Source organism: Citrobacter freundii complex sp. CFNIH9 (genome assembly GCF_002903305.1).
GTDB lineage: Bacteria > Pseudomonadota > Gammaproteobacteria > Enterobacterales > Enterobacteriaceae > Citrobacter > Citrobacter portucalensis.
In genome coordinates, this window is record NZ_CP026242.1 from 283,427 (window position 1) to 339,626 (window position 56,200).

Genomic DNA, 56,200 nt, shown 5'->3' on the forward strand with positions numbered 1-56,200 from the left:
TCATTGTGTCCACCTGAATACACTGTTTTTATTTACAGCCATTTTAGCATTGCGGTACCTGCTTATGAACAGGTTCCGGGCAACAAAAAAAGGGGGCCCGCCAGTTCAGCAACGAGCCGGAGTTATACGTCAAATAGTTGCAAAAAAAATTAGATTCCCGGAACAAATCCACATAAGATTGGGATACTGTACTTTTGCTGAAAATAACTTAAGGTTGACCATGTCCGAAACTAAACAGGCGTATTTGATGAAATTTCGTAAGTGCTCTTCATTTGACACACTGGAAAAAGTATTTGAACGACTCTGTGAAAAGAATGTTGGTATAGTTTCACTAGAAATTTCCGGGGCATATGACCATCGAAAAGCTGAACTGACAATGAAAAAACTCTACGATAAAGTCCCCGCCAGTGTATGGACCCTGGTTCGTCAGTAAAATGAAAATCCCGGGAACCATTATACAGCCGACGTTTAACAAAAAGAGGTTTATGAAATCGTCTGTTGAACATATAAATTTATTAAATTATTTATTACCACCTCTGGGAATTAGTTTAATCAGAAAAGTAATAACTTCACTTAAAATGCTTTACTTGCTCTGTTGTGGTAAAACGCATGGGAATTAAACCTTTATTAATTTTAACTCTTCCATTCATCTCCTTTTATTTAAACGCGGCGAGCCTAAACGAGTTCAGTCAAAAACTGGATGAAGGTTACCGTTACGCCTGTAACGCAACTCAGACGGGCAACGCAGAGGTTGCCTCTCTGGCGCTTGAGAACTACAGGGCAAATTTCACTACCTCAGACCCAAAAGTTGGTTTCAGCCAGATAATGAATGATGAAATAAACAAGGTTGTCTCGAATTTTTTCAGAATGGGCATGATCCAGGGGAACACCAGTACTGCGGCCTGCGAGACGCCTTCGGAGTTGCTGAGTCAGACCGCTTTGGCGGTATATTCCCGACAGGAAAAGGCGGCGTTGGCATCGAGCCTTGATGCTGTCCGCTTCACTGAATATGCGGCGCAGGCCTACCCGATTTTTGATTCAATCCGGAGTACAAGCATCAGTGAGGATGAAGTAATTAATCAGATTAATAAAATTGGGAATAATGCAATTATAAATGACAAGAATGCTATTGACGCCAGCAATGCGACAAGTGCGATGAAAAACGTAGTGACTGTACTTTTTTCTGCCCGGAGTGACCCGGAACTTATGCAATTTATGATGGGTTATATTGATCAACACAAACTGCATTGAATGTAGGGTCCAGTATTTATATTAAATCAGCTTTCGTCCTGAAAGTGAGCCCACTGTTGGAATGCTCACTAATTCCGGTTCCGTCCGTATTAATAAGTCTCACTGCTGGTGGAGGGACGGGCAACCGGAAAAGTAGCTTTTTACCAGCATAGAATTGCCATCGCTTTATCCATTTGCCCCTGCCACAGTAATAAAAGCAACTTAAAAACTCATGAAAAAAGACCTCTTATCGAAATGTCATACTGCTTTCGTCCGATATAGTGAATGTCTGTATGCTGCGGGGGAAATAACATGCGAAAGAGCTATACCTATGGGATTCCTTTCGGACTCCATCGCGAAACTGGACGGTATCTGGACATCACGGAAGTAAGCAGAGGGAGTGCATGCAACTGTATCTGCCCCGGGTGTCGTACGGATTTGATCGCCAGGCAGGGTGAGGTCAAACTCTGGCACTATAGCCACACCACGGACCTCTTCGGTGATTGTGACGGCTTGATGGAGGCGATTCGGGGAAAAATTATTGAAGTTGTCCGGGAAAGACATCTTCTCGGTTTCCCGCATCTTCTGGCCGGTTATGAAGGCGGGAAGGTGCCACTTGATGAGGTAAGCGGCAGCGGAAGCATGTTCGGCGCCACGGCAGATCTGTTTGTGAAGGTTAACGACCTCTGTGTCGCCGTGTTTCTTGATACCGATCGCAGCGTGGCCGGGAAGCTGACGTTCGACCATCTCCATCCCTCGGAAATGGTAGCAGCATTACGTATCGATCTGCCGGATATAGAATACGAAATCAGTCAGGTACAACTTGGCAGGCGAGATGGAACCTACAGCGAACGTATCGAGAAAATTATCATTGATGAGACGGAGTCACGAGAGTGGTTGTATCATCCCATGATGCAGGAACTGGGGACTGAACCCCTGAAGGTTTATCAGGGCCGTGAGCCTGCGGAAGCAGGACCACTTCTCCAGCGTCTTTCCGACTGCTACATGAAGCTGCCGGACATCTTACCCCAGAGCATGAATACGCTGATAAGAATGCAGCAGGACACCATCGTTTGTTTGTGTCGGCTCACCGTCAGAGCATCCAATATAGCCCAGACTGATGAATTTCCGCTGTTTATACGTTACTTCCGTCTGCATTGTCTCGACACCAGTGAGCATGTGAATTACGAGAAATTGCTGAACTGGCAGGACATGATCACAAAATCACAGGAAGGGCAGTCGCTAACGATGGAGGAACGGGATTATCTCCAGGAAATCGCCCGTATTGGCCTCTACAACCACCGACTTAAAAGTGTCTGCCTGACGGCCTGCGAAGACAGTAAGGTGGCAACAACTGAAGGACCAACAAATTTCTCATTGCTCTGAAGGGGGCTGGGGAGTTACGGGCCTGGCGGGCATGGAAACGTAAACAAAATCTACTTGCTCGCCTTAAGCAGTAATGGGTTGTTCATTTCTTACATGGTCTCAGAGTACCTATCATGATCAGTCCGGTAATATAAACTGGCACAGCCATCATAACAGCCCAACGCTAATGGACATACATTAGCGTTGGGCTGTTATGGCCGAAAGACTGGATCAGGAGTTCCGGATTTTTGCGCGGTAGGTGTGTTTGATCCTTTCAATCGTGGCAAGAGATGCATTCCAGTAGCGTTCAGCGTCGGGGCGATATTGGTCATCGAAGATGCAAAGATTCAATAATAGTGTAATTAGCGTCTCCTGGCGGCAAAGTCAGTCGGCCGGAACTGGTAAACTGTATTCCACCTCACCCGGGCTGGCGGGCGACTGACGTCTTGCCGGTTCATAGCCGGTGGTCGCGTCTGACAATGCGGTGTCCTGCCGGTAGTGACGCTGGCAGGGAGGTTTGCCAAATATACCCTACAGGGACTTCAGGAATGAATACGTTCGAACAGTTTAAAGCACAGGTCACCCAACATGCCTGTGGACTCGGTCCGGAACAACTGGCCGGGTACTGGGGGCGGTCCACCAGCGGCGAATGTGTTTCGCCATCGTATGAAGTGTTCAGGGGTTATCCGACCCGCCATCCGCTGGCGGAGTTTGTGGAGATGGCTGCATCCCGCAACGGCATCAGGCCGGATGACTACCTGGGTGATTTACTCCGGGGGCCGCATGAGGTTGTCGGCTCCCTGACGGATGACAGCACGTCACCCGCCGCCAGCCTGCCTGTCTATTTCTTCCCGGGTGCCGGGATTTACGCTGCGGCGGTCAGTGATACCGAGGTGCTCGATGTCTGGATGAGCTGGCCTTGCTACCCGGAAAACTGGTGAACATCCGAAACCGGGTTAACCGGCCGGGGATGATTTCCACGACAGCTGGTGCGGACGTGATAACACAATTGCATGTCCTCATCCCTAATGCCCCCTGCCAGACCCTTCCGTGCGGTCAGGCTTCGCCTGATTCCCGATCGGCGCGTATACATCAGGCTATAACTCTTTGTTTTCTTTTTATTTTCTTCCTGTTTACTCGAAATTCGCGGGCGGCCTTGCCAGGGCACAATTGTCAAATACGTGATACTGATGGCTGCACATTGTTAATGTCGGGCACGATGTTTTGTAGTTAACAAGCACTAGTTGGATGAGGACATGCAACTTCATGATGTATCTGACGCTGTTGACTCATGGCAGTCGCCAGTTCAGTTACACCATAAACGTTAGCTTTTAATAAGAGAGGGTTACTATGTTTAGAACTGAGCAAAAGTCAGAGCATTTAGGCCAGGTCATGATGATTGATCCGGAGCTGGTTGGGCAGGGCATAGAGGTTGGACAGGTCGTTGTGTTTGATCTGGGGCACGCCAGCAAAGGCGTTGTGCATTTGATGCGCGAAAGCAAAAAGCGTGATTGTTTTTCCCCTACAACAGAGCGCAAACAGACTTTCAATATGACCGATCAAACTACCAAGGGAGGTTGATACGGGTAAGACGACTGTGGGGCACATCTCACACTGATGATGAGGTCATGCAACCTATTAGTCACCGACTTGGCTGATGTTATGATGTACATCGCTTTCATCTCTTTAGACCGGTCTGAAGTAGAGTCTCAATAATCCGTGAGGAATTCGTTATGAGCCGTGAAGTACCTGCTGGTAGGTTTTTTTGTATGGATGAGTTCCACAATCATCATATGAACGATGATGTCATTCGCGAAAGGCTCCGCTCAATAGACGGTATCCCCGGTGTGAGCTATCAGGTATATGGCGATAATGTTTTCGTGTTCGAGAAACTTGTCCAACTGGTGAAACAGAATGGCCATAACCTGGCAACAGCCTTAGACCTCGTTCCGCAGGCAACAATGACCGCCTCAGAGGCTATTGAGGAGTGGTCGGTCTTCCCGGCGCCATATTCTCGTGAGATCAATAATACCGACCATAGTCAGGCGATCTACCACCCTTATTTCAATGCGTATTTGCCCCGGAAATATCCTGACCGTGACGCCTGTAATGCGGATGCGACCAGATTGCTTCTCGGTAATCCTGTCGAGGGTGAGGGGGATTTTGTCTACCGGGGGCAGTCCATGATCCTTCGCCAGCCCTTTACACTCGACCGTCTTCCCCCACGGCCTGAATGGGATGTGCCGGTGTATGAAAATCCCGGTGCCTACACGCATCTCTGGAACACGGATTTTGTCAGTGGCTTCGCGCCGGTTTCCGAATCTTTGTTTAACGAGGTTAAATCAGCGGAGTGGGAATGGAACCACGCTATCGCCGCGACATGCGCGTACATGGGAAATCCGGAGTGTTTCGCCTCGTTGTGGCCCCGGGCGGGAGAGTTCGGACTGGAGCAGCTGGAGCTCAAATCCAGTGACGTTGACGAACTCGATCCGGAATACCACCAGCAATTCCAGGCTATATACCCGGAGCTGTCCATGTTGTCCCCGGCCGCTATCCAGAGAGCCTATGACGAGTACTGTGAATCGATGTGGGAATACCCTGAGAGGTGCGACGGATTTCTTTATCACCTTATTGGCAGTACCGTCAGTTCGAATGTGTCCCGCGACAACCCGGAAAAAACAGGAAGACTCATCGCACACGCATGGCTGACAGGAGCCTCGGTTGAGGATGCCTATCGTTTTGGCTCAGAGGCTCAGCAGTTCGATACCGCTCTTTCTGGGCTGGCGTATCAGGTATCCGTGGCCATGAAATTTGTTGCCGGTGATTCTGCGGCCGCAGGAAATGAAGGCCATCCGATCAGCACACTTTCCGATACCTTCCGTCAGATGAGAAAAGTAAGTAGTACCCTCCTGACGGCCACACAGAACGGCCGGAAATGATAAGCACTAACCAATATGGATTCTAACAAAAAGCACGATGAATACGTCGACTGGCTCATTGAGCAGGCAGACGATCATGAAATAAATGCCATCAGCTCAGGACTCAGAGATGCGTGGGAACTTTGTACGACCTTTCTGGCCTGTGTTTTGCTCGGCAGTGGGATGGTTCTTGCCTGCTTAAATATCACTCAGTAGGGAAATCTGATGACAACTCAAATTGAAGTTATGACGGTTGCTGAGCTGCATGCTCAACTACAACAGCTGGTGGATGATTGGCTCGGAGATATTCCGGTATGTGCGACAGATCTCCGCGCCCGGTAACGGTACCGGCGGCGACATTTTTCCGGTGAAAACCCAGCAGGACTACCGTGCCGCCTACCGTAAGCTCGAAGCGGATGGATATGCACCGGCCGTTATCGAACAAATGACCACAGGCGCTGCCTACAATCTGGCTTATCCACGAATCCCGTTAAAACGCTCTGAGAACGCCACCAGCGAACGGAAGCGAAAACCTGACGTGGACATTCAGGGAGAGCCTTGCGAGCGCTTTGTGACCCAGCGGAGCGGCGCAGCGCAGACAAAATTCAAGAATCTCCTTGTTGAGAATTTCGCGGGTCGGTGTGCGGTCACGGGATGGGTTAATGGTGGTGTGCTGGTAGCGGCTCATATCGAGCATGGGACGCGCTACAACCCTTCGAACGGCATCCTGTTGACGCCGACAATGCACGCGCTGTTTGACGCGGATCTGATGGGTATAGACCCGTCCACACTCACCGTTCATTTTAAACCGGGCATCGAGGCGGGAGAGCTGTTTGAAGGCAAAACGCTCAACCCGTTGGTGTATGACCTGGATACAGACCGGCTGGCTGCTCGCTGGGCTGATTTCCTCGGTACCGAGGAATAGATGGAAAATCCAGCCTATACCGGATGACAGTGTTTCCTGGTTAGGCACCTCATTCTGAGATGTGCTGACTGCACGCCACCATTTTATTGAAAACCGACAGAGTTGATACCACTAATGCCAAATTACCTTACGGGATATTTAAAAGCGACCATTGTTATTTTATCTGCGGGCCTGTCAGGTTGCGACCTGGCAAATGGTGCGACGGAAAGTGGAGTGTATCAGAAATACACGAATGGACCTTTCAGGGAGCCGACTATCGTGATGAGTCCGGGCTGGCGAATGGATGACCACGGCAAGGAAGCACTTATATTCGGGAGCAGCCAATGCCCAGATGCTAACGGCAACACTACGTCTGAGGGCGGTTGCGTCCTCATTGAGAATCACTCTGAGACTGTCGCGGTCATCGTTGTTGATGCGACAAAGCAATTCCGACGCCAGGAAACATGGACGATTGAACATAAAAAGGATCGGACCATTGTGATGCGCCCGGATAACAGTTATGTGATGCCCTGGGTAAAATAGCCAATTAAGTTAATCAAATTAGGATTCATACTATGGGCATTCAAGATTTGGTTGGAAAAGAAAGAGAGCTGATCGTCGTCGCACTACTGGCCCTGCATCGTGAACGCGTTAATAGTTTTAATTCAGCTTGCACGGCATGTTCATTAGCGGGGAAAGAATGGCCGGAACAGGAAATGTTTGGTATTAACGAAGTAATGAATGCCCTCCGCATGGTTGGTGCTTTGCCTGTGAGATAATGAGACCTGCTAGCTTCGCATCTGGCTGATTGATTGCCTGACCTATAACGGATTTCATGAGTTTTGAAGAGATTCTGATGTGGACGCCGTGAACAGGCCTCTTAGCGACGAGGGCTCGTTTTTATGACTAGGCGTGGACGCCAGTGCCAACCTGAATGAACAATGGGATGCAAACCGGAAACAACATGAACACCAGAGTGAATAAGCCTCAACCCGTCAGGCTTCGCCCTGTCTTCCAGAAACTGGAAGAGCTGGGGTTAACAGGGGAAATTATTTCCATTCGCACGGACGGGAAAACTGGAACCTTAACTCCAGACCTGAAGCCTGGTATCTTCAAAACGGGTCCCTGCCAAACGAAACGGATCATGACCGGCAACTGGGTTATCGCTGACTCAAGGGACTACTTTGAACATGTTGTTCTGTGTGTTGAGCGTCCAGACGGAGCCTATGACATATTCACCGGCTCTTTCATAAAATTATATCCGGTTGAAAACTGCAAAAGCAAAATCGTCGAAATGAGTAACCCTGTCCTGGTGGGCATGACTTACTCCATCCGGAAGGTTTTTAATGGAGGAAAGTTCAGTCGGCGAGGAATTGCCTATCTCTCGATCCCCGCAGTAACATCAACAAAAGTAACTTTTCCTTCCCGAACGTATCAGGAGGGGCAGGAACAAATCACAATGTCGAGCCCGGACCAGGCACCATTTTCCGAAGATGTCCGGAAAAACTGCGCCGGTACGTGTGTTCTTACCGGCGTTCGAGCCAGACAAAGAACTGAGGCAGCGCACATTAAACCCCGTCATGCTGGTGGTGAGCCGGATGTGACAAACGGGATTCTACTGCGAAGTGACATCCACACCCTCTTTGACAATTGGCACTTTTCAATCGACCCTGATTCAATGAAAGCCCGTTTCAGCCCGGATGTGCTCTCCGTCGATAAAGACTTGCTACAACTGGAAGGCAAGCAAATTGATTTTTCCCGCTTGCAAATGCCTATCAATATTGAATACCTGCGACATCACTGGAACGAATTTTTTAACCGTCATGGCAATCCATTCAGAAAGAAAGAGCCAAATAATAAAAATCAACAATTATGAAAAACGCCCAGTTAGCAGCAACATGCACTATGAGGCTATGTTAGCCTAATGGCATTCTTATTTGATAAAGCTTGCTACAAGAAGTTTTGTCAATGTTCAACCTGTTTATCAAACCTATGGAGATTATTTATGACTGGGAGTGGTATGAATACTGTACGCATAAACAATGAAGTGAAACACATCTCAGAGTTAGATTCCGAGACCCTTTCTCTTGAATGGAATAAACTGAAAAACGAAAATAACGAACTGTATCGCTGCATAAAGGAAGCAAATTCTGGTTGGCGAGGTTTTGTCCTTCGTTTGATAGGGGTTCATCTGCCTGATGGTAAAACAATTGTCATTCATGGTGTTAGCACTAAAAATGAATCTACTCACACTGAATAATACACAATAGAAAAACTGTTAGTATCAAAGATCACAATGAGGCTATGTTAGCCTTCGAACATTCACAAGAACTAAGAAATTCAAATGGCTTACGTTCAATTCGAGGTAAAAATGATGGCAGATATCAATGACTCTTATTATGCTCGTAACGAAAAGTGGATTAGGCCAGCACTGATTGCTTTTATATTTGCATTTGGCAATAGTCTCGGTGATATTCTCGGGGTTGCGAGCCCCATAGTTTCCACAGCAAGTATGTGGTTGGCTGCAATTGCGTTTATTATCACTGGTGTAATGGTGATGTTTACAGATACGATTTCAGCACATATTTTAAAATTGTTGGCGGTCGTGGCACTGTTAGGGGCAGTCATCACTTTAGTGATTCGCTATTTCACATAGAATCCCTCAATGAATGCACCGCTTGCACGCTTTCTGAGTTATTGTTTCCCTTTATAAACGTCGGCTTATGTATAGCGTTCATCTGCACAACGGGGACGTTGAGTGAATGAGAACTGCCGGATTGCGTTCCTGCATTACCACAATCAGAGATCCTGGTTGTGGTTTCTAAGAAAATTCTGAATATCGGTTCATGAGACCGGTGGTTACAACTTGTAATATATTAGACTTAGCTTTTGATTCATATATTTGTACTATACCCACATCATTTATATGGATGTAGGTCGCTATGGCGTTAAAAGGCAAATTAACTCTCAATGATGCAGATTATGCTCCATTTGAACTTAATGGGGTAGGCGTCTTTATGGCCTTTTCCGGAAACGGAATATACAGAAATCACGGTGGTTGCAGGGTTGTGCCGGATAATGGACCTAAGCGCTGGGCGTACCTCGCCGTTGTTCTCGACCTGTTCTCAAGAAAACCAGTGGGCTGGGCCATGTCGTTCTCGCCGGACAGCAGGCTTACCATGAAAGCACTGGAAATGGCATGGGAAACCCGTGGTAAGCCCGTCGGGGTGATGTTCCACAGCGATAGTAATAATGCCGATGTCAGTCTTTACCACCACTTAGTTTGCCGTTTAACCAGATTGGTGTGATTACTGATGCAGTGAAGACCTTCCCGCATCCTGACTCACACAGCGATCGACCTTTTGTGTCCTGCCCTGGACCCGTCGGTTGCCGGAAGCGCCTTCATGCGAGGCATCTCCTCACCGATGCGCGTGACTCAAGAAGGGCCTGACGGCTTGTCTCGTTACTGTCCTGTCCGGGTTATCTGTCTGGAGATTCAACTCTGTTTCCTCACAGGAGCTCTGTCATGGTTGATAAAGTTACCGAAGCTGCCGTTGTGGGTGGCGTGGATACACATAAAGATTTGCACGTTGCCGCTGTCGTAGATCAGAACAATAAAGTCCTTGGGACTCAGTATTTCTCCACAACACGACAAGGTTACCGGCAGATGCTGGCATGGATGACCTCGTTTGGGACATTAAAGCGAATTGGTGTTGAGTGCACAGGTACCTATGGTTCCGGTTTGCTTCGTTATTTTCAGAACGCCGGGTTAGAAGTTCTTGAGGTGACTGCTCCAGACCGGATGGAGCGACGCAAACGGGGTAAAAGTGACACAATTGATGCTGAATGTGCCGCTCATGCAGCATTCTCAGGCATCAGGACAGTTACTCCCAAAACGCGTGATGGCATGATTGAGTCCCTGCGGGTATTAAAAACTTGCCGAAAAACAGCAATATCAGCCCGCAGAGTCGCTCTCCAGATTATCCATTCAAATATTATCTCTGCCCCGGATGAATTACGTGAACAGCTCAGAAATATGACGCGCATGCAGCTCATCAGGACCCTGGGTTCCTGGAGACCTGATGCCAGTGAATACCGCAATGTAACCAACGTTTATCGCATTTCATTAAAGTCCCTTGCCCGACGCTATCTCGAGTTACATGACGAAATCGCTGATCTGGATGTCATGATTGCGGCAATTGTCGACGAGTTGGCACCTGAGCTGATTAAACGTAATGCTATCGGATACGAAAGCGCTTCACAGTTGCTGATCACTGCCGGAGACAATCCTCAACGGTTAAGATCAGAATCAGGATTTGCGGCACTGTGTGGTGTCAGCCCGGTCCCCGTTTCTTCTGGAAAAACGAACCGTTACCGACTTAATCGTGGTGGAGATCGTGCTGCAAATAGTGCACTTCACATCATCGCCATCGGACGCTTACGAACTGACGCAAAAACAAAGGAATATGTCGCCAGGCGTGTAGCCGAAGGACATACAAAAATGGAAGCGATACGCTGTCTAAAGCGATATATCTCCCGCGAAGTTTACACGTTACTGCGCAATCAAAACAGGCGGATCAACAGTATCCCGATAACAGCTTGACTCTTAGAAGGGCGTCCAGGGCAGCCAGTACGGCAGTGACGACTGGCAGCGCTTCTACCGGGCCAATAACCTGGCGCCGAGCATGAGCCGGCGTGGCAACTGCTGGGATAATGCGGTGGCCGAATCGTTCTTCAGTTCGCTGAAAAAAGAACGGATCAGAAAACGCATATATAAAACCAGGGATCTGGCCCGGGCGGATCTTCGATTACATTGAAGTCTTCTATAACCGGTCCCGGCGCCACAGCCACCTCGGCGACGTCAGTCCGGAGGCCTTCGAACAGGCCTCGTCGTGAGGACAGGATTTGTCTACAGGCGTGGGGTCAGTCCAAACTATAGGGCAGGATCGTCTACCGGGGCGGGGTCAGTCCATCAACGGCTCGGAAGTGTCTAGATTATCCGTGGCGATTCAGTTACAGTACATCTCAGGTCTGCAGGGTTCAGGCCCTGTTCAGGCCTGAAAATTAAGCACATTTTCTGAGGCTGGAAATCAACTCATGCTGACAGCCTGAGCCTGTTGGCATGGTAAGCAATGTGCTCACCAATAAAGCTGGAAATGAAATAATAGCTGTGGTCGTATCCAGTATGATATCGGAACGACGCATTGAGGTTCATCTCATTGCATACTCTCTCAAGGATTTTGGTGCGCAGTTGCTCTTCATAAAAGGCGTCACTCAGCCCCTGATCAATGAAGATTTCTGGTAATTTTTCACCCTGTAAAATGAGGCTGACTGGATCGTAGGCTTCCCACGTTTTTCTGTTTTCACCCAGGTAAGCGCTAAATGCCTGTTGCCCCCATGGCACCTGAGAAGGCGATACTATCGGGGAAAATGCTGATACGCTCACATATTCACCAGGATTTCGCAGAGCCAGCACCAGAGCACCCAGCCCTCCCATAGAATGACCGGATATAGATTTTCTTGCCGTTGCAGGAAAATGATTCATGACGACATCCGGAAGCTCTCTGAGAATATAGTCATACATCCTGTAATGAACATTCCACGGCTGTTCCGTCGCGTTCAGATAAAAACCGGCCCCCTGGCCAAGATCGTAACTGTCGGCATCCGGGACATTATTACCCCGGGGACTGGTATCCGGGACAACAACGATGACGTTATGCCGGGCTGCATAATGCTGCATACCTGATTTGGTGATGAAATTCTGCTCAGTACAGGTCAGGCCCGACAACCAGTATAGTACCGGCAGTTTTTCTGTTACTGCTTTGGGAGGAAGATACACACCGAAATTCATTTCACAATTAAGGGATTGTGAATAATGCCGGTACACGTTTTGCCAGCCGCCAGAGCTGGCATGCTGCTCAATGAGTTCCATCAGCCGTTATCTCATGGTTATTTCCCCTGACCGAAGCCAGGGGAAGTATCTTTAAATCCGGACGTCAGATAAACGTATACGCCGTGATTTTGTTACCCGCCGGATCCCGCAGGTAGGCAGCATAGGCCCCGGGAAGGTGACCACGCGGGCCAGGTTGACCTTCATCAGCTCCACCGGCGGCAAGGCCGGCAGCATGGAAAGCATCAACCTCTTCCGGGGTGGCAGCAGCGAAGCCGACAGTCACCCCGTTAGCGGAAGGTGCTTCACCGTTGCCCGGACGGGCAATGATAAATGCCGGCTTTTCGCGGCCATAGAGTACCCAGCCGTTGCCAAACGGGCCGAGGTTATTGATACCAAGCGTGCCCAGGACGACATCGTAAAATGCGGAGGATTTCTCGACATCGGCTGCGCCAATGAACACATGAGAAAAGATGCCGTCACCAGAAATTACCGGAGTTGTCATTTTCCACTTCCTTCAGTTTGAGTTGATTAAAATTCTGATGGGATCAGTAATGAATCACTGTCCGGATAGATTTGCCTTCATGCATAAGCTCGAAGGCGTCATTGATTTCATCCAGTGTCATCGTATGGGTTACAAATGGCTCAAGGTCAATATCCCCCTTCATGGCATCCTCGACCATACCGGGGAGCTGAGTGCGGCCTTTTACTCCGCCAAACGCGGAACCTTTCCATACGCGCCCGGTGACCAGCTGGAAAGGACGGGTGGAAATCTCCTGTCCGGCCCCTGCGACACCAATGACAACGGACTGCCCCCACCCACGGTGAGCACTTTCCAGCGCTGCACGCATGACGTTAACGTTACCGATACATTCAAAGGTATGGTCAATACCCCACTTGTTGATATCCAGCAGAACATCTTTAATCGGTTTGTCATAATCATTCGGGTTAATGCAGTCAGTGGCCCCGAACTGACGGGCCAGGTCAAATTTTGTCGGATTAGTATCGATAGCGATAATACGTCCCGCTTTTGCCTGACGGGCCCCCTGTACCGCAGCCAGACCAATTGCCCCCAGACCAAAAATGGCAACTGAATCGCCCGGCTGCACTTTAGCCGTGTTATGGACGGCGCCAATACCGGTAGTCACGCCACAACCCAACAGGCAGACGTGTTCATGGTTCGCCTCCGGGTTAATTTTTGCCAGAGAAACCTCGGCCACAACGGTGTATTCACTGAATGTGGAACATCCCATGTAGTGGTAAAGAGGCTGACCGTTGTATGAAAAGCGAGTGGTCCCGTCAGGCATCAGTCCTTTGCCCTGAGTCTCGCGAACCGATACACAGAGGTTCGTTTTACCGGACTGGCAGAATTCACACTCCCCGCATTCAGCGGTGTAGAGCGGAATAACATGGTCACCCGGCTTCACACTGGTGACGCCTTCACCAACTTCAACGACGATACCGGCTCCCTCGTGGCCGAGAACCACCGGGAAAACGCCCTCAGGGTCATTCCCTGAGAGGGTAAAGGCATCGGTATGGCAGACACCTGTGTGGGTGTTTTTAATCAGCACCTCGCCTTTTTTAGGCGGAGCAACATCAATTTCAACAATCTCCAGGGGCTTCCCTGGTGCAAATGCAACAGCGGCACGTGATTTCATACGTAATATATCCTCAATGTAATAATGGCCTCACCTATTTAAGATAGGCACGAACCAGCTCAATCGTATCGTCAACTGATTTACTGACTTCATGACTGTAGCTGTCATTCTGGTCAAAGGTTTCCCGTATGTGGCTCTCCAGCACCTCTGCCATCAGTCCGTTAGCGGCGCCCCGGACGGCGGCGATTTGCTGGAGAACGGAACGGCATTCAGCGCCACTTTCAAGTGCTCTTTCCAGAGCATCAATCTGACCCCGGATACGGCGAACCCGGGTTAGGACCTTTTTTTTCTCTTCAGGAGTACTGGGCATTGCTTACCTCACTGCTCTGTATTTCTTATACTATAGGGGAGTATTACATTAAGATCAACACATACCCCACTATAGTATAATAAATATATCAGAGCACCGGTAATGACTCCAACTTACTGATAGTGTTTTATGTTCAGATAATGCCCGATGACTTTGTCATGCAGCTCCACCGATTTTGAGAACGACAGTGACTTCCTGCCCAGCCTTGCCAGATGCTGCCTCAGATTCAGGTTATGCCGCTCAATGCGCTGCGTATATCGCTTGCTGATAACGTGCAGTTCTCCCTTCAGGCGTGATTCATAAAGCGGCCAGCCATCCGTCATCCATACCACGACCTCAAAGGCCGACAGCAGGCCCAGAAGACGCTCCAGCGTGACCAACGTGCGTTCACCGAATACGTGCGCCACAACCGTCCTCCGTATCCTGTCATACGCGTAAAACAACCAGCGCTGGCGTGATTTAGCGCCGACGTAACCCCACTGTTCGTCCATTTCCGCGCAAACAATGACGTCACTGCCCGGTTGTATGCGTGAGTTTACCGACTGCGGCCTGAGTTTTTTAAGTGTCGTAAAATCGTGTTGAGGCCAACGCCCATAATGCGTGCACTGGCGCGACATCCGACGCCATTCATGGCCATATCAATAATTTTCTGGTGTGTACCGGGCTGAGAGACGGTGTAAGTGAACTGTAGCTGCCATGTTTTACGGCAGTGAGAGCAGAGATAGCGCTGATGTCCGGCAGTACTTTTACCGTTACGCACCACGCCTTCAGTAGCTGAACAGGAGGGACAGCTGATAGAAACAGAAGCCACTGGAGCACCTCAAAAACACCATCATACACTAAATCAGTAAGTTGGCACCATTACCCGAATTACCAGCGTCTGCTCTTGGCACGGAGCGGACCTATTTACTGAGCCGAAGGTCCGCTCAGACTAACTCATTAAAGCCTGGTTGTTTTATCGCATCATCAGCCGTGTTCTGAAGCATTAGCTATGTATCTTCAGGGATGCTGATTTTCCCTCTGCACCAGATAAACCAGAATACAGTTTGATGTCGGTCAAAAAAGACAGCTTTAAGTGCATGAAATGAATAATGTTTCTTGAATGCTGGCAAAGCACTGGGATAGTAGTGTTGATTATTAGACGATCGGTCAATATTATTTATTGACGACTTAATGACTGAACGGTAAACGCCCGGACAAACGAGGTGAACGTGTTTAAATCTTTATTAATCAACAAAACAGATGGACGCTATAGTGCGCAACTTGCTGAAATCGCTGAAAGTGAACTACCGCAGGGGGATGTGGAGGTCAATGTTGACTATTCATCCATCAACTACAAAGACGCACTGGCCATTACGGGCCGGGGCCCAATCGTCCGACGCTTTCCCATGGTGCCCGGCATTGATTTTACCGGTACAGTGTCCGCCAGTTCACATCCCGAATATCAGGCCGGAGATAAGGTTCTCCTGACCGGCTGGGGTGTTGGGGAAAAACACTGGGGCGGACTATCCGAAAAAGCACGGGTAAATGGAGACTGGCTGACGCCGCTCCCGGCTGGCGCTAACGGCAAACACGTAATGGCAATCGGAACAGCTGGGTTTACCGCGATGCTGTGCGTAGACGCACTTCTGAATCATGGTATTAAGCCTGAAGATGGTCCGGTACTTGTTACCGGTGCCAGCGGCGGCGTCGGGAGCATTGCGGCCATGATCCTTGCATCAATGGGGTACCGCGTTACGGCGTCTACTGGACGCCCGGAAGAGGCTGCCTGGCTCTATAAAACGGTCGGTGTGGACGAGATTATTAACCGTTCCGAGCTCTCCTGTCCCGGAAAACCGTTACAGAAAGAACGCTGGGCTGCCGCCATTGATACAGTCGGTAGCCATACGCTCTGCAATGTATGCGCCGGGGTGCGTTATGGCAGTATTGTTGCAGCCTGCGGCATGGCACAGGGGATGGAACTAATGGGGAATGTGGCTCCGTTTATCCTGCGTGGCGTCACGCTGAAAGGGATTGACAGTGTCATGTTCGCGAAGGAAAAAAGAGCGGCGATCTGGCAGCAGGCGGTACAGTATTTACCGGAGTCCAGACTGGATAGCCTGACCACCGTTTATCCGCTGAGTGATGCCATCAATGTGGCCGAAAAACTTCTGAGTGGCGGAATTCGTGGCCGGGCAGTAATTCAGTGTAGCTAATGAAGTGGAAGCCAGGCTCAGCCTGGGTTTGATAATTATTATCAGGGGCTGCGGCCCCTTTTTTACTTTTCAACAGCCGTGTCCTTAGAGGGCTGATAGCGTACTGACTTTTTGAAATAGCTCCAGAAGTCGTACACAGGCTGGGTTGAGCAATAAAGTTTGGCACGCATTACGGCACCCTCCCAACTGCTCCAGAAAATGGCCGCCAGTTGCGTATTATTCATATCGGAACGGATTTCGCCCGAAGATAACGCGTCGGACAGACAGCACGCCACAAGCGCCTGCCAGCGCTCAAGTATTTCGTGGAGCTGTTTGATAAAGGACAGTGGAAGACCCGGACTCTCCTGCATCATATTGCCAACCAGACAGCCCCGGGTGAAATTGTACTTTTTAATGCCGTCGCAGGCATCGTCGATGAAATTTTCCAGACGCATCATTGGTGTGAAGGATGATTCATACAGATGTTTTTGGAGTTTATGCACAAAGAAACTGTCATAGGCGCTCAGAACAGTCTGGGCATACTCTTCTTTGCTCTTGAAATAGTAATAAAATGAGCCTTTAGGAACACTGGCATTTTTGACAATGGCATCGACTCCCGTTGAAAGAAAACCATTCTGCGTGAGCAGTTCAAGCCCGCTTCGGATCAGGTCATTACGGGTATCTGTATAGGTACTCTCTGTTTTTCGTGGCCTGCCTCGCCCACGAATTTCGCCAGTCATGACTTTGCTCCTGCATTTTATTAACGGAAAAGAATAAGTGATTTTGCGCGGAGGCTTCAATCAGTTTATCCCCGGCGGTGACGAGGTGGCCACCTATGCCGACTGGACAGGGGACTGACTATTGCCATAACGCCATCGCAGGTTGCTTCAGTAAACCTGCTAATCCCGTACAATGGCGAATTCGCTATATCCGCTTCTCGCACTTAGCTGCCATAAATCGGCCAGGCAATCACAGGTCATTTCTGTCTCGCAAAGAAGGTGCCGTTTCTGCTTTGCGTTGACACCCCTAAATATTAGAATTAAAAGGAGAGAGTTACTGGAAAAAGGCAGCGGAGGCAGTGACAATCGTGGCTTGAAGCCACTACTCGATGGATGCGGACATGTAGTTGGCGTCATTCGACAAAACTAGCAAACTTCTAATAGTCACCATTTCTCCCGTCTGGCGGGAGTGCTGTCAAATGCCCCCCTCATCTCTGTGTGGGAAATGAAGGGTGAAGGGGAAATAGATGACAGCGTTATTTCTACGCCCAGAATACTGAATACCTTGTACAGACGATCAATACTGGCGCTAGCAGGGTTTGCTTCCAGGCGGGCATAGGTTTGCTGCGTTACGCCAAGCCTCTCAGACACATCTTTTTGCGTGAAGCCCTTGATTTTGCGAAACCCGATTAGCACAGGTCTGAGCTGGTTCAGCGTTTTTATCGGGAACTGATTATTCATAAGTGACCTGCCTCGCAGACTGAGTAGGGAGTACCGCCCTGTAATACAGCAGGTAAGGTGTATTTTGTGTTATACAGACTATAGGCTGTAAAACCTTTATTGAAAAGATGCTGATGTTCCAGGGGCATGCCGAGCATGGACGATTTTCTGCGGGGCGGTATTTCGCTACGGGGGAGATTGCGTTCGGGCAATGTACCGGTGTAAAAAACGTCAATTTTTCAAAACCGCTGTTATCGGGATAAGCTGAAAACTCCGAAGGCAGACACAGCCACGAATAATGTCAGACTTAAACTCTGTAGCTGTCTTCTTTTGCCTGTAAATAACGTCTAGTTTGACTCTGATGAAGGCTGTACCAGGCAGAGAACATGTCACTCTCGGGGCCGGATGATAAAATGTGTTCAACTGGCTGGGCAGGGTAATAGCGAAGAACGTTCTCTGAAATTCGATTCAGCTCAGCGTAACGTGCGCTGTAGGTATGTATAATCCATTGCATCAATTTTGCATCCGTATTATTCGCAGATTACACACAAGAAGCTTAACAATGGCTGAAAGAGTGAGCAGGGATATGTAACAAAAACAAGGGCTTCAAGATGAACTGGATAAAACCGGAGCAGAGCAAGCCCTGTTCCGGTTTGTCAGGCTTTGGAATTTCTTCCAGGCCCCTGCAGCTAGTCACAACAAACACATTAATGTTTTCATTGCTTCAATTCAATATTATTGTGTGAAAGGGATTCCATCGAAATCGGCTTATGCATGCTTAAAACTAAACTGCCCCGGCTGCAGTCATTTGGTTGCTGTGGGCTCTGTACTGTGTCTAATAGTGAAAGAATCTTACGTTATAACGAAGGAAATTGCTGAATGACTCTACGATTGCAGACGGAATCACCCGCTGACCAGGATATGTTTAGAGGCAGCAGTCATGAAAAAGTTGCAGAGAATGTGGCTCAGATCATCAGGACACCTGATGTCAATATTATTGGTCTGGAAGGTGAGCTGGGTTCAGGTAAGTGAATCGCCACAGGTTTAACAGACACCTCAGAGTCATTTAAGATGGCTTAAAGAGAGGTGCCCATGAGCGGTAAGCGTTATCCCGAAGAGTTTAAAACTGAAGCAGTCAAACAGGTTGTTGATCGCGGTTATTCTGTTGCCAGCGTTGCAACACGTCTCGATATCACCACCCACAGCCTTTACGCCTGGATAAAGAAGTACGGTCCGGATCCTTCCACTAATAAAGAACAGTCAGATGCTCAGGCCGAGATCCGCCGTCTCCAGAAAGAGCTGAAGCGGGTTACCGACGAACGGGACATATTAAAAAAAGCCGCTGTAGATTCAATTGGTCAACGCAACAGTTATGTGAAAACATGGGGTTGCGGAGGTTTTTTGAATGAGACGAACATTTACAGCAGAGGAAAAAGCCTCTGTTTTTGAACTATGGAAGAACGGAACAGGCTTCAGTGAAATAGCGAATATCCTGGGTTCAAAACCCGGAACGATCTTCACTATGTTAAGGGATACTGGCGGCATAAAACCCCATGAGCGTAAGCGGGCTGTAGCTCACCTGACACTGTCTGAGCGCGAGGAGATACGAGCTGGTTTGTCAGCCAAAATGAGCATTCGTGCGATAGCTACTGCGCTGAATCGCAGTCCTTCGACGATCTCACGTGAAGTTCAGCGTAATCGGGGCAGACGCTATTACAAAGCTGTTGATGCTAATAACCGAGCCAACAGAATGGCGAAAAGGCCAAAACCGTGCTTACTGGATCAAAATTTACCATTGCGAAAGCTTGTTCTGGAAAAGCTGGAGATGAAATGGTCTCCAGAGCAAATATCAGGATGGTTAAGGCGAACAAAACCACGTCAAAAAACGCTGCGAATATCACCTGAGACAATTTATAAAACGCTGTACTTTCGTAGCCGTGAAGCGCTACACCACCTGAATATACAGCATCTGCGACGGTCGCATAGCCTTCGCCATGGCAGGCGTCATACCCGCAAAGGCGAAAGAGGTACGATTAACATAGTGAACGGAACACCAATTCACGAACGTTCCCGAAATATCGATAACAGACGCTCTCTGGGGCATTGGGAGGGCGATTTAGTCTCAGGTACAAAAAACTCCCATATAGCCACACTTGTAGACCGAAAATCACGTTATACGATCATCCTTAGACTCAGGGGCAAAGATTCTGTCTCAGTAAATCAGGCTCTTACCGACAAATTCCTGAGTTTACCGTCAGAACTCAGAAAATCACTGACATGGGACAGAGGAATGGAACTGGCCAGACATCTAGAATTTACTGTCAGCACCGGCGTTAAAGTTTACTTCTGCGATCCTCAGAGTCCTTGGCAGCGGGGAACAAATGAGAACACAAATGGGCTAATTCGGCAGTATTTTCCTAAAAAGACATGTCTTGCCCAATATACTCAACATGAACTAGATCTGGTTGCTGCTCAGCTAAACAACAGACCGAGAAAGACACTGAAGTTCAAAACACCGAAAGAGATAATTGAAAGGGGTGTTGCATTGACAGATTGAATCTACAGCGGCGTACTTCGCAAAGCTGTCCGACTGAGGTACGCCTTTATCCGTGACAACACCTGTTGCTGGCCTGTTCGCCTGCTCTGTCGGGTGCTGGATGTTCATCCCAGTGGTTTTTACGCCTGGCTTCAGCAGCCGCATTCACAACGCCATCAGGCAGACCTGAGACTGACAGGACAGATTAAACAGTTCTGGCTGGAATCGGGATGCGTTTATGGTTATCGCAAAATCCATCTGGATCTGCGGGACAGCGGGCAACAGTGCGGAGTGAACCGGGTCTGGCGACTGATGAAACGTGTCGGGATAAAGGCTCAGGTCGGATACCGGAGCCCGCGGGCACGTAAAGGCGAGGCCAGTATCGTGTCGCCCAACAGGCTCCAGCGACAGTTCAATCCGGATGCTCCGGATGAGCGTTGGGTAACGGACATAACCTACAGTGTGCCCGGAGTTCAGGGCGGGCATGGATGCTTAAATGAACCGCGAGTCTGTCTGGAATATTGAACCGGTAACTCACGATGAGAAACCCAACAATCCCACCGGGTGTGACGGTGGAGAACCTGAGCGGCAGTGACCTGCGGCATGCCCGCAGGGTGATGTAACCCGCTGACAACGGGGATTGAGGCGAGATCACTAAGCCGAGATGATCCTCAAGGTTAAGTACTGAAAGGCTGAAGAACATGAACCCGTTAATCCGCCTCTGTGGGTTGAAAACGTCACCACGGCCTACGTGATCTGACAGGCCGTGCAGGAGGAACTGGCAGTGATACGTAAGCACTGCCGGTCGAAGGTGTTTTGACATGTATGCGAAACACCGGGGCAGCAGCGTCTATCACGCTTGCGTTGCTGACTTCTGCCAACTTGCGGCAAGCAAGGATAAAGAGTGCGACGGGCAGCCTCCTCAGTATGCCTGAGTCCAGGCAGGTAAACCGGGGAAGGTCAGCGACGGATGTTAAGGGGGCATGGCTCCGATGACGCGCTGGCTGGCGGAGCTTCCGTAGTAGTCCGCGATGGGGAAAGCCCATTACATGGCGAAGGGAAGCAGTTTGAATGTGTTTGCGACGTGAATTAACTGACCTAACGAGGTGAAGACCTTTGATAATCAGCGAAATGCAACGCAAGCTTGCCACATGGGCAGCCACCGATCCGTCCCTACGGATTCAACGGCTGCTGCGTCTGATAACACAACCAGAATGGCTGGCTGAAGCGGCGCGGATCACGCTTTCATCAAAGGGGGCCCATACCCCCGGCGTTGATGGCGTGAACAAAACAATGCTACAGGCCAGACTGGCTGTTGAGCTGCAAATCCTCAGGGATGAATTACTCTCAGGCCACTACCAGCCCTTGCCCGCCAGACGGGTTTACATCCCTAAAAGCAACGGCAAACTGCGACCACTGGGTATCCCCGCGTTGCGGGATCGTATTGTTCAGCGGGCCATGCTGATGGCGATGGAGCCGATATGGGAGAGTGATTTTCATACGCTCTCATATGGCTTCCGGCCTGAGCGCAGTGTCCACCACGCGATCCGCACGGTGAAATTACAGCTCACAGACTGTGGTGAAACCCGGGGACGCTGGGTGATTGAAGGCGACCTGTCCAGTTACTTCGACACCGTACATCATCGACTGCTGATGAAGGCTGTACGCCGCAGGATCAGTGACGCACGTTTCATGACTCTGCTGTGGAAAACCATCAAGGCGGGACATATCGATGTCGGTCTCTTTCGGGCGGCCAGTGAAGGTGTACCACAGGGCGGTGTTATATCGCCGCTATTATCGAACATCATGCTGAATGAGTTCGATCAATACCTGCATGAGCGCTACCTGAGCGGGAAAGCCAGAAAAGATCGGTGGTACTGGAATAACAGTATCCAACGGGGCCGAAGTACGGCGGTCAGAGAAAACTGGCAGTGGAAACCCGCGGTGGCGTACTGCCGCTATGCCGATGATTTTGTCCTCATCGTCAAAGGCACCAAAGCACAGGCGGAAGCCATCAGGGAGGAGTGTCGGGGTGTGCTCGAAGGCAGTCTGAAACTCAGGCTGAACATGGATAAGACTAAAATCACCCATGTTAATGACGGCTTTATCTTTCTGGGGCACAGGATCATTCGCAAACGCAGTCGTTATGGCGAGATGCGAGTGGTCTCAACGATCCCGCAGGAGAAAGCCAGAAACTTCGCCGCATCGCTGACAGCACTGTTATCAGGCAACTACAGTGAAAGCAAAGTCGATATGGCTGAACAACTCAACCGAAAACTGAAAGGCTGGGCCATGTTCTATCAGTTCGTTGATTTTAAGGCCAAAGTCTTCAGTTATATCGACCGTGTCGTGTTCTGGAAGCTGGCTCACTGGCTGGCCCGCAAATACCGTACAGGTATCGCTTCCCTGATGAGGTGGTGGTGTAAATCACCGAAACCGGGTCAGAGCAAAACGTGGGTTTTATTTGGTAAAACCAATCACGGCAAGCTCAGCGGCGAAATACTGTACCGGTTGGTGGGGCAAGGCAAGAAGCTGTTCCGCTGGCGGCTACCCGAAGGTAATCCCTATCTGAGGACGGAGACCAGAAACACGTATACATCGCGCTTTACAGAAGTGGCAATGGCGTTCGCCAGCATTTAAATGGAGAGCCGGATGCGCTGAAAGGTGCACGTCCGGTTCGGGGAGGAGAGGCAGGGAAATAGTCCGACTACGCCCTGCCTCTTACTCTACTCAGGACCCACGAAGGCTGGCTGTATCTTGCCGTGGTTGTTGATCTGTTCTCACGCAAAATTATCGGCTGGTCCATGCAATCCCGGATGACAAAGGACATTGTCCTGAACGCACTGCTGATGGCTGTATGGCGGCGTAATCCCCAAAAACAGGTGCTGGTTCATTCGGATCAGGGCAGTCAGTACACAAGCCATGAGTGGCAGTCGTTCCTGAAATCACACGGCCTGGAGGGCAGCATGAGCCGTCGCGGTAACTGCCATGATAATGCGGTTGCAGAAAGCTTTTTCCAGTTGTTGAAACGCGAACGGATAAAGAAAAAGATCTACGGAACGCGGGAAGAAGCCCGCAGCGATATTTTTGATTACATCGAAATGTTTTATAACAGTAAGCGTCGGCATGGTTCTAGCGATCAGATGTCACCGACAGAATATGAAAACCAGTATTATCAACGGCTCGGAAGTGTCTAGATTATCCGTGGCGATTCACCCCTAGAAGAGGGTACGTGCTGCAACGTACAGAAAAGTGGCTAGTGATGAGACACAGTGTAGTTGGGAAATTCAACGAAAAACAAAATCATAAGGACTTACGTTCATGTTACATACTGCGAATAAAATGACTGTCATTGAAATCTCTGAGCCTGGCGGGCCAGAGGTTTTAACGCCCGTTCAGACAACGATTCCGGTGCCAAAGGCTGGGGAAATTTTGGTTCGCGTCAAGGCCGCAGGTGTTAATCGTCCTGACGTCATTCAACGCCAGGGTCATTACCCTATGCCTGACGACGTAACCCCTATTCCTGGTCTTGAGGTCGCTGGAACGGTTTCATCAATTGGTGAAGGCGTCACGGGCGTAAAGATTGGTGACCGAGTCTGTGCTCTGACGAATGGCGGTGGTTATGGTGAGTATTGCATCGTGCCGGAAAGCCAGACACTGCCGGTGCCAGACAGCATGTCAATGATAGCAGCGGCGGCACTTCCTGAGACTCTGTTCACCGTCTGGGCAAACTTGTTCAAGATTGGTGGCGCAACACAGGGTCAGAGTGTTCTGATTCATGGGGGAACAAGTGGTATCGGCACAACCGCGTTGATGCTATGCCGCGAAATCGGTATCGAGGCATATGCGACGGCTGGATCAGATGATAAATGCGATGTGATCGCAGAGCTTGGCGCTACGCCAGTCAACTACCGGACAACTGATTTTTCTGATTTCATTTTGAAGCAAACGGATGGCCGTGGCGTTGATATCATTCTCGATATAATGGGTGCATCCTATTTCTCCCGAAATATGAGGAGTTTAGGAATGGATGGCCGGCTGGTAATCATTGGCTTCCTTGGCGGAGCTTTCGCAGAACAAGTGGATCTGCAAGAACTCGCGTTGAAGCGAGCGGTTGTCACGGGTTCAACGATGCGAGCACGAACTTCGGTCGAAAAAGCCGAAATTGCCAACGACTTGCTTAAAAATATCTGGCCGATTCTCAATGCAGGTCGTTGCCATCCCATGATTCACAGCACATTCCCGTTACGCGAAGCAGCACGCGCGCATGCATTGATGGAGTCCGGCAAGCATGTTGGGAAAATTGTTCTTACGGTGAATTAGCTTTAAGCCCGACACAACTCCCACGTTAGGTCATCAGGAATATGACCATTTAAATATCCACCAATGTTGAGCCAGCATTTATTAATACGCTTATCGGGTGATAGTAATCAAATATCACAGGACACGATATGTGGCGACTAAAATATCTGATTTCGTTTTCTGGCTTTTCTATGGTGGACACAGTCTAACACATTCGCGGTAATGACTCCAACTTATTGATGGTGTTTTATGTTCAGATAATGCCCGATGACTTTGTCATGCAGCTCCACCGATTTTGAGAACGACAGCGACTTCCGTCCCAGCCGTGCCAGGTGCTGCCTCAGATTCAGGTTATGCCGCTCAATTCGCTGCGTATATCGCTTGCTGATTACGTGCAGCTTTCCCTTCAGGCGGGATTCATACAGCGGCCAGCCATCCGTCATCCATACCACGACCTCAAAGGCCGACAGCAGGCTCAGAAGACGCTCCAGTGTGGCCAGAGTGCGTTCACCGAATACGTGCGCCACAACCGTCTTCCGGAGCCTGTCATACGCGTAAAACAGCCAGCGCTGGCGCGATTTAGCCCCGACGTATCCCCACTGTTCGTCCATTTCCGCGCAGACGATGACGTCACTGCCCGGCTGTATGCGCGAGGTTACCGACTGCGGCCTGAGTTTTTTAAATGGCGGAAAATCGTGTTGAGGCCAACGCCCATAATGCGGGCGGTTGCCCGGCATCCAACGCCATTCATGGCCATATCAATGATTTTCTGGTGCGTACCGGGTTGAGAAGCGGTGTAAGTGAACTGCAGTTGCCATGTTTTACGGCAGTGAGAGCAGAGATAGCGCTGATGTCCGGCGGTGCTTTTGCCGTTACGCACCACCCCGTCAGTAGCTGAACAGGAGGGACAGCTGATAGAAACAGAAGCCACTGGAGCACCTCAAAAACACCATCATACACTAAATCAGTAAGTTGGCAGCATCACCCGGGATATGAACAAGCCAGAACCGCACTTTTCTAGCCTGTATCTCCATCGATGACTCATCGCTTTTTTACTGGATTGTGCCCGACTGAGAAGCTGCTAACTGGGGGCCGGTCGGAATGCTGTGGCGCTCAGTGCGGGTGTGAACGGCATTTATCTCTTACGAGCCAATCTCTATGTCGCTTTACAGATAAATCCGTTGACAGCGTGTCTGACGGGGGAATGTGGCGAGGTGATGAAGCTGTTTAATCGCTGTGGCTGGCTGAACTTGAGTCTGGTGACTCCCTGCCCCACCAGTATTCGCTGATGACCAGACAGGGAGTGCCAGGAAAGGGTGATTAGTGGCGGATCTGCGCCAGGTCGTCTTCAGTCAGACCAGTCATTTTTATGACGGTATTGCGGTCAATGCCGTTCTGGAGCATGGTTCGTGCAATTTTAAGGGTGGCTTCGCGCTCGCCTTTTTCAATGCCGCGTTGTTCACCGAGCTGAATCCCCTTCTCGATGCCCTTCTGTTCAAGCTGTTGTGCGATGGTCATAAGTGCGTCTCCGTGTTGCGGCACACGCTGTGCCAGTTCGCGTACAAAGGCTTCGGCGTCGGATGTTTCGCCTGCCTGCACTATATAGTGTACCAGCGATATCACCTGCGATGAAGACAAGTATCCCGCCAGCAAGATGGGTGCCAGCCGGTCGACCAGTTCTGCCAGGTCCCGCTGGTGAATATGCTTTTGCAGTAAAGTCAGGGCGGCCATGCTGCGATGGCCAGCGATTTCATCATCCGGAATGATCGTAACGTCTACCAGCGGGAAAGCGTTGCTGTAGAGTTTGCCTGCCAGCTCGGGAGCGTCAAATTCATCCAGCCAACGAGTAGAGTACGGATACGGGCTGCGCTTACCCGTATAGAACAGCACCGGTATCACCAGTGGCAGTTTTTTATGCCCTGCCTCCAGGTGGCGCTGCATGGCGGCTACCGCATAGCGTATGAGGCGGAAAGCCATATGTTTGTCCGGCGTTGACTGGTGCTCGACCAGAACATGAATATAGCCGTCGCCGGCTGTAGTTTTCAGGCTATAGAGGACGTCGCTGAAATACTGGCGGAGATCATCCTCAACGAACGAGCCTGATTCCAGTTTCAGCGTGCTGAGATCGCAGACTGCTCGCAGCTCTGCAGGCAGGTGGATTTCCATGAAATCCCGGGCAATATCCGGTTGCGTCAGGAACTGCCTGAACGTGGCATCGTGAGGAGTGGGTGTGCTGTTTTTCTTCTTCATCTGCCCTGGCTCTGAAAAATGACCCGGAGATGTTATCACAGCCTGGAAAAAGCTAATATTGGCGGTGAACGGAATTGCCATTCCTTCAGGGGGCCGTTCCGGGGTGGTTCGGTCCCCTCCCTAAACCATCTTTACTCATCATCAATTAGGCTTTGTTGAATAAATAAGATTTCTTGCGAACGACCCTGTAGCTGGCTGGATTTTCAGGCAATACGCACGCTTTCTGGCATCCCAGCCTTTGTCATCCTGTTCAACGCACGCACCATGGCCATAGCTTCCGCTACCTGACCATCGTAGTCACGCAGCGTCAGTGAATCTCCCAACAACTGCTTCATTCTGTACATTGCCGTTTCCGCTATCGAGCGACGGTTATATTCCGTTGTCCATTTCCACCGTGCATTGCTTCCGCTCAGCCGCTGATTAGCAACGGCACGGTTGCGGTCTGCGTACTCACCGGGCCAGTAACCTGCTCCTTTTCGGGGAGGAATAAGCGCGCTGATTTTTTTGCGGCGCAGTTCATCGTGACAGAGCCGGGTATCGTAAGCCCCGTCTGCCGCGGCTGCCCTGATTTTTCTGTGAGTCTGCCGGATAAGGCCCGGGAAGGCTTCTGAGTCCGTGACGTTATTCAGCGACAGGTCTGCACAGACAACTTCATGTGTGTTGCTGTCAACAGCAAGATGCAACTTTCGCCAGATACGACGGCGCTCTTTGCCGTGCTTTCTGACTTTCCATTCGCCTTCACCAAAGACCTTCAGCCCGGTGGAATCAATCACCAGGTGTGCGATTTCACCCCGGGTGGACGTTTTGAAACTGACATTAACCGACTTTGCCCGCTTACTGACACTGGTGTAATCCGGGCAGCGCAACGGAACGTTCATCAGGGCAAAAATGGAATCAATAAAACCCTGCGCAGCCCGCAGGGTCAGCCGGAATACGCGTTTAATCACCAGAACGGTGGTGATGGCGAGATCAGAATAGCGCTGGGGCCTTCCTCGTGATGAAGGCGTTGCCGACTCATACCAGGCCTGAATCGCCTCATCATCCAGCCAGAAAGTGAGGGAGCCACGGTTGATGAGAGCTTTGTTGTAGGTGGACCAGTTGGTGATTCTGAACTTTTGCTTTGCCACGGAATGGTCTGTGTTGTCGGGAGGATGCGTGATCTGATCCTTCAACTCAGCAAAAGTTCGATTTATTCAACAAAGCCATGTATATATTAGGTGATATGTTTCTAATCGAAAAAAACTGTGCACTGATAATAAAAGCTAATGTGCATATAGTGATATTGGACTACTATGAATTCGGTATATCTGAAACGAGTTCAAAGAGAGAAACGATGAGTACAGAACATAAAGTAGCTGTTGTTACTGGTGCGGGGCAGGGAATTGGTAAAGCAATCGCTCTCCGTCTGGCGAAAGATGGATTTCGTATCGGTAGTCTGGACTTCAATGGCGAAACGGCACATGAAACGGTGAGGCTTATTGAAGAAATGGGTGGCGAGGCACTGGCAGTAGCTGCGGATGTCGCAGATCGCGAACAAGTTTTTGCAGCAGTGGATAAAGTCGTTGCAAAGTTTGGCCGCCTGGATGTTATGGTTAATAATGCCGGTCTTGGCCCAACGACACCAATTGAGGAAATTACTCCAGAAATTTACCGTAAAGTCTTTGATGTTAACGTAGGAGGTGTGTACTGGGGTATTCAGGCCGCTGTGAAGTACTTTAAGCAGCGTACTCCGGCAAAAACGGGGGACATTATCGGTAAGATAATCAACGCCTCATCGCAGGCAGGCCAAGTGGGTAACCCTGATCTGGCCGTCTACGGCGCTACAAAGTTTGCTGTTCGCGGTATAACTCAGACAGCTGCAAAAGATCTGGCGAAATTTGGGATTACTGTGAACGCGTATTGCCCGGGAATTGTTCGCACCCCTATGATGAATGGTATCGCACAAAAAGTCGCAGATGAAAATGGCCAGTCTCTGGAATGGGGCCTTCAGCAGTGGGCGAAAAATGTTGCCCTCGGACGCATTTCTGAATCAGAGGATGTTGCGGCATGTGTTTCCTATCTGGCCGGTGTGGATTCAGATTATATGACAGGTCAGGCACTCATTATTGATGGTGGGATGGTATTTAACTGATCAGCATCTATACGCCCTGGTTGATTGGAATATCATAGTGTGCTTTTAGAAGCACACTTACTCTTTCGGTCAGTACAGACTTCAGAAACCAGAGGAGTGTTTTTATAAAAGTACACTGACAATTACTGCTCATCCCCAGAACAATCCTCAGCCTCATCGAGCATACTATTCAGAAAACGCCTTTGTTCTTCTGTCAGTTCCAGTGCGGCTTTGTTGAATAAATAAGATTTCTTGCGAACGACCCTGTAGCTGGCTGGATTTTCAGGCAATACGCACGCTTTCTGGCATCCCAGCCTTTGTCATCCTGTTCAACGCACGCACCATGGCCATAGCTTCCGCTACCTGACCATCGTAGTCACGCAGCGTCAGTGAATCTCCCAACAACTGCTTCATTCTGTACATTGCCGTTTCCGCTATCGAGCGACGGTTATATTCCGTTGTCCATTTCCACCGTGCATTGCTTCCGCTCAGCCGCTGATTAGCAACGGCACGGTTGCGGTCTGCGTACTCACCGGGCCAGTAACCTGCTCCTTTTCGGGGAGGAATAAGCGTGCTGATTTTTTTGCGGCGCAGTTCATCGTGACAGAGCCGGGTATCGTAAGCCCCGTCTGCCGCGGCTGCCCTGATTTTTCTGTGAGTCTGCCGGATAAGGCCCGGGAAGGCTTCTGAGTCCGTGACGTTATTCAGCGACAGGTCTGCACAGACAACTTCATGTGTGTTGCTGTCAACAGCAAGATGCAACTTTCGCCAGATACGACGGCGCTCTTTGCCGTGCTTTCTGACTTTCCATTCGCCTTCACCAAAGACCTTCAGCCCGGTGGAATCAATCACCAGGTGTGCGATTTCACCCCGGGTGGACGTTTTGAAACTGACATTAACCGACTTTGCCCGCTTACTGACACTGGTGTAATCCGGGCAGCGCAACGGAACGTTCATCAGGGCAAAAATGGAATCAATAAAACCCTGCGCAGCCCGCAGGGTCAGCCGGAATACGCGTTTAATCACCAGAACGGTGGTGATGGCGAGATCAGAATAGCGCTGGGGCCTTCCTCGTGATGAAGGCGTTGCCGACTCATACCAGGCCTGAATCGCCTCATCATCCAGCCAGAAAGTGAGGGAGCCACGGTTGATGAGAGCTTTGTTGTAGGTGGACCAGTTGGTGATTCTGAACTTTTGCTTTGCCACGGAATGGTCTGTGTTGTCGGGAGGATGCGTGATCTGATCCTTCAACTCAGCAAAAGTTCGATTTATTCAACAAAGCCCTGTGGCGATAAAAGACCCGGCCAGGTGCTCGGGTCTTTATCGAACTAAATATGCTTCAAGCGCGATCAGAAGGGAGCGTTGATATCCACCACGTTGATCAACTTGTGGTTGACGAACTCTTTCAGGCCTAAGTCGATCAGTTCACGACCATAGCCGGAGCGGCGGATGCCGCCAAAGGGCAAATCAGCCTTAACCATGGTGGGGTGGTTGACGAACATCATCCCGGTAGAGACTTGCTTGGCTACCGCCAGACCGCGCTGTTCATCGGCGGTGAACACAGAGCCACCGAGGCCGAAGGGCGAATCGTTGGCAATGGCAATCGCTTCCTGTTCATCCTTTGCCTTGAGGATCATGGAGACAGGGCCGAAGAACTCCCAATAGTAAGCCGGGTTGTCCGGGGTCACATTGGTAAGTATGGTCGGCTGTACAAAAGCGCCTTGCTCCGGCACTTTGGGACCAACTTCGGTAGCTGTGGCACCATGCTCAACCGCTTCACGAATTTTCTGCTTCACTTCATCGGCAGCACCCTGGGAAGACAGGGGCGCCAGAGTCGTGTTCGGATCCATAGGGTCACCGGCTTTAAGCGCGGCTACGCCTTTGGTATAGCCTTCCATAAACTTGTCATAAATGGCTTCCACCAGGATCATCCGTTTGGATGAAACACATACCTGACCGGCATTCCAGTGACGGCCGAATACCGCCCAATCTATGGTTTTCTCAAGCTCGGCATCTTCCAGCACGATAAAGGCGTCAGAGCCGCCCAGCTCCAGAGTGGATTTTTTCAGCGCCTTACCGGCCTGAGAGGCAATAACGGCGCCTGCACCTTCAGAGCCGGTCAGAGCCACGCCATGTACCTTGGGTGAGTTGATGATCTGCTCGACTTGATCCCGGGTAGCATACAGGTTCTGGAAGGCGCCCTGTGGCAGTCCGGCATCCCGCATCAGGCTCTCAAAAGCGGCGGCGCACTGAGGCACATTGGAAGCGTGTTTCAGCAGCAGGGTGTTGCCGGCAGAAAGTTGCGGAGCCAAGATCCTGGCTATCTGGTAATAGGGGAAGTTCCAGGGTTCAATGGCCAGCAAGACCCCAAGAGGTTCATTGACCAGCAGCGCTTCCCCTTCGGCGGGATCGGCCACAGGCAGTTTCTGCGGTGCCAGCAGTCTCTCGGCATGCTCGGCATAGTATTCGAGGATCTGCGCCGACAGTTCTACTTCGGCCTCGGCCTCTCCAATGACTTTACCCATCTCTAGGGTCAGCAGCTCTGCATAGCGGCGCTTGCTGTCTCTGAGCAGGGCTGCAGCCCGATTGAGTATTTCAGCCTTGTTGGCAAAAGAGGTATTGCGCCAACTCAAAAAGGCCTGGTGGGCCGATTCAATTGCCTCTGTGACTTCGGCATCAGTGGCATTGGGAAATTCTTTGATGAGCTCTCCCGTGAAGGGATTGATCGTTGCATATGTCATGTGTTCCTCCCAGCGTTGCAAGTAATAGGGTATTGATGCCAACTCCTGGCATCGGGTGAAAATGTTTGAAGTTATCGTGGGTTTTGCCCCCCAGAGGCGAGTGGCAAGAAAAAGCTCAAACCTTTCTACGCTTTAAATGGCGACATTTGTGTGATCTTGATCGCGGCAGCCGTCTCGGTGATTTTTAATCCTTTTTTGTTAATTCTTTGTTTTTAAAAAACTTAAAAACAGCATTGACCAACAAAAATGTAACTTATCGTTTTGATCTTGCGCAAGGGAAGATGCAACCCCTCGCTTTCGGGAGAGAGGTTGCATCCTTTGTATCTTGTCAGTTCTGGTGGCTATAGCGTTCGGCCATGGCATTGGCTGCGATCATTGCCTGATAGACATCATCGGCACTGACCGCCATAGGCATATTGCCCATGGTATCGCCTTCGGCGCAGGCGATTTCGGCAACTTTACGCCACTCCTCCTCACGGAATTGTTTCAGCCCCATATCTGCCAGAGTCAGCGGCAAACCCGCGGTTTTAATGATGCGGACAACATGGGGTCAGTTTGGATATAGAGAATTATTGTACTATAAGGGCTTCCCCGAACAGTCAACGCCGGTTTTTAATTTCTGTCTGTTCATCAATGAAAGGCAAGGGATAAGACTGCGCTACTATAAACGGTCATGCTGAATCGCTAGTGATTCGGACCCTGATGAAAGACGCTCGTGAGATCCTCCTTCGTTAATCGGATAGTGATATCCAGTAGGATATGCAGATACTTCTCACGGGGGTCTAACCCTTTACCATCAACAATTTACAGTTCAGTTACTACTCAGTTAAATTTTTCATGTTGTTGAATACAGTCTGAAGTCATCGCCGTAATGTAATGATGCCCAGCACAACCTCGCATTCTTGGCGGCGATTGCAACGACAGCACGCCAGTATCCCCGCCTACCAATCAACGAGCAGACCCAACGGCTAAACGGGTCCGTTCTATTCTCTGCCCCTACCATTACAGAACGGGCTCCCTGGACCAGTAGGGTTCGCAGATAGGCATCACCCGCTTTTGTTATCCTGCCAAGCTTTGATTTTCCGCCACTACTGTATTGTGATGGCGTTAGCCCCAACCAGGCTGCCAGTTGGCGCCCGTTCTTAAAATCATGGGCATTGCCAATACTGGCGACCAGCGCACTCGCTGTGGTGGGCCCAACACCTTTCAGTTCCATTAACTGCTGGCTGCGATGATCTGTTTTGGCCACACGAGATAATACCCTGTCATATTCGGCGATTTTCTCTTCAATATTAGTGACATGTGTCAATAGATCATCAATGTACAGCCTAACCTGTACTGGCAGAGTTTCCTTCTGGTCAGAAACAACATGACGCAGAGCATCAGTGCTTTGTGGGGCAATAACCCCGAATTCAGATATCAGGCCCCGAAGACGGTTATACGTTGCTGTTCTTTCCTGGATAAATCCCTGTCTTGTCCGATGTAAGCATTGCATTGCCTGCTGGCTTTCGTCTTTGACTGGTACAAAGCGCATATGCGGCCGCTGCACTGCCTCACAAATAGCTATTGCATCAGCTGCATCATTTTTCCCGGTCTTACCCGCCATGCGATAGGGTGAGACAAATTTCGGAGCCATCAACCGGACATCATGGCCATACTGCCTGAATAATCTTGCCCAATAGTGGGCACCCGAGCAGGCTTCCATTCCAATGACACAGGGAGGTAAACCTGCGATGAGTTCAGAAAGTGCTGCACGCGACACCTTGGGTTTAACCAGAACAGCTTTACCATTTTGGTCAATGCAGTGAACAGCAAACACATTTTTAGCAAGATCGATACCGACAGTGGTGATGGTCATAACGAATCCCTCTGGGTCAATGTTTATCCTATGATTGCACGAAAGTTAATCAGGCGCATATCCAGGGGAAGTCCCTTCCATTCGTTAAGCGTTTTAAGCGGCACTGTTGCAAATAGTCGGTGGTGATAAACTTATCATCCCCTTTTGCTGATGGAGCTGCACATGAACCCATTCAAAGGCCGGCATTTTCAGCGTGACATCATTCTGTGGGCCGTACGCTGGTACTGCAAATACGGCATCAGTTACCGTGAGCTGCAGGAGATGCTGGCTGAACGCGGAGTGAATGTCGATCACTCCACGATTTACCGCTGGGTTCAGCGTTATGCGCCTGAAATGGAAAAACGGCTGCGCTGGTACTGGCGTAACCCTTCCGATCTTTGCCCGTGGCACATGGATGAAACCTACGTGAAGGTCAATGGCCGCTGGGCGTATCTGTACCGGGCCGTCGACAGCCGGGGCCGCACTGTCGATTTTTATCTCTCCTCCCGTCGTAACAGCAAAGCTGCATACCGGTTTCTGGGTAAAATCCTCAACAACGTGAAGAAGTGGCAGATCCCGCGATTCATCAACACGGATAAAGCGCCCGCCTATGGTCGCGCGCTTGCTCTGCTCAAACGCGAAGGCCGGTGCCCGTCTGACGTTGAACACCGACAGATTAAGTACCGGAACAACGTGATTGAATGCGATCATGGCAAACTGAAACGGATAATCGGCGCCACGCTGGGATTTAAATCCATGAAGACGGCTTACGCCACCATCAAAGGTATTGAGGTGATGCGTGCACTACGCAAAGGCCAGGCCTCAGCATTTTATTATGGTGATCCCCTGGGCGAAATGCGCCTGGTAAGCAGAGTTTTTGAAATGTAAGGCCTTTGAATAAGACAAAAGGCTGCCTCATCGCTAACTTTGCAACAGTGCCTTTCGCCCTCATCCGGTTCATGACGGTCGGGCAGGGAGGCAATCTGAATATGGCGATACTGGCCGGCATATTCGGTAATAAGATGGCTTAAATTGCCGTCCACCTTCTGCGCGTGAAACAGATCTAACTGCACCGCCAGGTTCGGCCTGTCGACCCGTTTCACCATCGCCAGCGTCTGATATTGACTGTGGTAGAGATAGCCCGGTTTGGTCTGCGGATTCAGCGCTTCGATGAGTATCCGCTTGTCGTGGCGGGCAAAGCACTCCGCCGCGTAGCGCAGATTATCGATAAGCACGGCCTCGCAGGCTGCGCGATCCGCTCCCGGCGGCACCACGCCGGCCATGATATGCACCTGCGGGCAACCGAGCTGGCAGGCATACTCCAGCGCCAGCTCAATATCGCGTCGGGCCTCCGCGCTTCTCCCGGGGATGGCGGCGAGCCCCCATTCTCCGGCGTTGACGTCGCCGGGTGGGGTATTGAACAGCACCAGCTGCAGCTGGTTCTCCTGCAGGCGCTGTCTGATTTCCCCGGCGGCATACTCATAGGGAAACAGAAACTCAACGGCTTCAAATCCCGCCCGGGCAGCGGCGGCAAAGCGTTCCAGGAACGGCAGTTCGGTAAACAGCATGGATAAATTTGCAGCGAATTTTGGCATGGTTTTATCTCAGTTCTTTTACTTCGTCAGCGGTCAGGTAGCGGATCTCGCGGTTGCCGAGGGTAAATATCAGCCGTGCGGTCTCTTCCAGTTCCTCGGTATTGTTGGTGGCTTCGCGCAGCGATGAGCCAGTAACCACCGGTCCGTGGTTGGCCAGTAAAAAGGCGTTATAGCGGGGCGCCAGCCCGGCCAGCGCCTGGGCAATACGGTCATCGCCCGGCCGGTAGTAGGGAACCACCGGGACGTCGCCGACGCGCATCACCACATAGGGGGTAAAGGGGCGGATACAGTTGTGCGGATCGAGCCCCTGCAGGCAGGAGAGCGCGGTCAGATAGTGGCTGTGCAAGTGGACGATCGCCTTGCAGGCCGGGTTGTGCAAATAGACTGCCCGGTGAAAAGTGACCTCTTTCGACGGTTTGTCGCCGGAGATCCATTCTCCTTGCAGCGTCACCACCGACAACCGCTGAGCCTGCAGTTCGCCGAGGCAGGCGCCGGTCGGCGTCGCCAGCAGGTTGCCGTCCGGCAGCAGCAGCGACAGATTGCCAGCGGAGCCGGTGGCATAGCCGCGGCTAAATAACGAGGCGCCAATCTGCACCATTTCCTCTCGCAGTTGTTGCTCAGTCATGACGAAACTCCTGCTGGGCACGGGCAAAGAACTGGATATCGCCGAAGTTACCTGACTTCAGCGCCAGGGAGAGCGGCTGGCGGGTGTCACGCACCCAGGGCACGCCAGGGGAGATGGTCGGCCCAATATGGAACGCCTCAACCCCCAGGGTCTGCGCCACAATGCTCGACGTTTCCCCTCCGGCCACAATAAAGCGGGTAAATCCTTTCGCCTTCAGGGCGGCGGCAAGAGCGGCAAACAGCTGTTCCACCCGTTCGCTGCTGGCCTTGTCGCCATACTGCGCCTGGATCCGCTGCAGCGTTTGCGGCTCGGTGGTGGCATAGATCATCGGCGCCAGCGGCGCATCGCGCTGCGCGTCCACCCAGTCAGTCAGCGTCCTGACGTAGCTCTCCAGATCGGTAAAGCAGGCGCTTAAGTCGACGGCGCGGGCGGGGGCCTGTTGACGATAGGCCGCCACCTGGCTGTTGGTCATCACCGAGCAGGAGCCCGAGAGCACCACCGCCGGGCCGACCAGCGGCATGCCGGCCTGAGCGCTTTCACCCCGGGCGCCATGGCGCTGCGCCAAGTCGCGGGCGAGGCCGATGGCGAGGCCGGAACCGCCGGAGACCAGCTTCATCTCCCGCAGCGCCACGCCCTGGGTGAGCAGATCCTGTTCGCTGAGGGCGTCGAGCACCACATAGCGCACCGCCGGATCGTTGACTGCCGCCAGCGCGGCGGCGACCGCCTCCGGCCCCCGGTCGACAATCGGCCAGGCAATCAGCGCGGCTTTTCCGCGCCCCTGGCGCTCAATTAAGCGGCCCAGGTGCGCATCCTCCATCGGCGTCACCGGATGGTGGCGCATCCCGGACTCATTCAGCAGTTGCTCGCCGACGAACAGATATCCCTGATAGACCGTGCGGCCGTTAACCGGCAGCGCCGGGGAAATCACCGTCCGCGTCTCACCCAGCTCGGCCAGCAGGGCATCCAGCACCGGGCCAATGTTGCCCTGCGCGGTGCTGTCGAAAGTGGAACAGTACTTGAAATAAAACTGCTGACAGCCCTGGGCCTGCAGCCAGCGCAGGGCCGCCAGCGACTGGCTGACGGCCATTTCCGCCGGGCAGGAGCGAGTTTTCAGGCTGATGACCACCGCCTCGCTGGTCAGCGGAAGATCGCGGGTCGGCACGCCATTCAGTTGCACCGTCGGCATGCCGTTGCGCACGAGGAAGCTGGCAATATCCGTGGCGCCGGTGAAGTCATCGGCAATGACACCAAGCTGCATGTTGTCTCTCCTCACTGTTTATGGCCCGGCAGGGTGATGCCGTTGAAAATCTTGATCACCGCGCTGTCATCTTCCCGACCGAATCCGGCATTACTGGCGGAGGTGAACATATTCAGCGCGGTGGTAGCGAGCGGCAGCGGGAAGGTCAGCGCCCGGGCAGTGTCATTCACCAGCCCGAGATCTTTGACAAAAATATCGACAGCGGATTTTGGCGAGTAATCGCCATCCAGGACGTGCTGCATGCGATTCTCAAACATCCATGAATTACCCGCCGCGTGGGTGACCACGTCATACATCGTTTCGAGTGGGATCCCGGCGCGGGCGGCAAGCGCCATCGCTTCGGCGGCAACGGCGATGTGCACCCCGGCCAGCAGCTGATGGATAATTTTTACCGTCGAGCCAAGACCAATGTCGCTCCCTATGCGGTAGACTTTGCCGGCCACGGCGTCCAGCACCGGCGCGAGGCGGGCAAAGGCGGCATCGCTCCCGGAGGCCATCACCGTCATGTCGCCGGCGGCCGCTTTCACGGCGCCGCCCGATACCGGCGCGTCGAGCATCAATAGCTGGTACTCCGCCAGCGCCTCGGCAATGGCCTGAGCATCGGCGGAAGCGATGGTGGACGACACCATCACGACGGTGCCCGGCTTCAGATGGGCGGCGAGGCCGCTCTCGCCGAACAGGATCCCCCGCACCTGGGCGGCATTGACCACCAGCAGCACAACTGCATCCAGTTCCGCGGCGAACGGCACCGCGCTGGGGCCCGCGCCATTGGCGCCCGCCGCCAGCAGTGCGCGACAGTTGTCGGGATTGATGTCAACGCCCCAGGTGTTCAGGCCCGCCTGCAGGCAGGCGCGGGCGGCGCCCATGCCCATTGAACCCAGTCCAATCACGCAGACGTTAGTGTGTGCAGCCATGCTGGTCTCCTTGTGAACATTAGTTAATTAATGTGATTTAATGATAGAATAAAGCGTTATCATGTGAATTTATGTGAGAGTTATCACGAATAACCCACATGAATATAAAAAATTCACAGGCGGAAAGAGGCTGCACAACGGCGATTCTTGCCCTAAAATAGCCTAAAAACAGCGGCAAAGCGCGATAACAACACCGGGTGTCGCCAGGGCCGTAGCCTGGGTGGTGACGCCTGGTGTGAAAAAATGGTAAGGGGAGAGCGGTGATTCCAATAGAACGACATCAGCGTATTTTAGCCCTGGTGGAGCAGCGTGGGGCGGTAAGCATTAACGAGCTGACGGAGATCCTCGGCGTGTCCCATATGACCATCCGTCGGGACGTCAGTAAACTGGAGGAGCAGGGGCTGCTGGTCAGCGTCTCGGGCGGCGTGCGCGCCGTCAGCCGGCTGGCTGCGGAACCCAGTCATCTGGTGAAAAGCACGCTGCAGAGTGAGGAGAAACAGGCGATCGGCGCGCTGGCGGCGAGTCATATCGCTAAAAACAGTTGCATCTATCTGGATGCCGGGACTACCACCCTGGCGCTGGCGCGGGCGATCCTCGACCGGAACGATCTCCAGGTGGTCACCAATGATTTTGAGATAACCCAGCTGCTGATCGATGCCAGCCAGTGCGGCGTGATCCACACCGGCGGCACTCTGTGCCGGGAGAACCGCTCCTGCGTGGGCGAATCGGCGGCGCGTACGTTACGCCACCTGGCTATCGATACGGCCTTTATCTCCGCCAGCGGCTGGGACAGTCGCGGGATATTCACCCCTGATGAGAACAAGGTTACCGTCAAGGAGACCGTCAGCCAGGTCAGCGCGAGAAGCATCCTGCTGTGCGACAGTTCGAAATACAATCAGGTGGCCACGTTTATGGCGTTACCTTTGACCCGGTTCACCACCATCATTACCGACCGGCATCTTTCCGATGCCGCCGCCAGTCATATCGCCCGGCACGCCTGCGAGGTGCTGCGGGCCGGATAACGCGCGCGGCCACCGCCGGGTTAGCGTTGCCAGTGCTCGATCAGCGCCGCGCCGATCCCGGCGATTTGCTGATTTCGCTCGGCCATGCTCGCCGGGGTATCCCGCAGATAAATCACCACAATGCGCTCTGCTTTGTTATTCGGGCCAAGCAGGGCGACAATCCCGCGCGCACCCCGCTTGCTAGCTCCGGTCTTATCGGCGATAAACCAGCCCGCCGGCAGCACGGAGCGGATCAACGGTCCGGCGACCCGATCGTCCACCATCCACTGCAGCAGCTGCCGTTGCGAACGGGCGCTCAGACGCTGGCTGGTCAGCAGCTTGCGCAGGGTCGCGGCCATGCTGGCCGGGGTAGTGGTGTCGCGGGCGTCGCCGGGAAGCGCCTCATTCAGTTCCGTTTCCCAGCGGTCAAGGCGGGTGACGTTGTCGCCGATCTGGCGCAAAAAGGCAGTCAATCCTGCGGGGCCGCCGACGGTGGCCAGTAGCAGATTGGCGGCGCTGTTATCGCTCATGGTAATGGCGGCGGCGCAGAGTTCGCCGACCGTCATGCCGTCGGCAAGGTGTTTTTCGCTGACCGGCGAGTAGTCCACCAGATCCTGCTGGCGATAGTGGATCTTTCGCTCCAGCTGTTCGTCACCGGCATCCACCCGCGCCAGCACTGCGCCGCAGAGCACTACTTTAAAGGTGCTCATCATGGGAAAGCGTTCATCGGCGCGCCAGGCGGTCAGCGTGCGGCCGCTGGCCAGATCCATTTCTATCATGCCTACGCGGCCCGACAGCTGGCTTTCGCTTAGTTTAATTTGCTCAAGCGGCTGCGGGCTGGCGTGTACCGCCAGCGGCAGGGTGGCTAACAGGGAGATAATACACAGGCGAATATAACGCATAACCACAATACATCCTTGAGTGAGGGCCGATAAAGGCGAGTAAAGAAGCGACAAATAAGAATAACCCGGCGTTTTGCTGATTCACAATTCCTCTTTTTTCCTTCATCATTTTTCATCTTTTATTTCGAATAATCAATATCTAGCCCTGCCTAAGCACGCTATTTTTTGACTCAAGGCCGTGATGAACTATAAGAAAGTACTAAATACCGCACTCTGTCGGGCGTCGCTGTTTGCCGATCACCACGCCCGCCGGTCCCTGCGGTTCGCCAACGCTATATGCCATCCCGGGAGGAACTGGTGCACCCGATAATTAAGGTCATGCTGGTGGGCGGTAAGGCGGACGGGCTGTTGGTCAGCGTCGCCGATGACGCGACCGAAGTCTCGGTGACGCCTGCGCAGTACGGTGCGCTATCCGGGCAATCGTTGAGCTACCGAATTGTTAGCCAAACCATTGACGATGAACGCTATTTTTTTGGCGTTTTCAGCGACGCCCATCAGGATAGCGATAAGCTGACGCGGGTCGCCCTGACCCGTGGAATGAAAAAAATGTTCTGTTAAACCCTGCCCGAAAGGGGGCGTAAGAGGGTATGCCGGGCGCCGCTGTGCTACTGTGGCAGCCTTCTATTTCCAGGGCCGGACGCATAATGATTCAGTACATTCGTATTCAAAATTTTCGCTCAGTAAAGGATATCGCGCTGGAGCTCGGGCCGCTGAACATTGTCTTCGGCCCTAACGGCTGCGGTAAATCCAATATTTATAACGCCATCCACCTGCTGACCGCTGCCGCTGAGGGCAGGCTTTCGGGGTTTATCAGCGAAGAGGGCGGTCTGGAGAATATGATGTGGTCCGGGGAGCGTTCGCCCCTCGATCGTCACCCCCGCCGGCTGCAAATCGCCTGCCGGACCGACAGCTTCGATTATGAACTGCAGATAGGCTTCCCTGAAAAATTGCCCTATCCGACGCAATTCATGCTCGATCCTATCGTTAAAGAAGAGAATATCTGGCTGGCCGGCTACTCCCGCCGGCCTTCCTCCCGCGTACTGCAGCGCAAGAATCAGGCGGCGTTTCTCGTCGATGTCACCGGGGAGAAAAGTACTTTCACCGAGAGTATTTATGAAAATGAGTCGGTGTTCGGTCAGCTTGGCGAGCCGCACCGTTTTCCCGAAGTATCGCGAGTGCGGGAGACGCTGCGCCGTTGGCGGTTTTATCATGAATTCGCGATTGGCCGTCATTCGCCACTGCGTCAGCCGGCCGTGGGTTACCGTTCGCCAGTCCTCGACAGCGATGGCCAGAATCTCGCCGCCGCCTTTCAGACCATTGTCGAGATCGGCGCGGAGGAGATTTTGCATGAAATCCTTGCCGACGCCTTTCCCGGCTGCCAGTTTTATTGTGAAAACGAGCACTCGCGTTTCGCTCTGAAAATGCGTCGCGAAGGGATCCGCCGCCCGCTGCTGGCGGCGGAGATGTCCGACGGTACGCTGCGCTTTTTGTGCCTCGCCGTCGCGCTGCTCAGTCCGCGCCCGCCGGCGTTTCTGGCGATCAATGAACCGGAGAACAGCCTGCATCGCGACATGTTGCCCGCGCTGGCCCGGCTGATTATCGAGGCCTCGCGCTACAGCCAGATCTGGCTGACCAGCCACTCGGCGGAGCTGGCGGAGCTTATCGCCGCCGGGGCGCCTTGTCAGCGCTATGCGCTGGAGAATCGCGGCGGGGAGACGCGGATTGTCGAGTGAAGCCCGTCATCCCTGACGGGGGCGCTGGAGTCAGGCGGGGCTCTGCGTCTCTGCGGTCGGCAGCAGACGGTTGCCGCCGCGTAGGGTGACGAACGAGAGCAGGGTGAAGCTCAGGGTTATGCAGCCGAGGATCAGATAGGCCTGATGGAAGCCGACGGTGTCGTACATCCGGCCCACCCAGGCGGAAAGCACCACCCCGGACAGCTGTTTTGACAGATTAAAACCGATCAGGAACAGGGTGGCCGAGAGGCGCGGGTTAAAGGCGGAAGAGATATATTTAAAAGTTCCCACCAGCAGGAAGGGGATCTCAAACATATGCAGCATCTTGAGGATCACCACCTCGACTGCCGATGAGGCGAAGGACGACCCGAGAATACGCACCGACATGATCATCCCCGCGGTCAGCAGGGCGTTTTTGGCGCCGATGCGGTTAACGATGGCCGGCGCGCAGAACATGATCAGCGCGTTGAGCAACTCGCCGCCGGTGGTGACGAAGCCAAACACTTCGGTACCGCGCTGCGGACTGGCGAAAAAGCTTTTGAAAAAGTTGGCGAACTGCTGGTCAAACACGTCGTAGACGCTGGCGACACCCACCACATAGACGATAAAGCCCCAGAAGCGCGGCATACGCAGCAGCTCTGCCGCCGTACGCAGCGAAAAGGCCTGGCGATTGGCGCCCAGCGCCTCGATAACCTGGGCGCTGTTGCTGCTTTCCGGCCGCGACAGCCAGAGCAGCAGACCGAGCACCAGCGCAAAGCCGGAGGCGATCCAGAAGGTGATATTGGGATCGATGCCGAACAGCACGCCGGTTATCGAGGCGCATAGCGCCCAGCCGACGCAGCCTGCGACCCGCACTTTGCCATATTCAAAGCGGTTGGCCCGGCTGACGCGTTCGATATAAGCTTCCACGGCACTGTTGCAAATAGTCGGTGGTGATAAACTTATCATCCCCTTTTGCTGATGGAGCTGCACATGAACCCATTCAAAGGCCGGCATTTTCAGCGTGACATCATTCTGTGGGCCGTACGCTGGTACTGCAAATACGGCATCAGTTACCGTGAGCTGCAGGAGATGCTGGCTGAACGCGGAGTGAATGTCGATCACTCCACGATTTACCGCTGGGTTCAGCGTTATGCGCCTGAAATGGAAAAACGGCTGCGCTGGTACTGGCGTAACCCTTCCGATCTTTGCCCGTGGCACATGGATGAAACCTACGTGAAGGTCAATGGCCGCTGGGCGTATCTGTACCGGGCCGTCGACAGCCGGGGCCGCACTGTCGATTTTTATCTCTCCTCCCGTCGTAACAGCAAAGCTGCATACCGGTTTCTGGGTAAAATCCTCAACAACGTGAAGAAGTGGCAGATCCCGCGATTCATCAACACGGATAAAGCGCCCGCCTATGGTCGCGCGCTTGCTCTGCTCAAACGCGAAGGCCGGTGCCCGTCTGACGTTGAACACCGACAGATTAAGTACCGGAACAACGTGATTGAATGCGATCATGGCAAACTGAAACGGATAATCGGCGCCACGCTGGGATTTAAATCCATGAAGACGGCTTACGCCACCATCAAAGGTATTGAGGTGATGCGTGCACTACGCAAAGGCCAGGCCTCAGCATTTTATTATGGTGATCCCCTGGGCGAAATGCGCCTGGTAAGCAGAGTTTTTGAAATGTAAGGCCTTTGAATAAGACAAAAGGCTGCCTCATCGCTAACTTTGCAACAGTGCCAAACAGCATTCCAGGTATTAGAAGAATATCCTGATTCAGGTGAAAATATTGTTGATGCGCTGGCAGTGTTCCTGCGCCGGTTGCATTCGATTCCTGTTTGTAATTGTCCTTTTAACAGCGATCGCGTATTTCGTCTCGCTCAGGCGCAATCACGAATGAATAACGGTTTGGTTGATGCTAGTGATTTTGATGACGAGCGTAATGGCTGGCCTGTTGAACAAGTCTGGAAAGAAATGCATAAGCTTTTGCCATTCTCACCGGATTCAGTCGTCACTCATGGTGATTTCTCACTTGATAACCTTATTTTTGACGAGGGGAAATTAATAGGTTGTATTGATGTTGGACGAGTCGGAATCGCAGACCGATACCAGGATCTTGCCATCCTATGGAACTGCCTCGGTGAGTTTTCTCCTTCATTACAGAAACGGCTTTTTCAAAAATATGGTATTGATAATCCTGATATGAATAAATTGCAGTTTCATTTGATGCTCGATGAGTTTTTCTGATAGTTAGTCTTTGTAGAGACACAAACCTGAAATTCCGGACACCGCGCTTCAGGACATCTCCCTGGACGCCGATATCTGGCAGTATCCGGACGGGGCACTGTTGCAAAGTTAGCGATGAGGCAGCCTTTTGTCTTATTCAAAGGCCTTACATTTCAAAAACTCTGCTTACCAGGCGCATTTCGCCCAGGGGATCACCATAATAAAATGCTGAGGCCTGGCCTTTGCGTAGTGCACGCATCACCTCAATACCTTTGATGGTGGCGTAAGCCGTCTTCATGGATTTAAATCCCAGCGTGGCGTTGATTATCCGTTTCAGTTTGCCATGATCGCATTCAATCACGTTGTTCCGGTACTTAATCTGTCGGTGTTCAACGTCAGACGGGCACCGGCCTTCGCGTTTGAGCAGAGCAAGCGCGCGACCATAGGCGGGCGCTTTATCCGTGTTGATGAATCGTGGGATCTGCCACTTCTTCACGTTGTTGAGGATTTTACCCAGAAACCGGTATGCAGCTTTGCTGTTACGACGGGAGGAGAGATAAAAATCGACAGTGCGGCCCCGGCTGTCGACGGCCCGGTACAGATACGCCCAGCGGCCATTGACCTTCACGTAGGTTTCATCCATGTGCCACGGGCAAAGATCGGAAGGGTTACGCCAGTACCAGCGCAGCCGTTTTTCCATTTCAGGCGCATAACGCTGAACCCAGCGGTAAATCGTGGAGTGATCGACATTCACTCCGCGTTCAGCCAGCATCTCCTGCAGCTCACGGTAACTGATGCCGTATTTGCAGTACCAGCGTACGGCCCACAGAATGATGTCACGCTGAAAATGCCGGCCTTTGAATGGGTTCATGTGCAGCTCCATCAGCAAAAGGGGATGATAAGTTTATCACCACCGACTATTTGCAACAGTGCCCTATGCCGCACCTAATCGAAACGATAGGCGCGCTGGAAGCGCGAGGCGTCGGCTTCCGTTCTCTGACGGAAGCCATCGACACCACCACGCCAGGCGGGCGGCTCATCTTCCACGTGTTCGGCGCGCTGGGCCAGTTCGAGCGCGACTTGATCCGCGAGCGCACCAAGGCCGGGTTGACTGCCGCCGCCGCTCGTGGGAGGAAGGGCGGGCGAAAGCCGGTTGTCACCGCCGACAAGTTGCAGCGAGCGCGGGAGCACATCGCCAACGGGCTTAATGTCCGAGAGGCCGCTACACGGCTCAAGGTGAGCAAGACGGCCCTGTACACCGCGCTGCAATCCACCAGTGCAGCCGACTCCTGATATTCCGTGCAGTCGTCTTCTGAAAATGACATCACGCGCAGGTAGATGCGTGCGACTTTCATGCGGGCCTCCTGGTCATTTTGGGTATAGGGAAAATGACCATTGTTTCACGCCTAGCCAAAAAGGGAAGGTTCCCGGTTCAAATGTCGTTTTCAGAAGACGGCTGCACTGAACGTCAGAAGCCGACTGCACTATAGCAGCGGAGGGGTTGGATCCATCAGGCAACGACGGGCTGCTGCCGGCCATCAGCGGACGCAGGGAGGACTTTCCGCAACCGGCCGTTCGATGCGGCACCGATGGCCTTCGCGCAGGGGTAGTGAATCCGCCAGGATTGACTTGCGCTGCCCTACCTCTCACTAGTGAGGGGCGGCAGCGCATCAAGCGGTGAGCGCACTCCGGCACCGCCAACTTTCAGCACATGCGTGTAAATCATCGTCGTAGAGACGTCGGAATGGCCGAGCAGATCCTGCACGGTTCGAATGTCGTAACCGCTGCGGAGCAAGGCCGTCGCGAACGAGTGGCGGAGGGTGTGCGGTGTGGCGGGCTTCGTGATGCCTGCTTGTTCTACGGCACGTTTGAAGGCGCGCTGAAAGGTCTGGTCATACATGTGATGGCGACGCACGACACCGCTCCGTGGATCGGTCGAATGCGTGTGCTGCGCAAAAACCCAGAACCACGGCCAGGAATGCCCGGCGCGCGGATACTTCCGCTCAAGGGCGTCGGGAAGCGCAACGCCGCTGCGGCCCTCGGCCTGGTCCTTCAGCCACCATGCCCGTGCACGCGACAGCTGCTCGCGCAGGCTGGGTGCCAAGCTCTCGGGTAACATCAAGGCCCGATCCTTGGAGCCCTTGCCCTCCCGCACGATGATCGTGCCGTGATCGAAATCCAGATCCTTGACCCGCAGTTGCAAACCCTCACTGATCCGCATGCCCGTTCCATACAGAAGCTGGGCGAACAAACGATGCTCGCCTTCCAGAAAACCGAGGATGCGAACCACTTCATCCGGGGTCAGCACCACCGGCAAGCGCCGCGACGGCCGAGGTCTTCCGATCTCCTGAAGCCAGGGCAGATCCGTGCACAGCACCTTGCCGTAGAAGAACAGCAAGGCCGCCAATGCCTGACGATGCGTGGAGACCGAAACCTTGCGCTCGTTCGCCAGCCAGGACAGAAATGCCTCGACTTCGCTGCTGCCCAAGGTTGCCGGGTGACGCACACCGTGGAAACGGATGAAGGCACGAACCCAGTGGACATAAGCCTGTTCGGTTCGTAAGCTGTAATGCAAGTAGCGTATGCGCTCACGCAACTGGTCCAGAACCTTGACCGAACGCAGCGGTGGTAACGGCGCAGTGGCGGTTTTCATGGCTTGTTATGACTGTTTTTTTGTACAGTCTATGCCTCGGGCATCCAAGCAGCAAGCGCGTTACGCCGTGGGTCGATGTTTGATGTTATGGAGCAGCAACGATGTTACGCAGCAGGGCAGTCGCCCTAAAACAAAGTTAACCTCTGAGGAAGAATTGTGAAACTATCACTAATGGTAGCTATATCGAAGAATGGAGTTATCGGGAATGGCCCTGATATTCCATGGAGTGCCAAAGGTGAACAGCTCCTGTTTAAAGCTATTACCTATAACCAATGGCTGTTGGTTGGACGCAAGACTTTTGAATCAATGGGAGCATTACCCAACCGAAAGTATGCGGTCGTAACACGTTCAAGTTTTACATCTGACAATGAGAACGTAGTGATCTTTCCATCAATTAAAGATGCTTTAACCAACCTAAAGAAAATAACGGATCATGTCATTGTTTCAGGTGGTGGGGAGATATACAAAAGCCTGATCGATCAAGTAGATACACTACATATATCTACAATAGACATCGAGCCGGAAGGTGATGTTTACTTTCCTGAAATCCCCAGCAATTTTAGGCCAGTTTTTACCCAAGACTTCGCCTCTAACATAAATTATAGTTACCAAATCTGGCAAAAGGGTTAACAAGTGGCAGCAACGGATTCGCAAACCTGTCACGCCTTTTGTACCAAAAGCCGCGCCAGGTTTGCGATCCGCTGTGCCAGGCGTTAAACATCATGAGGGAAGCGGTGATCGCCGAAGTATCGACTCAACTATCAGAGGTAGTTGGCGTCATCGAGCGCCATCTCGAACCGACGTTGCTGGCCGTACATTTGTACGGCTCCGCAGTGGATGGCGGCCTGAAGCCACACAGTGATATTGATTTGCTGGTTACGGTGACCGTAAGGCTTGATGAAACAACGCGGCGAGCTTTGATCAACGACCTTTTGGAAACTTCGGCTTCCCCTGGAGAGAGCGAGATTCTCCGCGCTGTAGAAGTCACCATTGTTGTGCACGACGACATCATTCCGTGGCGTTATCCAGCTAAGCGCGAACTGCAATTTGGAGAATGGCAGCGCAATGACATTCTTGCAGGTATCTTCGAGCCAGCCACGATCGACATTGATCTGGCTATCTTGCTGACAAAAGCAAGAGAACATAGCGTTGCCTTGGTAGGTCCAGCGGCGGAGGAACTCTTTGATCCGGTTCCTGAACAGGATCTATTTGAGGCGCTAAATGAAACCTTAACGCTATGGAACTCGCCGCCCGACTGGGCTGGCGATGAGCGAAATGTAGTGCTTACGTTGTCCCGCATTTGGTACAGCGCAGTAACCGGCAGAATCGCGCCGAAGGATGTCGCTGCCGACTGGGCAATGGAGCGCCTGCCGGCCCAGTATCAGCCCGTCATACTTGAAGCTAGACAGGCTTATCTTGGACAAGAAGAAGATCGCTTGGCCTCGCGCGCAGATCAGTTGGAAGAATTTGTTCACTACGTGAAAGGCGAGATCACCAAGGTAGTCGGCAAATAATGTCTAACAATTCGTTCAAGCCGACGCCGCTTCGCGGCGCGGCTTAACTCAAGCGGGTAATGACTCCAACTTATTGATAGTGTTTTATGTTCAGATAATGCCCGATGACTTTGTCATGCAGCTCCACCGATTTTGAGAACGACAGCGACTTCCGTCCCAGCCGTGCCAGGTGCTGCCTCAGATTCAGGTTATGCCGCTCAATTCGCTGCGTATATCGCTTGCTGATTACGTGCAGCTTTCCCTTCAGGCGGGATTCATACAGCGGCCAGCCATCCGTCATCCATATCACCACGTCAAAGGGTGACAGCAGGCTCATAAGACGCCCCAGCGTCGCCATAGTGCGTTCACCGAATACGTGCGCAACAACCGTCTTCCGGAGCCTGTCATACGCGTAAAACAGCCAGCGCTGGCGCGATTTAGCCCCGACGTATCCCCACTGTTCGTCCATTTCCGCGCAGACGATGACGTCACTGCCCGGCTGTATGCGCGAGGTTACCGACTGCGGCCTGAGTTTTTTAAATGGCGGAAAATCGTGTTGAGGCCAACGCCCATAATGCGGGCGGTTGCCCGGCATCCAACGCCATTCATGGCCATATCAATGATTTTCTGGTGCGTACCGGGTTGAGAAGCGGTGTAAGTGAACTGCAGTTGCCATGTTTTACGGCAGTGAGAGCAGAGATAGCGCTGATGTCCGGCGGTGCTTTTGCCGTTACGCACCACCCCGTCAGTAGCTGAACAGGAGGGACAGCTGATAGAAACAGAAGCCACTGGAGCACCTCAAAAACACCATCATACACTAAATCAGTAAGTTGGCAGCATCACCCTGCACATGAACCCATTCAAAGGCCGGCATTTTCAGCGTGACATCATTCTGTGGGCCGTACGCTGGTACTGCAAATACGGCATCAGTTACCGTGAGCTGCAGGAGATGCTGGCTGAACGCGGAGTGAATGTCGATCACTCCACGATTTACCGCTGGGTTCAGCGTTATGCGCCTGAAATGGAAAAACGGCTGCGCTGGTACTGGCGTAACCCTTCCGATCTTTGCCCGTGGCACATGGATGAAACCTACGTGAAGGTCAATGGCCGCTGGGCGTATCTGTACCGGGCCGTCGACAGCCGGGGCCGCACTGTCGATTTTTATCTCTCCTCCCGTCGTAACAGCAAAGCTGCATACCGGTTTCTGGGTAAAATCCTCAACAACGTGAAGAAGTGGCAGATCCCGCGATTCATCAACACGGATAAAGCGCCCGCCTATGGTCGCGCGCTTGCTCTGCTCAAACGCGAAGGCCGGTGCCCGTCTGACGTTGAACACCGACAGATTAAGTACCGGAACAACGTGATTGAATGCGATCATGGCAAACTGAAACGGATAATCGGCGCCACGCTGGGATTTAAATCCATGAAGACGGCTTACGCCACCATCAAAGGTATTGAGGTGATGCGTGCACTACGCAAAGGCCAGGCCTCAGCATTTTATTATGGTGATCCCCTGGGCGAAATGCGCCTGGTAAGCAGAGTTTTTGAAATGTAAGGCCTTTGAATAAGACAAAAGGCTGCCTCATCGCTAACTTTGCAACAGTGCCGGGAGGACTTTCCGCAACCGGCCGTTCGATGCGGCACCGATGGCCTTCGCGCAGGGGTAGTGAATCCGCCAGGATTGACTTGCGCTGCCCTACCTCTCACTAGTGAGGGGCGGCAGCGCATCAAGCGGTGAGCGCACTCCGGCACCGCCAACTTTCAGCACATGCGTGTAAATCATCGTCGTAGAGACGTCGGAATGGCCGAGCAGATCCTGCACGGTTCGAATGTCGTAACCGCTGCGGAGCAAGGCCGTCGCGAACGAGTGGCGGAGGGTGTGCGGTGTGGCGGGCTTCGTGATGCCTGCTTGTTCTACGGCACGTTTGAAGGCGCGCTGAAAGGTCTGGTCATACATGTGATGGCGACGCACGACACCGCTCCGTGGATCGGTCGAATGCGTGTGCTGCGCAAAAACCCAGAACCACGGCCAGGAATGCCCGGCGCGCGGATACTTCCGCTCAAGGGCGTCGGGAAGCGCAACGCCGCTGCGGCCCTCGGCCTGGTCCTTCAGCCACCATGCCCGTGCACGCGACAGCTGCTCGCGCAGGCTGGGTGCCAAGCTCTCGGGTAACATCAAGGCCCGATCCTTGGAGCCCTTGCCCTCCCGCACGATGATCGTGCCGTGATCGAAATCCAGATCCTTGACCCGCAGTTGCAAACCCTCACTGATCCGCATGCCCGTTCCATACAGAAGCTGGGCGAACAAACGATGCTCGCCTTCCAGAAAACCGAGGATGCGAACCACTTCATCCGGGGTCAGCACCACCGGCAAGCGCCGCGACGGCCGAGGTCTTCCGATCTCCTGAAGCCAGGGCAGATCCGTGCACAGCACCTTGCCGTAGAAGAACAGCAAGGCCGCCAATGCCTGACGATGCGTGGAGACCGAAACCTTGCGCTCGTTCGCCAGCCAGGACAGAAATGCCTCGACTTCGCTGCTGCCCAAGGTTGCCGGGTGACGCACACCGTGGAAACGGATGAAGGCACGAACCCAGTTGACATAAGCCTGTTCGGTTCGTAAACTGTAATGCAAGTAGCGTATGCGCTCACGCAACTGGTCCAGAACCTTGACCGAACGCAGCGGTGGTAACGGCGCAGTGGCGGTTTTCATGGCTTGTTATGACTGTTTTTTTGTACAGTCTATGCCTCGGGCATCCAAGCAGCAAGCGCGTTACGCCGTGGGTCGATGTTTGATGTTATGGAGCAGCAACGATGTTACGCAGCAGGGCAGTCGCCCTAAAACAAAGTTAGGCATCACAAAGTACAGCATCGTGACCAACAGCAACGATTCCGTCACACTGCGCCTCATGACTGAGCATGACCTTGCGATGCTCTATGAGTGGCTAAATCGATCTCATATCGTCGAGTGGTGGGGCGGAGAAGAAGCACGCCCGACACTTGCTGACGTACAGGAACAGTACTTGCCAAGCGTTTTAGCGCAAGAGTCCGTCACTCCATACATTGCAATGCTGAATGGAGAGCCGATTGGGTATGCCCAGTCGTACGTTGCTCTTGGAAGCGGGGACGGATGGTGGGAAGAAGAAACCGATCCAGGAGTACGCGGAATAGACCAGTTACTGGCGAATGCATCACAACTGGGCAAAGGCTTGGGAACCAAGCTGGTTCGAGCTCTGGTTGAGTTGCTGTTCAATGATCCCGAGGTCACCAAGATCCAAACGGACCCGTCGCCGAGCAACTTGCGAGCGATCCGATGCTACGAGAAAGCGGGGTTTGAGAGGCAAGGTACCGTAACCACCCCAGATGGTCCAGCCGTGTACATGGTTCAAACACGCCAGGCATTCGAGCGAACACGCAGTGATGCCTAACCCTTCCATCGAGGGGGACGTCCAAGGGCTGGCGCCCTTGGCCGCCCCTCATGTCAAACGTTAGGTGGCTCAAGTATGGGCATCATTCGCACATGTAGGCTCGGCCCTGACCAAGTCAAATCCATGAGGGCTGCTCTTGATCTTTTCGGTCGTGAGTTCGGAGACGTAGCCACCTACTCCCAACATCAGCCGGACTCCGATTACCTCGGGAACTTGCTCCGTAGTAAGACATTCATCGCGCTTGCTGCCTTCGACCAAGAAGCGGTTGTTGGCGCTCTCGCGGCTTACGTTCTGCCAAAGTTTGAGCAGGCGCGTAGTGAGATCTATATCTATGATCTCGCAGTCTCCGGCGAGCACCGGAGGCAAGGCATTGCCACCGCGCTCATCAATCTCCTCAAGCATGAGGCCAACGCGCTTGGTGCTTATGTGATCTACGTGCAAGCAGATTACGGTGACGATCCCGCAGTGGCTCTCTATACAAAGTTGGGCATACGGGAAGAAGTGATGCACTTTGATATCGACCCAAGTACCGCCACCTAACAATTCGTTCAAGCCGAGATCGCTTCGCGGCCGCGGAGTTGTTCGGAAAAATTGTCACAACGCCGCGGCCGCAAAGCGCTCCGGCTTAACTCAGGCGTTGGGCAACAAGAAAACCGATATGAACGTACGCACTTGCACTGAATCTGACGTCGCCTCTATCGCAGTCGTATTTACTGAGTCTATTCATGTACTTGGAGCGTCTCACTATGACGCTTCGCAAAGGAATGCGTGGGCACCGCGTCCCGCAGATATAGAGGCTTGGTCAGCTCGCTTATCTGGCCTACAGACTCTTCTAGCAATTGAGGGAGATGCGGTTATCGGGTTCATCTCTTACGAGCTTAGCGGCCACATCGAGTTTCTTTACACCGCACCGGGTTCCGAGCGTCGGGGCGTCGCGTCTGTTCTGTACCGTGAGGTTGAGAAAGCCCTCCCAGGTGTTTCGCTCTTCACAGAAGCCAGTCTGGTCGCCAAGCCCTTTTTCCTGCGGCATGGTTTCAGTGTAGTTGAGGAGCAAAATGTCTCCCGTGGAGGCGTCATGTTCCGTAGGTATGCAATGCGCAAGGCAGTTGTCGCCCAACATGGCGCTCAAGCCGACCGGCCAGCCCTGCGGGCTGTCCGTCGGCTTAGCTAGGGCGTTAGAGCAAAAATGAACTGCGCACGCTGTGGCCGCCAGAATTTCGTAGATGCACATCGTTGCGCTCACTGCGGCCACCACTTCTTTGACGGTAGTGACGTGGTGAATCTTCTAGACAAGGCTCAGAAGCGCACTTGGTTAAGGCCGCGAAACATCGCCATATTCCTTGCGGCCTGGGCGCTACTGGTGGTGGAGATCGTCACCTACGCGGGTAAAGCGCCAAGTTCTCCTCAGGGCTGGGCGGCGCTCATACTGCTCGGGCCTATTGTGTACGTCGTACTAGCAACCTGTGCAGATACAATTTTTCGAAAGCCATGAATACAGTAAATCGCTCATGCTCTAACCAATGCTTCCAGCCGACGCTACGGCCTTACGGCCTCCGCGCGTCTGAAGCTGGGCGTTAAACATCATGAGGGAAGCGGTGATCGCCGAAGTATCGACTCAACTATCAGAGGTAGTTGGCGTCATCGAGCGCCATCTCGAACCGACGTTGCTGGCCGTACATTTGTACGGCTCCGCAGTGGATGGCGGCCTGAAGCCACACAGTGATATTGATTTGCTGGTTACGGTGACCGTAAGGCTTGATGAAACAACGCGGCGAGCTTTGATCAACGACCTTTTGGAAACTTCGGCTTCCCCTGGAGAGAGCGAGATTCTCCGCGCTGTAGAAGTCACCATTGTTGTGCACGACGACATCATTCCGTGGCGTTATCCAGCTAAGCGCGAACTGCAATTTGGAGAATGGCAGCGCAATGACATTCTTGCAGGTATCTTCGAGCCAGCCACGATCGACATTGATCTGGCTATCTTGCTGACAAAAGCAAGAGAACATAGCGTTGCCTTGGTAGGTCCAGCGGCGGAGGAACTCTTTGATCCGGTTCCTGAACAGGATCTATTTGAGGCGCTAAATGAAACCTTAACGCTATGGAACTCGCCGCCCGACTGGGCTGGCGATGAGCGAAATGTAGTGCTTACGTTGTCCCGCATTTGGTACAGCGCAGTAACCGGCAAAATCGCGCCGAAGGATGTCGCTGCCGACTGGGCAATGGAGCGCCTGCCGGCCCAGTATCAGCCCGTCATACTTGAAGCTAGACAGGCTTATCTTGGACAAGAAGAAGATCGCTTGGCCTCGCGCGCAGATCAGTTGGAAGAATTTGTCCACTACGTGAAAGGCGAGATCACCAAGGTAGTCGGCAAATAATGTCTAACAATTCGTTCAAGCCGACGCCGCTTCGCGGCGCGGCTTAACTCAAGCGTTAGATGCACTAAGCACATAATTGCTCACAGCCAAACTATCAGGTCAAGTCTGCTTTTATTATTTTTAAGCGTGCATAATAAGCCCTACACAAATTGGGAGATATATCATGAAAGGCTGGCTTTTTCTTGTTATCGCAATAGTTGGCGAAGTAATCGCAACATCCGCATTAAAATCTAGCGAGGGCTTTACTAAGCTTGCCCCTTCCGCCGTTGTCATAATCGGTTATGGCATCGCATTTTATTTTCTTTCTCTGGTTCTGAAATCCATCCCTGTCGGTGTTGCTTATGCAGTCTGGTCGGGACTCGGCGTCGTCATAATTACAGCCATTGCCTGGTTGCTTCATGGGCAAAAGCTTGATGCGTGGGGCTTTGTAGGTATGGGGCTCATAATTGCTGCCTTTTTGCTCGCCCGATCCCCATCGTGGAAGTCGCTGCGGAGGCCGACGCCATGGTGACGGTGTTCGGCATTCTGAATCTCACCGAGGACTCCTTCTTCGATGAGAGCCGGCGGCTAGACCCCGCCGGCGCTGTCACCGCGGCGATCGAAATGCTGCGAGTCGGATCAGACGTCGTGGATGTCGGACCGGCCGCCAGCCATCCGGACGCGAGGCCTGTATCGCCGGCCGATGAGATCAGACGTATTGCGCCGCTCTTAGACGCCCTGTCCGATCAGATGCACCGTGTTTCAATCGACAGCTTCCAACCGGAAACCCAGCGCTATGCGCTCAAGCGCGGCGTGGGCTACCTGAACGATATCCAAGGATTTCCTGACCCTGCGCTCTATCCCGATATTGCTGAGGCGGACTGCAGGCTGGTGGTTATGCACTCAGCGCAGCGGGATGGCATCGCCACCCGCACCGGTCACCTTCGACCCGAAGACGCGCTCGACGAGATTGTGCGGTTCTTCGAGGCGCGGGTTTCCGCCTTGCGACGGAGCGGGGTCGCTGCCGACCGGCTCATCCTCGATCCGGGGATGGGATTTTTCTTGAGCCCCGCACCGGAAACATCGCTGCACGTGCTGTCGAACCTTCAAAAGCTGAAGTCGGCGTTGGGGCTTCCGCTATTGGTCTCGGTGTCGCGGAAATCCTTCTTGGGCGCCACCGTTGGCCTTCCTGTAAAGGATCTGGGTCCAGCGAGCCTTGCGGCGGAACTTCACGCGATCGGCAATGGCGCTGACTACGTCCGCACCCACGCGCCTGGAGATCTGCGAAGCGCAATCACCTTCTCGGAAACCCTCGCGAAATTTCGCAGTCGCGACGCCAGAGACCGAGGGTTAGATCATGCCTAGCATTCACCTTCCGGCCGCCCGCTAAATATCTCCTTTTGGGTTGTTAATAAAACATCCAATAAGTTGACTGTGCGTGAAAAAGAAAGTTTTGTGTGATGGCGTTGAAGATCGCACCGTTAAGCTCTTATGTGGGATGGTGCAGAGCTCGACGACTACCGATAAAACGCAACCGCCGCAAACAGACAAGAAAAAGCCCCAACTGATAACAGTTGGGGCTTCAGTATTGTGATTGGTGGAGCAATAGCACCCTGAACCCAAAACCTTCTCGCTCAACCGGTAGTGGCTGATAACAACTCGTGAGGGCTATTGCGGGTTAAGCATTTAGCGATGTCTAGGGCCAGACTGGACGTCTGAACGCAAGCCGCTGATACTGTACATAACCACAGTATCAGCGGAGGATACCCATGTCGCTGGCAAGGAACGCCACGGCGAGTCAATCGCCCACTCAAACAAACGGTTACGAACGCCACCAACCCGACCAGACGCTGCTCTACCAGCTGGTTGAGCAGCACTACCCAGCCTTCAAAGCCTCACTCGAAGCCCAAGGTCAACACCTGCCTCGCTACATCCAACAAGAATTCAACGACCTCCTCCAATGTGGCCGTCTGGAGTATGGTTTCATGCGGGTTCGCTGCGAGGATTGTCATCACGAGCGTCTGGTCGCCTTCAGCTGTAAACGACGCGGCTTTTGCCCTAGCTGCGGTGCCCGCCGGATGGCCGAGAGTGCGGCGCTGCTGATAGACGAAGTCTTCCCCAAGGAGCCCATTCGCCAGTGGGTGCTCAGCTTTCCTTTCCAGCTACGCTTTTTGCTGGCTCGCCATCCCCAGCTGATGGGCCAGGTCTTGAGTATCGTCTATCGTACACTCTCAACTCATCTGATCAAAAAAGCCGGTTACACCAAAGCCTCTGCACAAACTGGCTCAGTGACTCTTATCCAACGCTTTGGCTCCGCGCTAAATCTCAATGTCCACTACCACATGCTGTTTCTCGATGGTGTCTATGCC

The 56,200-nt window shown here is 52.6% G+C and carries 57 protein-coding genes and 11 pseudogenes (2 of these 68 cut by a window edge); 43 read left to right on the forward strand and 25 right to left on the reverse strand.

The features are described from left to right. On the reverse strand, positions 1-4 hold the start of the coding sequence (locus C2U43_RS28765; RefSeq protein WP_015063151.1) for a tyrosine-type recombinase/integrase. 1,178 nt of this gene lie to the left of the window's left edge; only the first 4 of its 1,182 coding nucleotides appear in the window; it begins with the start codon at positions 2-4; its stop codon lies beyond the left edge, outside the window. Positions 5-220: 216 nt separating this feature from the next. Here C2U43_RS28765 and C2U43_RS28770 point away from each other — a divergent pair, with 216 nt between their 5' ends. From C2U43_RS28770 to C2U43_RS28855, 16 genes and pseudogenes are all read left to right on the forward strand, one after another. Beyond that, positions 221-433, forward strand: coding sequence for an Hha/YmoA family nucleoid-associated regulatory protein (locus tag C2U43_RS28770; RefSeq protein WP_022652191.1), 213 nt, complete (start codon positions 221-223; stop codon positions 431-433). A gap of 176 nt (positions 434-609) precedes the next feature. Next, positions 610-1,251 (forward strand): hypothetical protein, encoded by a 642-nt coding sequence (locus C2U43_RS28775; protein ID WP_015063153.1) that lies wholly within the window; start codon positions 610-612, stop codon positions 1,249-1,251. Positions 1,252-1,668: 417 nt separating this feature from the next. Then, positions 1,669-2,616, forward strand: a complete 948-nt coding sequence (locus C2U43_RS28780) for a hypothetical protein (protein ID WP_223203166.1) — start codon at positions 1,669-1,671, stop codon at positions 2,614-2,616. 527 nt (positions 2,617-3,143) lie between these two features. Beyond that, entirely contained in the window at positions 3,144-3,536 is a 393-nt protein-coding gene (locus C2U43_RS28785) for a hypothetical protein (protein WP_022652193.1), read from the forward strand. Between the two features lie 409 nt (positions 3,537-3,945). Further along, a complete protein-coding gene (locus C2U43_RS28790; RefSeq protein WP_022652194.1) occupies positions 3,946-4,176 on the forward strand; it encodes a hypothetical protein in 231 nt (76 codons plus the stop codon). A 152-nt stretch (positions 4,177-4,328) separates the two neighbouring features. Then, the gene (locus tag C2U43_RS28795; protein WP_015063155.1) at positions 4,329-5,534 is read left to right on the forward strand and encodes a hypothetical protein; all 1,206 of its coding nucleotides are present in this window, start codon (positions 4,329-4,331) and stop codon (positions 5,532-5,534) included. Between the two features lie 15 nt (positions 5,535-5,549). Continuing rightward, the gene (locus tag C2U43_RS28800) at positions 5,550-5,729 is read left to right on the forward strand and encodes a hypothetical protein (RefSeq protein ID WP_032610397.1); all 180 of its coding nucleotides are present in this window, start codon (positions 5,550-5,552) and stop codon (positions 5,727-5,729) included. 100 nt (positions 5,730-5,829) lie between these two features. Further along, positions 5,830-6,438, forward strand: a complete 609-nt coding sequence (locus tag C2U43_RS28805) for an HNH endonuclease (protein ID WP_225622165.1) — start codon at positions 5,830-5,832, stop codon at positions 6,436-6,438. 114 nt (positions 6,439-6,552) lie between these two features. Beyond that, complete coding sequence (locus C2U43_RS28810) at positions 6,553-6,960, forward strand: hypothetical protein (protein WP_015063157.1); 408 nt, start codon at positions 6,553-6,555, stop codon at positions 6,958-6,960. Positions 6,961-6,992: 32 nt separating this feature from the next. Continuing rightward, positions 6,993-7,196 carry a hypothetical protein gene (locus C2U43_RS28815; RefSeq protein WP_022652195.1) on the forward strand — a complete coding sequence of 68 codons (204 nt, stop codon included), beginning with the start codon at positions 6,993-6,995 and terminating at the stop codon, positions 7,194-7,196. Between the two features lie 185 nt (positions 7,197-7,381). Further along, the gene (locus C2U43_RS29670) at positions 7,382-8,293 is read left to right on the forward strand and encodes an HNH endonuclease (RefSeq protein ID WP_022652196.1); all 912 of its coding nucleotides are present in this window, start codon (positions 7,382-7,384) and stop codon (positions 8,291-8,293) included. A gap of 129 nt (positions 8,294-8,422) precedes the next feature. Further along, complete coding sequence (locus C2U43_RS28825; protein WP_022652197.1) at positions 8,423-8,677, forward strand: hypothetical protein; 255 nt, start codon at positions 8,423-8,425, stop codon at positions 8,675-8,677. An 84-nt stretch (positions 8,678-8,761) separates the two neighbouring features. After that, a complete protein-coding gene (locus C2U43_RS28830; RefSeq protein ID WP_032610398.1) occupies positions 8,762-9,073 on the forward strand; it encodes a hypothetical protein in 312 nt (103 codons plus the stop codon). Positions 9,074-9,503: 430 nt separating this feature from the next. After that, positions 9,504-9,671 (forward strand): annotated as a pseudogene (locus C2U43_RS28840) (DDE-type integrase/transposase/recombinase); the annotation flags it as partial. A 272-nt stretch (positions 9,672-9,943) separates the two neighbouring features. Then, the gene (locus tag C2U43_RS28850; RefSeq protein ID WP_000227969.1) at positions 9,944-11,020 is read left to right on the forward strand and encodes an IS110 family transposase; all 1,077 of its coding nucleotides are present in this window, start codon (positions 9,944-9,946) and stop codon (positions 11,018-11,020) included. A gap of 16 nt (positions 11,021-11,036) precedes the next feature. Continuing rightward, positions 11,037-11,313: pseudogene (locus C2U43_RS28855) on the forward strand (IS3 family transposase); the annotation flags it as partial. A gap of 199 nt (positions 11,314-11,512) precedes the next feature. Here C2U43_RS28855 and fghA read toward each other — a convergent pair. The 5 genes from fghA to C2U43_RS28880 form a co-directional block, all read right to left on the reverse strand. Then, on the reverse strand, positions 11,513-12,349 hold the full coding sequence (gene fghA / locus C2U43_RS28860; protein WP_012561110.1) for an S-formylglutathione hydrolase: 837 nt from the start codon (positions 12,347-12,349) through the stop codon (positions 11,513-11,515). Positions 12,350-12,413: 64 nt separating this feature from the next. Continuing rightward, complete coding sequence (locus tag C2U43_RS28865; protein ID WP_012561111.1) at positions 12,414-12,812, reverse strand: VOC family protein; 399 nt, start codon at positions 12,810-12,812, stop codon at positions 12,414-12,416. Between the two features lie 43 nt (positions 12,813-12,855). Further along, positions 12,856-13,965, reverse strand: a complete 1,110-nt coding sequence (gene frmA, locus C2U43_RS28870; protein ID WP_017384070.1) for an S-(hydroxymethyl)glutathione dehydrogenase — start codon at positions 13,963-13,965, stop codon at positions 12,856-12,858. 34 nt (positions 13,966-13,999) lie between these two features. Continuing rightward, on the reverse strand, positions 14,000-14,275 hold the full coding sequence (gene frmR / locus C2U43_RS28875; RefSeq protein WP_017384071.1) for a formaldehyde-responsive transcriptional repressor FrmR: 276 nt from the start codon (positions 14,273-14,275) through the stop codon (positions 14,000-14,002). 113 nt (positions 14,276-14,388) lie between these two features. Then, positions 14,389-15,086 (reverse strand): IS1 family transposase gene (locus C2U43_RS28880; RefSeq protein WP_223195083.1). Its coding sequence is split into 2 segments (ribosomal slippage): positions 14,389-14,837 and positions 14,837-15,086, totalling 699 coding nucleotides; the frame shifts between segments, so codons are not numbered across the junction. Between the two features lie 400 nt (positions 15,087-15,486). On the opposite strand from C2U43_RS28880, the gene acuI reads away from it, so the two are divergent. Beyond that, entirely contained in the window at positions 15,487-16,470 is a 984-nt protein-coding gene (acuI, locus tag C2U43_RS28890; protein ID WP_023280857.1) for an acrylyl-CoA reductase (NADPH), read from the forward strand. A gap of 62 nt (positions 16,471-16,532) precedes the next feature. Here the strand turns inward: acuI and acuR are convergent, their stop codons facing one another. Further along, positions 16,533-17,189: an acrylate utilization transcriptional regulator AcuR gene (acuR, locus tag C2U43_RS28895; RefSeq protein ID WP_023280966.1), complete on the reverse strand. Its 657-nt coding sequence runs from the start codon at positions 17,187-17,189 to the stop codon at positions 16,533-16,535. Between the two features lie 423 nt (positions 17,190-17,612). Further along, positions 17,613-17,909 carry a helix-turn-helix transcriptional regulator gene (locus tag C2U43_RS28900; protein ID WP_017384073.1) on the reverse strand — a complete coding sequence of 99 codons (297 nt, stop codon included), beginning with the start codon at positions 17,907-17,909 and terminating at the stop codon, positions 17,613-17,615. An 858-nt stretch (positions 17,910-18,767) separates the two neighbouring features. Here C2U43_RS28900 and C2U43_RS29530 point away from each other — a divergent pair. From C2U43_RS29530 to C2U43_RS28935, 7 genes and pseudogenes are all read left to right on the forward strand, one after another. Beyond that, positions 18,768-18,920: a tRNA (adenosine(37)-N6)-threonylcarbamoyltransferase complex ATPase subunit type 1 TsaE gene (locus tag C2U43_RS29530; protein ID WP_139156019.1), complete on the forward strand. Its 153-nt coding sequence runs from the start codon at positions 18,768-18,770 to the stop codon at positions 18,918-18,920. A gap of 60 nt (positions 18,921-18,980) precedes the next feature. Next, positions 18,981-19,229 (forward strand): annotated as a pseudogene (locus C2U43_RS28905) (transposase); the annotation flags it as partial. Positions 19,230-19,293: 64 nt separating this feature from the next. Then, positions 19,294-20,445, forward strand: a complete 1,152-nt coding sequence (locus tag C2U43_RS28910) for an IS30-like element IS30 family transposase (protein ID WP_001254932.1) — start codon at positions 19,294-19,296, stop codon at positions 20,443-20,445. A gap of 9 nt (positions 20,446-20,454) precedes the next feature. After that, positions 20,455-20,883: pseudogene (locus C2U43_RS28915) on the forward strand (IS3 family transposase); the annotation flags it as partial. A 672-nt stretch (positions 20,884-21,555) separates the two neighbouring features. Next, positions 21,556-23,064 carry a group II intron reverse transcriptase/maturase gene (gene ltrA, locus C2U43_RS28925; RefSeq protein ID WP_001189111.1) on the forward strand — a complete coding sequence of 503 codons (1,509 nt, stop codon included), beginning with the start codon at positions 21,556-21,558 and terminating at the stop codon, positions 23,062-23,064. Between the two features lie 80 nt (positions 23,065-23,144). Then, positions 23,145-23,621: pseudogene (locus tag C2U43_RS28930) on the forward strand (IS3 family transposase); the annotation flags it as partial. 124 nt (positions 23,622-23,745) lie between these two features. Next, a complete protein-coding gene (locus C2U43_RS28935) occupies positions 23,746-24,747 on the forward strand; it encodes an NAD(P)H-quinone oxidoreductase (RefSeq protein ID WP_000903281.1) in 1,002 nt (333 codons plus the stop codon). 212 nt (positions 24,748-24,959) lie between these two features. Here C2U43_RS28935 and C2U43_RS28940 read toward each other — a convergent pair. Further along, positions 24,960-25,657 (reverse strand): IS1 family transposase gene (locus C2U43_RS28940; RefSeq protein ID WP_223852547.1). Its coding sequence is split into 2 segments (ribosomal slippage): positions 24,960-25,408 and positions 25,408-25,657, totalling 699 coding nucleotides; the frame shifts between segments, so codons are not numbered across the junction. Positions 25,658-25,817: 160 nt separating this feature from the next. On the opposite strand from C2U43_RS28940, the pseudogene C2U43_RS29990 reads away from it, so the two are divergent. Continuing rightward, positions 25,818-26,050, forward strand: a pseudogene (locus C2U43_RS29990) (DUF2913 family protein); the annotation flags it as partial. On the opposite strand, the gene C2U43_RS28955 reads toward C2U43_RS29990, so the two are convergent. Further along, positions 26,047-26,976 carry an Rpn family recombination-promoting nuclease/putative transposase gene (locus tag C2U43_RS28955; RefSeq protein ID WP_040113343.1) on the reverse strand — a complete coding sequence of 310 codons (930 nt, stop codon included), beginning with the start codon at positions 26,974-26,976 and terminating at the stop codon, positions 26,047-26,049. The pseudogene C2U43_RS29990 and the gene C2U43_RS28955 overlap by 4 nt on opposite strands. 203 nt (positions 26,977-27,179) lie before the next feature. Further along, entirely contained in the window at positions 27,180-28,148 is a 969-nt protein-coding gene (locus tag C2U43_RS28960) for an IS5 family transposase (RefSeq protein ID WP_000654811.1), read from the reverse strand. A 161-nt stretch (positions 28,149-28,309) separates the two neighbouring features. On the opposite strand from C2U43_RS28960, the gene C2U43_RS28965 reads away from it, so the two are divergent. Then, positions 28,310-29,107 (forward strand): (S)-acetoin forming diacetyl reductase, encoded by a 798-nt coding sequence (locus C2U43_RS28965; protein WP_040113342.1) that lies wholly within the window; start codon positions 28,310-28,312, stop codon positions 29,105-29,107. A 261-nt stretch (positions 29,108-29,368) separates the two neighbouring features. Here C2U43_RS28965 and C2U43_RS28975 read toward each other — a convergent pair whose 3' ends face one another. The 4 genes and pseudogenes from C2U43_RS28975 to C2U43_RS28990 form a co-directional block, all read right to left on the reverse strand. After that, entirely contained in the window at positions 29,369-30,337 is a 969-nt protein-coding gene (locus tag C2U43_RS28975) for an IS5 family transposase (protein WP_077255001.1), read from the reverse strand. A 98-nt stretch (positions 30,338-30,435) separates the two neighbouring features. Then, positions 30,436-31,827 carry an NAD-dependent succinate-semialdehyde dehydrogenase gene (locus tag C2U43_RS28980; protein ID WP_023205627.1) on the reverse strand — a complete coding sequence of 464 codons (1,392 nt, stop codon included), beginning with the start codon at positions 31,825-31,827 and terminating at the stop codon, positions 30,436-30,438. A 328-nt stretch (positions 31,828-32,155) separates the two neighbouring features. Continuing rightward, a pseudogene (locus tag C2U43_RS28985) lies at positions 32,156-32,374 on the reverse strand (glycerol dehydrogenase); the annotation flags it as partial. Positions 32,375-32,662: 288 nt separating this feature from the next. Further along, on the reverse strand, positions 32,663-33,685 hold the full coding sequence (locus C2U43_RS28990; RefSeq protein ID WP_040113331.1) for an IS110-like element IS5708 family transposase: 1,023 nt from the start codon (positions 33,683-33,685) through the stop codon (positions 32,663-32,665). Positions 33,686-33,847: 162 nt separating this feature from the next. Between C2U43_RS28990 and C2U43_RS29000 the strand changes: the two genes are divergently transcribed. Continuing rightward, entirely contained in the window at positions 33,848-34,552 is a 705-nt protein-coding gene (locus tag C2U43_RS29000; protein WP_001067855.1) for an IS6-like element IS26 family transposase, read from the forward strand. A gap of 53 nt (positions 34,553-34,605) precedes the next feature. Here C2U43_RS29000 and C2U43_RS29005 read toward each other — a convergent pair. The 4 genes and pseudogenes from C2U43_RS29005 to ltnD form a co-directional block, all read right to left on the reverse strand. Beyond that, positions 34,606-35,259 (reverse strand): annotated as a pseudogene (locus C2U43_RS29005) (TIM barrel protein); the annotation flags it as partial. 4 nt (positions 35,260-35,263) lie between these two features. Further along, on the reverse strand, positions 35,264-35,884 hold the full coding sequence (otnC, locus tag C2U43_RS29010) for a 3-oxo-tetronate 4-phosphate decarboxylase (protein WP_002210516.1): 621 nt from the start codon (positions 35,882-35,884) through the stop codon (positions 35,264-35,266). Further along, the gene (gene otnK / locus C2U43_RS29015) at positions 35,877-37,142 is read right to left on the reverse strand and encodes a 3-oxo-tetronate kinase (RefSeq protein ID WP_011117368.1); all 1,266 of its coding nucleotides are present in this window, start codon (positions 37,140-37,142) and stop codon (positions 35,877-35,879) included. The genes otnC and otnK overlap by 8 nt, the downstream gene beginning before the upstream one ends. Before the next feature lie 11 nt (positions 37,143-37,153). Then, positions 37,154-38,056 (reverse strand): L-threonate dehydrogenase, encoded by a 903-nt coding sequence (gene ltnD / locus C2U43_RS29020; protein ID WP_002210514.1) that lies wholly within the window; start codon positions 38,054-38,056, stop codon positions 37,154-37,156. A 260-nt stretch (positions 38,057-38,316) separates the two neighbouring features. On the opposite strand from ltnD, the gene C2U43_RS29025 reads away from it, so the two are divergent. Continuing rightward, positions 38,317-39,078: a DeoR/GlpR family DNA-binding transcription regulator gene (locus C2U43_RS29025; RefSeq protein ID WP_002210513.1), complete on the forward strand. Its 762-nt coding sequence runs from the start codon at positions 38,317-38,319 to the stop codon at positions 39,076-39,078. A gap of 20 nt (positions 39,079-39,098) precedes the next feature. Here the strand turns inward: C2U43_RS29025 and C2U43_RS29030 are convergent, their stop codons facing one another. Then, positions 39,099-39,959, reverse strand: a complete 861-nt coding sequence (locus C2U43_RS29030; protein WP_011117369.1) for an extended-spectrum class A beta-lactamase SHV-5 — start codon at positions 39,957-39,959, stop codon at positions 39,099-39,101. A gap of 297 nt (positions 39,960-40,256) precedes the next feature. Between C2U43_RS29030 and C2U43_RS29035 the strand changes: the two genes are divergently transcribed. Together C2U43_RS29035 and C2U43_RS29040 are read left to right on the forward strand one after the other, a co-directional pair. Next, entirely contained in the window at positions 40,257-40,517 is a 261-nt protein-coding gene (locus C2U43_RS29035; protein WP_001620096.1) for a hypothetical protein, read from the forward strand. Positions 40,518-40,603: 86 nt separating this feature from the next. Further along, positions 40,604-41,692 (forward strand): AAA family ATPase, encoded by a 1,089-nt coding sequence (locus C2U43_RS29040; protein WP_001620097.1) that lies wholly within the window; start codon positions 40,604-40,606, stop codon positions 41,690-41,692. 30 nt (positions 41,693-41,722) lie between these two features. Here C2U43_RS29040 and C2U43_RS29045 read toward each other — a convergent pair. After that, a pseudogene (locus tag C2U43_RS29045) lies at positions 41,723-42,610 on the reverse strand (oligosaccharide MFS transporter); the annotation flags it as partial. A 54-nt stretch (positions 42,611-42,664) separates the two neighbouring features. Between C2U43_RS29045 and C2U43_RS29050 the strand changes: the two are divergent. Next, complete coding sequence (locus C2U43_RS29050; RefSeq protein ID WP_001067855.1) at positions 42,665-43,369, forward strand: IS6-like element IS26 family transposase; 705 nt, start codon at positions 42,665-42,667, stop codon at positions 43,367-43,369. Between the two features lie 51 nt (positions 43,370-43,420). Next, positions 43,421-43,927: pseudogene (locus C2U43_RS29060) on the forward strand (APH(3') family aminoglycoside O-phosphotransferase); the annotation flags it as partial. A 145-nt stretch (positions 43,928-44,072) separates the two neighbouring features. On the opposite strand, the gene C2U43_RS29070 reads toward C2U43_RS29060, so the two are convergent. Then, positions 44,073-44,777 (reverse strand): IS6-like element IS26 family transposase, encoded by a 705-nt coding sequence (locus tag C2U43_RS29070; protein ID WP_001067858.1) that lies wholly within the window; start codon positions 44,775-44,777, stop codon positions 44,073-44,075. A 65-nt stretch (positions 44,778-44,842) separates the two neighbouring features. Between C2U43_RS29070 and C2U43_RS29075 the strand changes: the two are divergent. Further along, a pseudogene (locus C2U43_RS29075) lies at positions 44,843-45,199 on the forward strand (recombinase family protein); the annotation flags it as partial. 346 nt (positions 45,200-45,545) lie between these two features. On the opposite strand, the gene intI1 (C2U43_RS29085) reads toward C2U43_RS29075, so the two are convergent. After that, a complete protein-coding gene (intI1, locus tag C2U43_RS29085; protein ID WP_000845048.1) occupies positions 45,546-46,559 on the reverse strand; it encodes a class 1 integron integrase IntI1 in 1,014 nt (337 codons plus the stop codon). A gap of 156 nt (positions 46,560-46,715) precedes the next feature. On the opposite strand from intI1 (C2U43_RS29085), the gene dfrA1 reads away from it, so the two are divergent. Both dfrA1 and aadA1 (C2U43_RS29095) read left to right on the forward strand, forming a co-directional pair. Continuing rightward, positions 46,716-47,189: a trimethoprim-resistant dihydrofolate reductase DfrA1 gene (gene dfrA1 / locus C2U43_RS29090; protein ID WP_000777555.1), complete on the forward strand. Its 474-nt coding sequence runs from the start codon at positions 46,716-46,718 to the stop codon at positions 47,187-47,189. Between the two features lie 92 nt (positions 47,190-47,281). Then, a complete protein-coding gene (aadA1, locus tag C2U43_RS29095; protein ID WP_001206317.1) occupies positions 47,282-48,073 on the forward strand; it encodes an ANT(3'')-Ia family aminoglycoside nucleotidyltransferase AadA1 in 792 nt (263 codons plus the stop codon). A gap of 70 nt (positions 48,074-48,143) precedes the next feature. Here aadA1 (C2U43_RS29095) and C2U43_RS29100 read toward each other — a convergent pair. Next, a protein-coding gene (locus C2U43_RS29100; RefSeq protein ID WP_095033700.1) for an IS1-like element IS1B family transposase occupies positions 48,144-48,841 on the reverse strand; the annotation gives its coding sequence in 2 pieces (ribosomal slippage) (positions 48,144-48,592 and positions 48,592-48,841; 699 coding nt in all). A 61-nt stretch (positions 48,842-48,902) separates the two neighbouring features. On the opposite strand from C2U43_RS29100, the gene C2U43_RS29110 reads away from it, so the two are divergent. Beyond that, a complete protein-coding gene (locus C2U43_RS29110; RefSeq protein WP_001067855.1) occupies positions 48,903-49,607 on the forward strand; it encodes an IS6-like element IS26 family transposase in 705 nt (234 codons plus the stop codon). A 141-nt stretch (positions 49,608-49,748) separates the two neighbouring features. On the opposite strand, the gene intI1 (C2U43_RS29120) is transcribed toward C2U43_RS29110, so the two are convergent. After that, the gene (gene intI1 / locus C2U43_RS29120) at positions 49,749-50,762 is read right to left on the reverse strand and encodes a class 1 integron integrase IntI1 (protein WP_000845054.1); all 1,014 of its coding nucleotides are present in this window, start codon (positions 50,760-50,762) and stop codon (positions 49,749-49,751) included. 160 nt (positions 50,763-50,922) lie between these two features. Between intI1 (C2U43_RS29120) and C2U43_RS29125 the strand changes: the two genes are divergently transcribed. The 7 genes from C2U43_RS29125 to C2U43_RS29160 all read left to right on the forward strand — a co-directional run. Next, positions 50,923-51,477 carry an aminoglycoside N-acetyltransferase AAC(6')-Ib3 gene (locus C2U43_RS29125; RefSeq protein WP_032488579.1) on the forward strand — a complete coding sequence of 185 codons (555 nt, stop codon included), beginning with the start codon at positions 50,923-50,925 and terminating at the stop codon, positions 51,475-51,477. A gap of 75 nt (positions 51,478-51,552) precedes the next feature. After that, positions 51,553-52,017, forward strand: coding sequence for an aminoglycoside N-acetyltransferase AAC(3)-Ia (gene aac(3)-Ia / locus C2U43_RS29130; RefSeq protein WP_002089484.1), 465 nt, complete (start codon positions 51,553-51,555; stop codon positions 52,015-52,017). Positions 52,018-52,135: 118 nt separating this feature from the next. Continuing rightward, complete coding sequence (locus C2U43_RS29135) at positions 52,136-52,648, forward strand: GNAT family N-acetyltransferase (RefSeq protein ID WP_001102919.1); 513 nt, start codon at positions 52,136-52,138, stop codon at positions 52,646-52,648. Between the two features lie 412 nt (positions 52,649-53,060). After that, positions 53,061-53,852 (forward strand): ANT(3'')-Ia family aminoglycoside nucleotidyltransferase AadA1, encoded by a 792-nt coding sequence (aadA1, locus tag C2U43_RS29145; RefSeq protein WP_001206316.1) that lies wholly within the window; start codon positions 53,061-53,063, stop codon positions 53,850-53,852. A gap of 163 nt (positions 53,853-54,015) precedes the next feature. Continuing rightward, positions 54,016-54,363, forward strand: a complete 348-nt coding sequence (locus tag C2U43_RS29150) for a quaternary ammonium compound efflux SMR transporter QacE delta 1 (RefSeq protein WP_000679427.1) — start codon at positions 54,016-54,018, stop codon at positions 54,361-54,363. Continuing rightward, positions 54,357-55,196, forward strand: a complete 840-nt coding sequence (gene sul1, locus C2U43_RS29155) for a sulfonamide-resistant dihydropteroate synthase Sul1 (protein ID WP_000259031.1) — start codon at positions 54,357-54,359, stop codon at positions 55,194-55,196. Before C2U43_RS29150 ends, sul1 begins: the two co-directional genes overlap by 7 nt. Positions 55,197-55,600: 404 nt before the next feature. Further along, positions 55,601-56,200, forward strand: partial view of an IS91-like element ISCR1 family transposase gene (locus tag C2U43_RS29160; protein ID WP_000050481.1) — the 5' end (the start) only. 942 nt of this gene lie beyond the right edge of the window; only the first 600 of its 1,542 coding nucleotides appear in the window; its start codon is at positions 55,601-55,603; the stop codon falls past the right edge of the window.

What these genes read in the sequence shown, in the direction of transcription:
- C2U43_RS29110 (WP_001067855.1), top strand. Translation starts at nt 48,903, where the DNA reads ATGAACCCATTCAAAGGCCGGCATTTTCAGCGTGACATCATTCTGTGG.
- C2U43_RS28830 (WP_032610398.1), top strand. Translation starts at nt 8,762, where the DNA reads ATGGCTTACGTTCAATTCGAGGTAAAAATGATGGCAGATATCAATGAC.
- C2U43_RS28775 (WP_015063153.1), top strand. Translation starts at nt 610, where the DNA reads ATGGGAATTAAACCTTTATTAATTTTAACTCTTCCATTCATCTCCTTT.
- C2U43_RS29030 (WP_011117369.1), bottom strand. Translation starts at nt 39,959, where the DNA reads ATGCGTTATATTCGCCTGTGTATTATCTCCCTGTTAGCCACCCTGCCG.
- C2U43_RS29050 (WP_001067855.1), top strand. Translation starts at nt 42,665, where the DNA reads ATGAACCCATTCAAAGGCCGGCATTTTCAGCGTGACATCATTCTGTGG.
- C2U43_RS28990 (WP_040113331.1), bottom strand. Translation starts at nt 33,685, where the DNA reads ATGACCATCACCACTGTCGGTATCGATCTTGCTAAAAATGTGTTTGCT.
- C2U43_RS29670 (WP_022652196.1), top strand. Translation starts at nt 7,382, where the DNA reads ATGAACACCAGAGTGAATAAGCCTCAACCCGTCAGGCTTCGCCCTGTC.
- C2U43_RS28865 (WP_012561111.1), bottom strand. Translation starts at nt 12,812, where the DNA reads ATGACAACTCCGGTAATTTCTGGTGACGGCATCTTTTCTCATGTGTTC.
- C2U43_RS28785 (WP_022652193.1), top strand. Translation starts at nt 3,144, where the DNA reads ATGAATACGTTCGAACAGTTTAAAGCACAGGTCACCCAACATGCCTGT.
- intI1 (WP_000845048.1), bottom strand. Translation starts at nt 46,559, where the DNA reads ATGAAAACCGCCACTGCGCCGTTACCACCGCTGCGTTCGGTCAAGGTT.
- ltnD (WP_002210514.1), bottom strand. Translation starts at nt 38,056, where the DNA reads ATGGCTGCACACACTAACGTCTGCGTGATTGGACTGGGTTCAATGGGC.
- sul1 (WP_000259031.1), top strand. Translation starts at nt 54,357, where the DNA reads ATGGTGACGGTGTTCGGCATTCTGAATCTCACCGAGGACTCCTTCTTC.
- C2U43_RS28790 (WP_022652194.1), top strand. Translation starts at nt 3,946, where the DNA reads ATGTTTAGAACTGAGCAAAAGTCAGAGCATTTAGGCCAGGTCATGATG.
- C2U43_RS28965 (WP_040113342.1), top strand. Translation starts at nt 28,310, where the DNA reads ATGAGTACAGAACATAAAGTAGCTGTTGTTACTGGTGCGGGGCAGGGA.
- C2U43_RS28795 (WP_015063155.1), top strand. Translation starts at nt 4,329, where the DNA reads ATGAGCCGTGAAGTACCTGCTGGTAGGTTTTTTTGTATGGATGAGTTC.
- aadA1 (WP_001206317.1), top strand. Translation starts at nt 47,282, where the DNA reads ATGAGGGAAGCGGTGATCGCCGAAGTATCGACTCAACTATCAGAGGTA.
- ltrA (WP_001189111.1), top strand. Translation starts at nt 21,556, where the DNA reads ATGCAACGCAAGCTTGCCACATGGGCAGCCACCGATCCGTCCCTACGG.
- fghA (WP_012561110.1), bottom strand. Translation starts at nt 12,349, where the DNA reads ATGGAACTCATTGAGCAGCATGCCAGCTCTGGCGGCTGGCAAAACGTG.
- frmA (WP_017384070.1), bottom strand. Translation starts at nt 13,965, where the DNA reads ATGAAATCACGTGCCGCTGTTGCATTTGCACCAGGGAAGCCCCTGGAG.
- acuR (WP_023280966.1), bottom strand. Translation starts at nt 17,189, where the DNA reads ATGACTGGCGAAATTCGTGGGCGAGGCAGGCCACGAAAAACAGAGAGT.
- C2U43_RS29040 (WP_001620097.1), top strand. Translation starts at nt 40,604, where the DNA reads ATGATTCAGTACATTCGTATTCAAAATTTTCGCTCAGTAAAGGATATC.
- C2U43_RS28850 (WP_000227969.1), top strand. Translation starts at nt 9,944, where the DNA reads ATGGTTGATAAAGTTACCGAAGCTGCCGTTGTGGGTGGCGTGGATACA.
- C2U43_RS28800 (WP_032610397.1), top strand. Translation starts at nt 5,550, where the DNA reads ATGGATTCTAACAAAAAGCACGATGAATACGTCGACTGGCTCATTGAG.
- C2U43_RS28955 (WP_040113343.1), bottom strand. Translation starts at nt 26,976, where the DNA reads ATGAAGAAGAAAAACAGCACACCCACTCCTCACGATGCCACGTTCAGG.
- aadA1 (WP_001206316.1), top strand. Translation starts at nt 53,061, where the DNA reads ATGAGGGAAGCGGTGATCGCCGAAGTATCGACTCAACTATCAGAGGTA.
- C2U43_RS28910 (WP_001254932.1), top strand. Translation starts at nt 19,294, where the DNA reads ATGAGACGAACATTTACAGCAGAGGAAAAAGCCTCTGTTTTTGAACTA.
- frmR (WP_017384071.1), bottom strand. Translation starts at nt 14,275, where the DNA reads ATGCCCAGTACTCCTGAAGAGAAAAAAAAGGTCCTAACCCGGGTTCGC.
- C2U43_RS28815 (WP_022652195.1), top strand. Translation starts at nt 6,993, where the DNA reads ATGGGCATTCAAGATTTGGTTGGAAAAGAAAGAGAGCTGATCGTCGTC.
- C2U43_RS29530 (WP_139156019.1), top strand. Translation starts at nt 18,768, where the DNA reads ATGACTCTACGATTGCAGACGGAATCACCCGCTGACCAGGATATGTTT.
- C2U43_RS29135 (WP_001102919.1), top strand. Translation starts at nt 52,136, where the DNA reads ATGAACGTACGCACTTGCACTGAATCTGACGTCGCCTCTATCGCAGTC.
- otnK (WP_011117368.1), bottom strand. Translation starts at nt 37,142, where the DNA reads ATGCAGCTTGGTGTCATTGCCGATGACTTCACCGGCGCCACGGATATT.
- C2U43_RS28935 (WP_000903281.1), top strand. Translation starts at nt 23,746, where the DNA reads ATGTTACATACTGCGAATAAAATGACTGTCATTGAAATCTCTGAGCCT.
- C2U43_RS28825 (WP_022652197.1), top strand. Translation starts at nt 8,423, where the DNA reads ATGACTGGGAGTGGTATGAATACTGTACGCATAAACAATGAAGTGAAA.
- C2U43_RS28980 (WP_023205627.1), bottom strand. Translation starts at nt 31,827, where the DNA reads ATGACATATGCAACGATCAATCCCTTCACGGGAGAGCTCATCAAAGAA.
- C2U43_RS28900 (WP_017384073.1), bottom strand. Translation starts at nt 17,909, where the DNA reads ATGAATAATCAGTTCCCGATAAAAACGCTGAACCAGCTCAGACCTGTG.
- C2U43_RS28810 (WP_015063157.1), top strand. Translation starts at nt 6,553, where the DNA reads ATGCCAAATTACCTTACGGGATATTTAAAAGCGACCATTGTTATTTTA.
- C2U43_RS29150 (WP_000679427.1), top strand. Translation starts at nt 54,016, where the DNA reads ATGAAAGGCTGGCTTTTTCTTGTTATCGCAATAGTTGGCGAAGTAATC.
- intI1 (WP_000845054.1), bottom strand. Translation starts at nt 50,762, where the DNA reads ATGAAAACCGCCACTGCGCCGTTACCACCGCTGCGTTCGGTCAAGGTT.
- C2U43_RS29070 (WP_001067858.1), bottom strand. Translation starts at nt 44,777, where the DNA reads ATGAACCCATTCAAAGGCCGGCATTTTCAGCGTGACATCATTCTGTGG.
- otnC (WP_002210516.1), bottom strand. Translation starts at nt 35,884, where the DNA reads ATGACTGAGCAACAACTGCGAGAGGAAATGGTGCAGATTGGCGCCTCG.
- C2U43_RS28770 (WP_022652191.1), top strand. Translation starts at nt 221, where the DNA reads ATGTCCGAAACTAAACAGGCGTATTTGATGAAATTTCGTAAGTGCTCT.
- C2U43_RS29000 (WP_001067855.1), top strand. Translation starts at nt 33,848, where the DNA reads ATGAACCCATTCAAAGGCCGGCATTTTCAGCGTGACATCATTCTGTGG.